Origin of the sequence: Streptomyces sp. NPDC101776, assembly GCF_044766845.1 — a bacterium.
GTDB lineage: Bacteria > Actinomycetota > Actinomycetes > Streptomycetales > Streptomycetaceae > Streptomyces.
This window is the reverse complement of the sequence record NZ_JBIWMV010000002.1, coordinates 1,195,338-1,250,866: the sequence shown is the minus strand read 5'-3', so window position 1 is coordinate 1,250,866 and position 55,529 is coordinate 1,195,338. Positions and strand designations below refer to the sequence as shown.

The 55,529-nt window shown below is 71.2% G+C and carries 53 protein-coding genes and 1 pseudogene (1 of these 54 only partly in view); 23 read left to right on the top strand and 31 right to left on the bottom strand.

Annotation, left to right across the window (positions count from 1 at the left end):
• Positions 1 to 890, top strand: the 3' portion of a protein-coding gene (locus ACIRRY_RS11395; protein ID WP_403970770.1) for a carbohydrate kinase family protein. It extends 25 nt beyond the left edge of the window; 890 of the gene's 915 nt are visible here — the last part of the coding sequence; its start codon lies beyond the left edge, outside the window; its stop codon occupies positions 888 to 890.
• A 154-nt stretch (positions 891 to 1,044) separates the two neighbouring features.
• Here ACIRRY_RS11395 and ACIRRY_RS11390 read toward each other — a convergent pair whose 3' ends face one another.
• Positions 1,045 to 1,839, bottom strand: coding sequence for a methyltransferase domain-containing protein (locus ACIRRY_RS11390; protein ID WP_403970767.1), 795 nt, complete (start codon positions 1,837 to 1,839; stop codon positions 1,045 to 1,047).
• A 282-nt stretch (positions 1,840 to 2,121) separates the two neighbouring features.
• Between ACIRRY_RS11390 and corA the strand changes: the two genes are divergently transcribed.
• Positions 2,122 to 3,249, top strand: coding sequence for a magnesium/cobalt transporter CorA (corA, locus tag ACIRRY_RS11385; RefSeq protein ID WP_403970764.1), 1,128 nt, complete (start codon positions 2,122 to 2,124; stop codon positions 3,247 to 3,249).
• 36 nt (positions 3,250 to 3,285) lie between these two features.
• On the opposite strand, the gene ACIRRY_RS11380 is transcribed toward corA, so the two are convergent.
• The 3 genes from ACIRRY_RS11380 to ACIRRY_RS11370 form a co-directional block, all read right to left on the bottom strand.
• On the bottom strand, positions 3,286 to 3,714 hold the full coding sequence (locus ACIRRY_RS11380; RefSeq protein WP_403970761.1) for a CBS domain-containing protein: 429 nt from the start codon (positions 3,712 to 3,714) through the stop codon (positions 3,286 to 3,288).
• A gap of 214 nt (positions 3,715 to 3,928) precedes the next feature.
• A complete protein-coding gene (locus ACIRRY_RS11375) occupies positions 3,929 to 4,570 on the bottom strand; it encodes a uridine kinase (RefSeq protein WP_403970758.1) in 642 nt (213 codons plus the stop codon).
• A gap of 17 nt (positions 4,571 to 4,587) precedes the next feature.
• Entirely contained in the window at positions 4,588 to 4,983 is a 396-nt protein-coding gene (locus tag ACIRRY_RS11370) for a winged helix-turn-helix transcriptional regulator (protein WP_403970755.1), read from the bottom strand.
• 99 nt (positions 4,984 to 5,082) lie between these two features.
• Between ACIRRY_RS11370 and ACIRRY_RS11365 the strand changes: the two genes are divergently transcribed.
• The 7 genes from ACIRRY_RS11365 (at position 5,083) to ACIRRY_RS11335 (ending at position 13,077) form a co-directional block, all read left to right on the top strand.
• A complete protein-coding gene (locus tag ACIRRY_RS11365; protein ID WP_403970753.1) occupies positions 5,083 to 5,778 on the top strand; it encodes an NAD(P)-dependent oxidoreductase in 696 nt (231 codons plus the stop codon).
• 35 nt (positions 5,779 to 5,813) lie between these two features.
• A complete protein-coding gene (locus tag ACIRRY_RS11360) occupies positions 5,814 to 6,521 on the top strand; it encodes a DUF2293 domain-containing protein (RefSeq protein ID WP_403970750.1) in 708 nt (235 codons plus the stop codon).
• A gap of 204 nt (positions 6,522 to 6,725) precedes the next feature.
• Entirely contained in the window at positions 6,726 to 7,205 is a 480-nt protein-coding gene (locus tag ACIRRY_RS11355; protein WP_403970747.1) for a DUF1772 domain-containing protein, read from the top strand.
• 145 nt (positions 7,206 to 7,350) lie between these two features.
• Positions 7,351 to 8,838 (top strand): glutamate synthase subunit beta, encoded by a 1,488-nt coding sequence (locus tag ACIRRY_RS11350; protein WP_403970744.1) that lies wholly within the window; start codon positions 7,351 to 7,353, stop codon positions 8,836 to 8,838.
• 326 nt (positions 8,839 to 9,164) lie between these two features.
• Positions 9,165 to 11,336, top strand: coding sequence for a PEP/pyruvate-binding domain-containing protein (locus ACIRRY_RS11345; protein ID WP_403970741.1), 2,172 nt, complete (start codon positions 9,165 to 9,167; stop codon positions 11,334 to 11,336).
• Positions 11,333 to 12,247 (top strand): hypothetical protein, encoded by a 915-nt coding sequence (locus ACIRRY_RS11340; RefSeq protein WP_403970738.1) that lies wholly within the window; start codon positions 11,333 to 11,335, stop codon positions 12,245 to 12,247. Before ACIRRY_RS11345 ends, ACIRRY_RS11340 begins: the two co-directional genes overlap by 4 nt.
• 125 nt (positions 12,248 to 12,372) lie before the next feature.
• Positions 12,373 to 13,077, top strand: coding sequence for a dual specificity protein phosphatase family protein (locus ACIRRY_RS11335; protein WP_403970735.1), 705 nt, complete (start codon positions 12,373 to 12,375; stop codon positions 13,075 to 13,077).
• A gap of 72 nt (positions 13,078 to 13,149) precedes the next feature.
• Here the strand turns inward: ACIRRY_RS11335 and ACIRRY_RS11330 are convergent, their stop codons facing one another.
• From ACIRRY_RS11330 to ACIRRY_RS11320, 3 genes are all read right to left on the bottom strand, one after another.
• Complete coding sequence (locus tag ACIRRY_RS11330; RefSeq protein WP_403970732.1) at positions 13,150 to 13,962, bottom strand: SAM-dependent methyltransferase; 813 nt, start codon at positions 13,960 to 13,962, stop codon at positions 13,150 to 13,152.
• 143 nt (positions 13,963 to 14,105) lie between these two features.
• The gene (locus ACIRRY_RS11325; protein WP_019060458.1) at positions 14,106 to 14,360 is read right to left on the bottom strand and encodes a DUF397 domain-containing protein; all 255 of its coding nucleotides are present in this window, start codon (positions 14,358 to 14,360) and stop codon (positions 14,106 to 14,108) included.
• Positions 14,361 to 15,221: a helix-turn-helix domain-containing protein gene (locus tag ACIRRY_RS11320; RefSeq protein ID WP_403970730.1), complete on the bottom strand. Its 861-nt coding sequence runs from the start codon at positions 15,219 to 15,221 to the stop codon at positions 14,361 to 14,363.
• 344 nt (positions 15,222 to 15,565) lie between these two features.
• On the opposite strand from ACIRRY_RS11320, the pseudogene ACIRRY_RS11315 reads away from it, so the two are divergent.
• From ACIRRY_RS11315 to ACIRRY_RS11305, 3 genes and pseudogenes are all read left to right on the top strand, one after another.
• Positions 15,566 to 16,174, top strand: a pseudogene (locus tag ACIRRY_RS11315) (ATP-binding protein); the annotation flags it as partial.
• A gap of 383 nt (positions 16,175 to 16,557) precedes the next feature.
• Positions 16,558 to 17,001, top strand: coding sequence for a hypothetical protein (locus ACIRRY_RS11310; RefSeq protein WP_403970727.1), 444 nt, complete (start codon positions 16,558 to 16,560; stop codon positions 16,999 to 17,001).
• A gap of 648 nt (positions 17,002 to 17,649) precedes the next feature.
• Positions 17,650 to 19,593, top strand: coding sequence for an ABC transporter ATP-binding protein (locus ACIRRY_RS11305; protein ID WP_403970723.1), 1,944 nt, complete (start codon positions 17,650 to 17,652; stop codon positions 19,591 to 19,593).
• A 4-nt stretch (positions 19,594 to 19,597) separates the two neighbouring features.
• On the opposite strand, the gene ACIRRY_RS11300 is transcribed toward ACIRRY_RS11305, so the two are convergent.
• From ACIRRY_RS11300 to ACIRRY_RS11285, 4 genes are all read right to left on the bottom strand, one after another.
• A complete protein-coding gene (locus tag ACIRRY_RS11300) occupies positions 19,598 to 19,780 on the bottom strand; it encodes a hypothetical protein (protein ID WP_403970720.1) in 183 nt (60 codons plus the stop codon).
• 145 nt (positions 19,781 to 19,925) lie between these two features.
• Positions 19,926 to 20,615 (bottom strand): DUF899 domain-containing protein, encoded by a 690-nt coding sequence (locus ACIRRY_RS11295; protein WP_403970717.1) that lies wholly within the window; start codon positions 20,613 to 20,615, stop codon positions 19,926 to 19,928.
• Positions 20,616 to 20,695: 80 nt separating this feature from the next.
• Positions 20,696 to 21,880 (bottom strand): cytochrome P450, encoded by a 1,185-nt coding sequence (locus ACIRRY_RS11290; protein WP_403970715.1) that lies wholly within the window; start codon positions 21,878 to 21,880, stop codon positions 20,696 to 20,698.
• A gap of 31 nt (positions 21,881 to 21,911) precedes the next feature.
• Positions 21,912 to 23,264, bottom strand: a complete 1,353-nt coding sequence (locus ACIRRY_RS11285; protein WP_403970712.1) for an amidohydrolase — start codon at positions 23,262 to 23,264, stop codon at positions 21,912 to 21,914.
• 160 nt (positions 23,265 to 23,424) lie between these two features.
• Between ACIRRY_RS11285 and ACIRRY_RS11280 the strand changes: the two genes are divergently transcribed.
• Positions 23,425 to 24,375, top strand: a complete 951-nt coding sequence (locus ACIRRY_RS11280; protein WP_403970709.1) for an endonuclease/exonuclease/phosphatase family protein — start codon at positions 23,425 to 23,427, stop codon at positions 24,373 to 24,375.
• 103 nt (positions 24,376 to 24,478) lie between these two features.
• On the opposite strand, the gene ACIRRY_RS11275 is transcribed toward ACIRRY_RS11280, so the two are convergent.
• Together ACIRRY_RS11275 and ACIRRY_RS11270 are read right to left on the bottom strand one after the other, a co-directional pair.
• Positions 24,479 to 26,338, bottom strand: a complete 1,860-nt coding sequence (locus ACIRRY_RS11275) for an FUSC family protein (RefSeq protein ID WP_403970706.1) — start codon at positions 26,336 to 26,338, stop codon at positions 24,479 to 24,481.
• 555 nt (positions 26,339 to 26,893) lie between these two features.
• A complete protein-coding gene (locus ACIRRY_RS11270; protein WP_403970703.1) occupies positions 26,894 to 27,625 on the bottom strand; it encodes a hypothetical protein in 732 nt (243 codons plus the stop codon).
• A 293-nt stretch (positions 27,626 to 27,918) separates the two neighbouring features.
• Between ACIRRY_RS11270 and ACIRRY_RS11265 the strand changes: the two genes are divergently transcribed.
• The 3 genes from ACIRRY_RS11265 (at position 27,919) to ACIRRY_RS11255 (ending at position 29,534) form a co-directional block, all read left to right on the top strand.
• Positions 27,919 to 28,458: a hypothetical protein gene (locus tag ACIRRY_RS11265; protein WP_403970700.1), complete on the top strand. Its 540-nt coding sequence runs from the start codon at positions 27,919 to 27,921 to the stop codon at positions 28,456 to 28,458.
• 120 nt (positions 28,459 to 28,578) lie between these two features.
• A complete protein-coding gene (locus ACIRRY_RS11260; RefSeq protein ID WP_403970697.1) occupies positions 28,579 to 29,061 on the top strand; it encodes a RidA family protein in 483 nt (160 codons plus the stop codon).
• On the top strand, positions 29,058 to 29,534 hold the full coding sequence (locus ACIRRY_RS11255; RefSeq protein WP_403970694.1) for a GNAT family N-acetyltransferase: 477 nt from the start codon (positions 29,058 to 29,060) through the stop codon (positions 29,532 to 29,534). The genes ACIRRY_RS11260 and ACIRRY_RS11255 overlap by 4 nt, the downstream gene beginning before the upstream one ends.
• A gap of 1 nt (position 29,535) precedes the next feature.
• On the opposite strand, the gene ACIRRY_RS11250 is transcribed toward ACIRRY_RS11255, so the two are convergent.
• From ACIRRY_RS11250 to ACIRRY_RS11240, 3 genes are all read right to left on the bottom strand, one after another.
• Positions 29,536 to 30,483, bottom strand: coding sequence for a glycoside hydrolase family 6 protein (locus tag ACIRRY_RS11250; RefSeq protein ID WP_403970691.1), 948 nt, complete (start codon positions 30,481 to 30,483; stop codon positions 29,536 to 29,538).
• Positions 30,484 to 30,724: 241 nt separating this feature from the next.
• Positions 30,725 to 31,444, bottom strand: coding sequence for an aspartate/glutamate racemase family protein (locus ACIRRY_RS11245; RefSeq protein WP_403970688.1), 720 nt, complete (start codon positions 31,442 to 31,444; stop codon positions 30,725 to 30,727).
• 5 nt (positions 31,445 to 31,449) lie between these two features.
• On the bottom strand, positions 31,450 to 32,922 hold the full coding sequence (locus ACIRRY_RS11240) for an NCS1 family nucleobase:cation symporter-1 (RefSeq protein WP_403970685.1): 1,473 nt from the start codon (positions 32,920 to 32,922) through the stop codon (positions 31,450 to 31,452).
• A gap of 214 nt (positions 32,923 to 33,136) precedes the next feature.
• Between ACIRRY_RS11240 and ACIRRY_RS11235 the strand changes: the two genes are divergently transcribed.
• Positions 33,137 to 33,805 (top strand): GntR family transcriptional regulator, encoded by a 669-nt coding sequence (locus ACIRRY_RS11235; protein ID WP_403970683.1) that lies wholly within the window; start codon positions 33,137 to 33,139, stop codon positions 33,803 to 33,805.
• A gap of 138 nt (positions 33,806 to 33,943) precedes the next feature.
• On the opposite strand, the gene ACIRRY_RS11230 is transcribed toward ACIRRY_RS11235, so the two are convergent.
• Complete coding sequence (locus ACIRRY_RS11230) at positions 33,944 to 34,198, bottom strand: hypothetical protein (protein ID WP_403970680.1); 255 nt, start codon at positions 34,196 to 34,198, stop codon at positions 33,944 to 33,946.
• A gap of 50 nt (positions 34,199 to 34,248) precedes the next feature.
• Here ACIRRY_RS11230 and ACIRRY_RS11225 point away from each other — a divergent pair, with 50 nt between their 5' ends.
• Positions 34,249 to 34,374, top strand: coding sequence for a hypothetical protein (locus tag ACIRRY_RS11225; RefSeq protein ID WP_403970678.1), 126 nt, complete (start codon positions 34,249 to 34,251; stop codon positions 34,372 to 34,374).
• A gap of 35 nt (positions 34,375 to 34,409) precedes the next feature.
• On the opposite strand, the gene pip is transcribed toward ACIRRY_RS11225, so the two are convergent.
• Both pip and ACIRRY_RS11215 read right to left on the bottom strand, forming a co-directional pair.
• Entirely contained in the window at positions 34,410 to 35,372 is a 963-nt protein-coding gene (gene pip, locus ACIRRY_RS11220; protein WP_403970675.1) for a prolyl aminopeptidase, read from the bottom strand.
• 18 nt (positions 35,373 to 35,390) lie between these two features.
• Positions 35,391 to 36,083, bottom strand: coding sequence for a uracil-DNA glycosylase (locus ACIRRY_RS11215; protein ID WP_403970672.1), 693 nt, complete (start codon positions 36,081 to 36,083; stop codon positions 35,391 to 35,393).
• Between the two features lie 410 nt (positions 36,084 to 36,493).
• Between ACIRRY_RS11215 and ACIRRY_RS11210 the strand changes: the two genes are divergently transcribed.
• The gene (locus ACIRRY_RS11210) at positions 36,494 to 37,099 is read left to right on the top strand and encodes an RNA-binding S4 domain-containing protein (protein ID WP_403970669.1); all 606 of its coding nucleotides are present in this window, start codon (positions 36,494 to 36,496) and stop codon (positions 37,097 to 37,099) included.
• Between the two features lie 72 nt (positions 37,100 to 37,171).
• Here the strand turns inward: ACIRRY_RS11210 and ACIRRY_RS11205 are convergent, their stop codons facing one another.
• The 3 genes from ACIRRY_RS11205 to ACIRRY_RS11195 form a co-directional block, all read right to left on the bottom strand.
• Complete coding sequence (locus ACIRRY_RS11205; protein WP_403970666.1) at positions 37,172 to 37,636, bottom strand: DoxX family protein; 465 nt, start codon at positions 37,634 to 37,636, stop codon at positions 37,172 to 37,174.
• Positions 37,637 to 37,728: 92 nt separating this feature from the next.
• Positions 37,729 to 38,427 carry a class I SAM-dependent methyltransferase gene (locus tag ACIRRY_RS11200; RefSeq protein WP_403970663.1) on the bottom strand — a complete coding sequence of 233 codons (699 nt, stop codon included), beginning with the start codon at positions 38,425 to 38,427 and terminating at the stop codon, positions 37,729 to 37,731.
• A 97-nt stretch (positions 38,428 to 38,524) separates the two neighbouring features.
• On the bottom strand, positions 38,525 to 39,442 hold the full coding sequence (locus ACIRRY_RS11195; RefSeq protein WP_403970660.1) for an acyltransferase domain-containing protein: 918 nt from the start codon (positions 39,440 to 39,442) through the stop codon (positions 38,525 to 38,527).
• Positions 39,443 to 39,568: 126 nt separating this feature from the next.
• On the opposite strand from ACIRRY_RS11195, the gene ACIRRY_RS11190 reads away from it, so the two are divergent.
• Positions 39,569 to 39,835: a DUF6343 family protein gene (locus ACIRRY_RS11190; RefSeq protein WP_403970657.1), complete on the top strand. Its 267-nt coding sequence runs from the start codon at positions 39,569 to 39,571 to the stop codon at positions 39,833 to 39,835.
• Positions 39,836 to 39,879: 44 nt separating this feature from the next.
• Here ACIRRY_RS11190 and ACIRRY_RS11185 read toward each other — a convergent pair whose 3' ends face one another.
• From ACIRRY_RS11185 to rpsA, 5 genes are all read right to left on the bottom strand, one after another.
• Positions 39,880 to 40,260: a tetratricopeptide repeat protein gene (locus ACIRRY_RS11185; RefSeq protein WP_403970654.1), complete on the bottom strand. Its 381-nt coding sequence runs from the start codon at positions 40,258 to 40,260 to the stop codon at positions 39,880 to 39,882.
• A 50-nt stretch (positions 40,261 to 40,310) separates the two neighbouring features.
• Positions 40,311 to 40,931, bottom strand: coding sequence for a dephospho-CoA kinase (coaE, locus tag ACIRRY_RS11180; RefSeq protein ID WP_403970651.1), 621 nt, complete (start codon positions 40,929 to 40,931; stop codon positions 40,311 to 40,313).
• 99 nt (positions 40,932 to 41,030) lie between these two features.
• On the bottom strand, positions 41,031 to 41,969 hold the full coding sequence (locus ACIRRY_RS11175; RefSeq protein WP_329555502.1) for a PAC2 family protein: 939 nt from the start codon (positions 41,967 to 41,969) through the stop codon (positions 41,031 to 41,033).
• A 135-nt stretch (positions 41,970 to 42,104) separates the two neighbouring features.
• Entirely contained in the window at positions 42,105 to 43,697 is a 1,593-nt protein-coding gene (locus tag ACIRRY_RS11170) for a flavin monoamine oxidase family protein (RefSeq protein ID WP_403970648.1), read from the bottom strand.
• A 246-nt stretch (positions 43,698 to 43,943) separates the two neighbouring features.
• On the bottom strand, positions 43,944 to 45,455 hold the full coding sequence (rpsA, locus tag ACIRRY_RS11165; protein ID WP_019065294.1) for a 30S ribosomal protein S1: 1,512 nt from the start codon (positions 45,453 to 45,455) through the stop codon (positions 43,944 to 43,946).
• A 391-nt stretch (positions 45,456 to 45,846) separates the two neighbouring features.
• On the opposite strand from rpsA, the gene ACIRRY_RS11160 reads away from it, so the two are divergent.
• Together ACIRRY_RS11160 and hrpB are read left to right on the top strand one after the other, a co-directional pair.
• Positions 45,847 to 46,671, top strand: coding sequence for a class I SAM-dependent methyltransferase (locus ACIRRY_RS11160; RefSeq protein WP_403970897.1), 825 nt, complete (start codon positions 45,847 to 45,849; stop codon positions 46,669 to 46,671).
• A 65-nt stretch (positions 46,672 to 46,736) separates the two neighbouring features.
• Positions 46,737 to 49,256 carry an ATP-dependent helicase HrpB gene (gene hrpB, locus ACIRRY_RS11155; RefSeq protein ID WP_403970645.1) on the top strand — a complete coding sequence of 840 codons (2,520 nt, stop codon included), beginning with the start codon at positions 46,737 to 46,739 and terminating at the stop codon, positions 49,254 to 49,256.
• Positions 49,257 to 49,262: 6 nt separating this feature from the next.
• Here hrpB and ACIRRY_RS11150 read toward each other — a convergent pair whose 3' ends face one another.
• The 3 genes from ACIRRY_RS11150 to ACIRRY_RS11140 form a co-directional block, all read right to left on the bottom strand.
• The gene (locus tag ACIRRY_RS11150; protein WP_403970642.1) at positions 49,263 to 50,255 is read right to left on the bottom strand and encodes a DUF3068 domain-containing protein; all 993 of its coding nucleotides are present in this window, start codon (positions 50,253 to 50,255) and stop codon (positions 49,263 to 49,265) included.
• A 41-nt stretch (positions 50,256 to 50,296) separates the two neighbouring features.
• Positions 50,297 to 50,431 (bottom strand): SPW_0924 family protein, encoded by a 135-nt coding sequence (locus ACIRRY_RS11145; protein WP_403970639.1) that lies wholly within the window; start codon positions 50,429 to 50,431, stop codon positions 50,297 to 50,299.
• A 229-nt stretch (positions 50,432 to 50,660) separates the two neighbouring features.
• Positions 50,661 to 52,367 carry a lytic transglycosylase domain-containing protein gene (locus tag ACIRRY_RS11140; RefSeq protein WP_403970636.1) on the bottom strand — a complete coding sequence of 569 codons (1,707 nt, stop codon included), beginning with the start codon at positions 52,365 to 52,367 and terminating at the stop codon, positions 50,661 to 50,663.
• 260 nt (positions 52,368 to 52,627) lie between these two features.
• Between ACIRRY_RS11140 and ACIRRY_RS11135 the strand changes: the two genes are divergently transcribed.
• Positions 52,628 to 53,497 (top strand): DUF4184 family protein, encoded by an 870-nt coding sequence (locus ACIRRY_RS11135; protein ID WP_403970633.1) that lies wholly within the window; start codon positions 52,628 to 52,630, stop codon positions 53,495 to 53,497.
• Between the two features lie 931 nt (positions 53,498 to 54,428).
• Here the strand turns inward: ACIRRY_RS11135 and ACIRRY_RS11130 are convergent.
• Positions 54,429 to 54,830 carry a hypothetical protein gene (locus ACIRRY_RS11130; RefSeq protein WP_403970631.1) on the bottom strand — a complete coding sequence of 134 codons (402 nt, stop codon included), beginning with the start codon at positions 54,828 to 54,830 and terminating at the stop codon, positions 54,429 to 54,431.
• Between the last annotated feature and the right edge of the window lie 699 nt (positions 54,831 to 55,529).

Sequence of the window (55,529 nt, the reverse complement as noted above, 5' to 3'; positions counted from 1 at the left end):
TCCTGGTCGTCGGGGACGTCGTCACGGACGTCGTCGCCCGGCATCGGGGGCCGCTCGCCCCGGGCACCGACACGGCCGCCGCGATCCGGACCGTGCCGGGCGGCGCGGGCGCCAACGTGGCGTGCTGGGCGGCCCATTGGGGCTGCGCGGACGTACGGCTGCTCGGTCGGGTGGGTGCGGACTCGGCGGCGTGGCACGAGCGGGAGCTGGTCGCCTCCGGGGTACGGCCCCGTCTCGTCGTCGATCCGGAGGCGGCTACCGGGACGGTGATCTGCCTGGTCGACACGGGGGCGTCGGCCGAGCGGACCTTCCTCACGGACAGTGGCGCGGCCCTGCGGTTCGATCCCGGCGACTGGTCGGACGCGCTGCTCGACGGCGTCGTACGGCTGCATCTGTCGGGCTATCTGCTGTTCTCCGAGCCGAGCCGGGCGCTCGCGGCGGCGGCGATGGAGGCGGCACGCGCGCGTGGGGTGCCGGTGAGTCTGGATCCGGCGTCCACGGGGTTCCTGGTGGAGCTGGGCGTGGACCGTTTCCTCGCGCTCGTCGAGGGGGTGGACGTCCTGCTGCCCAGCCGGGACGAGGCGTGTCTGCTCACGGGGTTGCCCGATCCGGCGGACGCGACGGCCAAGTTGAGCCGCCATGTCCCCCTGGTGGTCACCAAGCAGGGCGCCGAGGGGGCGTTGGTGGCCCACTCCGGCAGGGTCCACGCACGCGTACCGGCCGAGCCCGCCGTCCCCCTGGACACCACGGGCGCTGGGGACGCCTTCACGGGGGCGTTCCTCGCGACGCTGCTGACGGGCGCCGATCCCGAGAAGGCGGCGCGTGAGGGGTGCCGGGCCGGGGCCCGGGCAGTGGAAGGAGTGGGGGGACGGCCAGTGGGACCCGGCTGACGGACATCCGTGTCGAGGCGCTCGCCGGCAACCGTCTCCGCACACCCGGACCGACCGCTCTCCTCAGCCGCACGCCCGGACCGACCGCTCTCCTCAGCCGCACGCCCGGACCGACCGCTCTCCTCGCCGCTCGGCACCAACTCCCGCCCCCCGTCTACCCCTTCCGTCCCCACGCCGAGATCATCGGAGCCGTCGCCAGATCCATCGCGCCGGAGGCGACATTGGCCAGGTGGCGGTCGATGTCCTCGTTCGTGGCCAGGCCCGCCGTGACGAGTTGGTCGCGGATCTGGCGGACCGTGGCGGATTCCAGGGCGGCGCAGGCCGGTGAGGTGACCGGGAAGTACGCGTCGGCCTCCACGCGGCGCAGGCCGGCCTCGCGGAGCAGGCGCGGGAGTCTGCGGCCGTAGGAGAGGTCGGCGCCGCGGGCGGCGAGGAGTTCGCGGAAGCCGTGGCGGAGGCGGTTCGCGAGTTGCTGCTCGGGGCCGTGTTCGTCGGGGCAGAGCAGGGGCTGGAGGGCGGCGTCGGCGTCCTCGATCAGGAGGCGTCCGCCGGAGCGCAGGGACTTGATCATCGAGTGCAACGCCCGTTCCCGGTCCGGGACATGGACGAGGACCAGTCGGGCGTGCACGAGGTCGAAGCCCTCCCCCGGCGGTTCCTCGGCACCCACGTCATGGACACGCACCTCGATCGGCGGGCGGGCCACCGAGGCGACCTGGGAGGTGTCGATGTCGGTCGCGACGACCTTCCCGGTCGGTCCGACTTTCTTGGCCAGCCAGGACGCCACCGAGGTGCCGCCGACGCCGACCTCCCAGACCCGCCAGCCGGGTCCGACGCCGAACCCCTCCAGGTGCCGGAACGTCGTGGGGTCGAAGAGCGTGGCGAAGGCGTCGAAGCGCTGTCCCGCCTCGGACTGCCGGTTGTCGAGGAGATACCCGTCGGATCGCGTCATGCCGCGATCATCCCAGTTGCCCCGCTTGTCGACAGGGGGCGACGCTCCGGTTCCGCACCCCCTTGCCACGGCCGTGCGTCCGCTCGGACACGGTTCACGCACGGCTCACGCACCGCTTCGTCCACAGCGGGAAACAAGACACGCTCACGGCTTCGTCCACAGCGGGGAACAAAGCGGAGGATTCCGTTCCCACAGGCTTACCCACCGCTCACGTCGGCCTGGCAAACTGGCACGCCAAGGCGCAGAAATGCGATGCGAGGGGATCCACCCAAGGAGATCCGGATGTCCATGGCAGGGAATCTTCGGAAGGTCACGGGCCTGGGCAGGGTCAGCGGCCTCCGCAAGGTGGCGCGGCTGGCGCGGCGGCGCCCGCGGGTCGACCTGAGCCACCACGCCCGGTCACCGCTGGGCTCCTCGGTGGTGAAGTGCGTCACGTATCAGGACGGCGTCCGGGTCCCGGTCGGCGGCGATCTGGTGGACGCCGTGGAGCGGGTGCGCAAGAAGGACGACGGCTTCGTCTGGCTCGGCCTGCACGAGCCGACGAACGAGGAGTTCGCGGGCATCGCCGAGCTCTTCGACCTGCACCCGCTGGCGGTCGAGGACGCGATCGAGGCTCATCAGCGCCCGAAGGTGGAGCGCTACGGCGAGACGCTGTTCGCGGTGTTCAAGACGGTCTGCTACGTCGAGCACGAGAAGCTGACGGCGACGAGCGAGGTCGTGGACACCGGCGAGATCATGGTGTTCGTCGGCGCCGAGTTCGTCATCACCGTGCGGCACGGACGGCACGGCTCGCTGGGGCCGCTGCGCGAGGAGTTGGAGTCGAACCACCGGCAGCTCGCCAAGGGCCCGGCCGCGGTGCTGCACGCGATCGCGGACCATGTGGTCGACGACTATCTGAGCGTCACGGACTCGGTGCAGGCGGACATCGACCAGGTGGAGACGGACGTGTTCGCGGAGAACGGCGCGCGGGCGGACCCGGGCCGTATCTACCAGCTCAAGCGTGAACTCCTGGAGCTGAAGCGGGCGGTCGTCCCTCTCGGCCGCCCGCTGGAGGAGCTCGCCACCCGGCCGATGCGGGTGATCGGGCCGGAGATACAGGCCTACTTCCGGGACGTCTCCGACCATCTGCTGCGCGCGAAGGAGCAGATCGCGTCCTTCGACGAACTGCTCAACTCGATTCTGCAGGCACACCTCGCCCAGGTGACGGTCGCGCAGAACGAGGACATGCGGAAGATCACGGCCTGGGCCGCGGTGATCGCCGTACCGACGATGGTGTGCGGTGTGTACGGCATGAACTTCGACCACATGCCGGAGCTGCACTGGCGGTTCGGCTACCCCCTGGTCCTCGGCGTGATAACCGTGGCCTGTCTCGCGCTGTACCGGGGCTTCCGGCGCAACGGCTGGCTCTGAACCGTCCGGCAGCCCAGAGCACAGCCGTCCGGAGACTCACCGCATGCCGCTCCGGGCGTACACGCTCTCGACCCAGCCGGCGAGCTGTTCCTCCGTCAGATGCTGGGCCAGGTCGGCCTCGCTGATCATGCCGACGAGGCGCTTCTTGTCGATGACCGGAAGCCGGCGGATCTGGTGTCCCTGCATCTCCTGGAGCACGTCGCCGACATCGGCGCCGACGTCGATCCAGCGGGGTGTGCCCTGGGCCATCTCGCCGGCGGTGATCTTGGCCGGGTCGTGGCCCATGGCCACACAGCCGACGACGATGTCCCGGTCGGTGAGGATGCCGCAGAGCCGTTCGTTCTCGTCGCTGATGGGCAGGGCCCCGACGCCCAGTTCGCGCATCAGCTGAGCGGCGCGGTCCAGGGTTTCATGGGCGGGGATCCACTGGGCGCCCCGGTGCATGATGTCTCCGGCGGTGGTCATGAAGTACCTCCCGGTGCCGGACGGCCGGCGCGGCACAGAACGTTCCGCTAGTCCCGGCGCCCTACATTCTCGCCGCGCGGCGGGGGGAACGCACCCGGACGGTCGCGACTTCCGGCACGGCGGCCGGGAATGCGGAAGCCCTTGGGCGATGCCCTCGGCCCCTCAGTCCTCAGCCCCTCTCAGTCCCTCAGCTCCTCAGTCCTCAGTCCTTGCCCTATCCACCCCACGCCGGATGGCGCGGATCGTCCGCGCGCACCAGGACGTCCGCCGTGCCGGCCGGGTCGGTCTCGTCCTCGTAGCGCTCGAAGGCGGGGAGGGTCCAGTGCTCGGTCTCGGGGGTACGGCGACGCAGGGCGCCCGGTGAGAGGAGGACGTGGACGGTCAGATCGAAGGGGAACCAGTGTCGAAGGAGGAAGGGTCCGTGCAGCAACAGGACGGCGTTGGGCGGGAGTTGGACATAGGGGCTGCGGGTGGCGCGGTCCGCGGCCGGGTCCCACAGATCGGGCAGGACGCGGCCGTCGCCGTCCGGTTCGAGCGGGCCGAAGACCTCGCGCCACAGGGCCCGGGTGTCGAACCAGCCGTCGTAGTACGCCTCGACGTCCTGGCGCCCGTACTCCAGGCGCAGCGAGGCCGGGCGCAGGAAGCCCTCGGTGCCCACGACGAGCGAGGAGCGGCCGCGGGCACGCAACGCCTCCGAGACGCGCTCGGCGAGTTCGCCCGTACGGGCCGCGGGGGCGCCGTCGATGGCGACGCGCGGCCAGGGGCTGCCGTCGGCCGGCTTCAGGTCGAGCAGACGCTCGGCGAGGAGGTCGCCGAGCCTGTCCCAGGTGATCGCTTCCAGTCGCACAGGGCCCATGATGCGGCAGGCCGCGATCAGGGTGTGTCGTGCAGGTGGTTCCGCCGGGCGGCGAGAAGGTGCGGGAGGTGGGTCTCGCTCCAGGCGCGGGCGGCGTCGAGGAGGGGGACGAGGCTGCGGCCGAGCGGGGTGAGGGCGTATTCGACGCGCGGCGGGTTCTCGTCGTACACGGTCCGGGTGAGCAGGCCGTCGCGTTCCATGGCGCGCAGGGTCTCGCTGAGGACTTTGGGGGTAACGGCCTTGAGCGGTATACGGAGTTCGGTGAAGCGACGCGGGCCGCCCTCCAGGCAGCGGACGATCATGCCGGTCCACTTGTCCCCCACCCTGAAAGGCATCGCGGAGGACGGACAGACAGGGTCGAACATGTCGGGGTCGAGCGGTTCCTGCCGTGCGGCGTCCGTCGCGTCGGTCATGTGCCGAGGCTAGCGCCGATACCGTTGAAGTAACCGGGCCCTGGCTCCCTAGCGTGCAGGTCGGGCGGCGAAAAACGCCGCCGGACAAGGGAGTTGGGCATGAGCGGGATCGTGGTCCTCGGGGCCGGTGGGCGGGCGGGGCGGGCCGTCACGGCGGAGGCGCTCGGGCGGGGGTACGAGGTGACGGCCGCGGTGCGGGATCCGGCGCGGTACGCGGACCTCGCGGTCGAGGGCGTCTCGATCGTGCGGGGTGATGTGACCGATGCCGGGTCGGTGCGGGAGGCTGCGGGCGGGGCGGTCGCCGCCGTGCACGCGGTGTCACCGTTCAGCGGGCCCGAGCAGGGCTTCGACTCGCTCGATCCCGACTTCTTCGCCAGGGCGTCCGACGCGTTGCTGGAGGGGCTGGCCGCGGCCGGGGTGCGGCGGCTCGTCGCCGTCGGACTGTTCGCGGACCTGATCGGGGCGGACGGGCGCCCGGTGATGGACGACCCAACGGCGTTTCCGCCGGAGATACGGCCGTTCGCGCTGGCCCACACGGCCGGGCTGCGGCGGCTGCGGGAGGCCGGTGAGGGCACGGCGGTGGACTGGGTGATGCTCACACCCGGCGGTGGACTGGAGCAGGATGCCCCGCGCACCGGGCGCCACCGCCTGGGCGACGAGCGGGTGCCGGAGGGCGCGCCCGGGCTGTCGTACACGGATCTGGCCGTGGCGGTGCTCGACGAGATCGAGACGCCGACCCGGCACCGTACGCGCGTGTCGGTGTTCGTTCCGCGTGATGTACCGGGGAGGACGTAGGAGAGAGGCTCGCAACAGGAGGGAATGCATCTCGTATGGCACCGTTCGCAACTGCCCTGCCCCGCAGTGGACTTCTGGTCGTTCAACCGCTGAGGAAGCGGCACTGTGCCGAGTGTCGTCGGGGGCCGTTGCCGTTGCTGGTCGTCGAGGGCGGTGTGCCGCGGTGTCTCGACTGCGTGGATCTCGGGCATCTGGTGTTCCTGCCGCGCGGCGACACCGCGCTGACGCGCAGGGCGCGGGAGGAGAGCGCGCTGTCGGCGGTGGTCGTACGGTTCAACCGGCGCCGGAGCCGGTACGAGCGGCAGGGCGTCCTCGTCGAGGAGGCCGGGCTCGCGCGGGCCGAGCGGCGGTGCCTCGCGGACGCGGAGGCTCGCCGGCGCCGCCGGGCACGGGACGCGGGGCGGCGGGCCGCGGCGGACGTGCGGTTCGCGGAGGCGTTCGCGGCGGAGATACGACGCCGGTTCCCCGGCTGCCCCGAGGCGCGGGCCCGGGCCGTCGCCGCGCATGCCTCGGCGCGGGGCAGCGGGCGGGTGGGGCGGAGTGCGGCGGGGCGGGCGTTGTCCGAGGCCGCGGTGGTCTCGGCGGTGGTGGCATCCGTACGGCATGTGGACACGCCCTACGACCAGTTGCTGATGAGTGGGGTGCCGCGACATGAGGCACGGCGACGGATCTCGGCGGGCGTGGACGGGGTGCTGCGGGTGTGGAGGGAGGGACAGGCGGGGGCGGAGGCTGAAACCGGGTGAGGAGGTCGACGGGGTGCCCCACCGTCCCGACGTGCCCCCATGCTGCCGACACATCGACGTGCCGTCCGCCCGCGAGCCACATGGACGTTCGCGTATGCCCCGGCGATTCTCGGCCATGGCTACCGGTGCGGGAGCGGGCTTGACTTGTCTCGGTAAGGGGTGGTGGGCAGGATCTCGGCTCTACGGGCGGGAGTTGATGTCGGCATGATCGGTGAACCGTATTTCACGATGACGGTTCTGGGGGTGCTCGCGACCGGGGTGATGGCCGGGGTGTTCTGTGCCTTCTCCGTGCTGGTCATGCGGGGGCTGGCCGAGTTGCCGCCGGCGCAGGGGGTCGCCGCGATGAACGCGATCAACAGGGCGGCGATGACGCCCGTCTTCATGCTGCTGTTCGTCGGTTCGGCGGTGCTGTGCGCGGTGATCGCGGTGGTGACGTTCGTGCTGTGGCCGGATCAGGGGACCGTGGAGCTGCTGCTGGGCAGCGCGCTGTACCTGTTCGGTTCGTTCGGGCTGACCGTCGTCGTGAACGTGCCCCGCAACGAGGCGCTGCTGAAGCTGGACCCGGGCACACCGGAAGCCGCCGCGTACTGGCCGTCGTACGTACGCGAGTGGACGATGTGGAACCACGTCCGCGCGGTCGCCTCGGCCGCCGCCGCGCTGGTCTACATGCTGGCTCTCACCTGAGAGAAGCCGGTGTGCGCGCCGCCTCCCACCTGAGGGAAAGCCGTCTCGCCCACTCTGCGCGCCCGGCCGAAGGGCCTTATCGTGGCTGAAAGAGTGCCGCCCGATGACGCACGGCCTGTCGCACGCGGACGCGAGGAAGACGGCCATGGCCGATCCCAAGGGTTTTATGACCACTCCCCGCGAGGAGTGGCCCCGCAGGCCCGTCGAGGAGCGGGTGCGGGACTGGGACGAGGTGTATGTCCCGGGCGCGCTGCTGCCGATCGTCACCCGGCAGGCCGACCGGTGCATGGACTGCGGTGTCCCCTTCTGCCACGACGCCTGTCCGCTCGGGAACCTGATCCCCGAGTGGAACGATCTGGTCAGCAGGGACGACTGGCGGGCGGCGGCCGACCGGCTGCACGCGACGAACAACTTCCCCGAATTCACCGGGCGGTTGTGCCCGGCGCCGTGCGAGGCGGGGTGTGTGCTCGCCATCAACCAGCCCGCCGTCACCATCAAGAACGTCGAGGTGGCCATCGCGGACCGCGCGTGGAGCGACGGTTTCGCGCCACCCAGACCGCCGGACCGGTTGTCCGGGCGGACGGTCGCGGTGATCGGTTCCGGGCCCACCGGCCTTGCCGCGGCACAGCAGTTGACGCGGGCCGGGCACACGGTCGCGGTGTACGAGCGGGACGACCGGCTCGGCGGGCTGATGCGGTACGGCATCCCCGAGTTCAAGATGGAGAAGCGGCATCTGGAGCGGCGGCTGGGGCAGATGCGGGCCGAGGGAACCAAGTTCCGTACGTCGACGACGGTCGGCCGGGACATCGGCGCGGCCGAACTGCGGGCGCGCTACGACGCGGTGGTGATCGCCACGGGAGCGACGGCCTGGCGTGAACTGGACGTCCCGGGACGGCAGTTGACCGGCATCCACCAGGCGATGGAGTATCTGCCGCTGGCCAACCGGGTCTGCGAGGGGGACCTGGCTGCCTCTCCCCTGTCCGCCGCCGGGAAGCACGTCGTGATCGTGGGCGGCGGCGACACCGGGGCGGACTGTCTGGGTACGGCGGTGCGTGAAGGGGCCGCGTCCGTCACCCAGTTGGACATCTACACCCAGCCGGACATCGCGCGCGACGAGGACGCGGAGCCCTGGCCGACGTATCCGAAGATCTATCGGCTCTCGGCCGCGCACGAGGAGGCGCGGGATCTGGAGACGGCCCCGGCGGCGGACGCGGACGCGCGGCTGTTCGCGGCGTCGACGCTCCACTTCGAGGGTGACGAGGACGGGCGGGTGCGGTCCCTGCACCTGGTCGAAGTCGACGCCGGGCGGCGCCCGTTGGACGGTTCAGGACGCAGTCTGCCCGCCGATCTCGTGCTGCTCGCCCTCGGGTTCTCCGGGCCCGACCGGCAGGACGGGCTCATCGATCAACTGCGGTTGGCGATGGCACCGCGCGGCACGATCACCCGGGACGCGGACTTCGCGACGAGTGCGCGCGGGGTGTTCGTCGCGGGGGACGCGGCGCGCGGGCAGTCGCTGATCGTGTGGGCGATCGCGGAAGGGCGGGCGGTGGCGGCGGCCGTCGACCGCTACCTGACGGGGAGTTCCCAACTCCCGGCGCCGATCGGCCCGTACGACCGCCCGATGACGGTATGAGGCACACCGGCATATGTGCTCCTGCTGCCGGATGAGCAGTCGTACGTCCGTGCTCGCACCTGCGGAGGAGGCCGGGCGTACTGCGCCGGTACGAGTCGTCGGGTGTGTTCTCCTCCCGGCTCACGAAATCCTTCGTCGGCGGGCCGGAAAGTGGCTTCCGGCCGACTTGTGGGCCAACGGCGGTGGGATCATCGACGGAGGAGGCGAGTTGTCGTCGGACCCGGGGTGAGGTCCGGCGCGGCGCGTCCCCATCCTTCGTTCCGTCGTCAGGCGCAGGGCCACCCCCGCGCGTCCCCCCTGTTGGCGGTCGGTCCTGGAGGGTGTTGATGACGACGCTCGACGAACGTCATGGTGAGGGCGCGCGGGAGACGGCGGGGACATACCGTCCGGACGCCGCCGTGCCCCTCGATCTCGGTCAACTCACGGCCATGCAGCCCCGGTTCGCCGGTTCCAAGGCGGCGAACCTCGCCCGTGCGGCCCATGCCGGACTGCCCGTGCTGCCCGGGTTCGTGATCCCCGAGAGCGCCGGCGACGACCCCGCCGCCCTGCGCCGCGCCTGGCAGGACCTCTCCGATTCCGGTGCGCTGGCCCTCGTCGTACGGTCCTCCTCGCCGCAGGAGGACACCGAACAGTCGTCCCTGGCGGGCCAGTTCACCTCCGTGCTCGATGTGCGCGGCTGGTCCGACTTCACTGCGGCCGTGCGGACCGTGCTCGATTCGGCGCACCGGCCCGACGGGTCCACCGCGCCGATGGCCGTACTGGTGCAGCCGATGCTGACGGCGCGGGTCGGCGGGGTGATGTTCGGCGCCGACCCCGTCGAGGGGCGCGCCGACCGGATGCTGGTGAGCGCGGTGCGCGGCGGCCCGGACAGTCTGGTCAGCGGTGAACAGGCCGGTACCAACTACTGGTTGAGCCGACGGGGACGGCTGCTGCGCACCGAACCCCCGACCGCCGAGCCGCTGCTCACCCCCTCGGAACTACGGCGGCTGGCGCGGCTCGCGCGTCGGGCACGGCAGCTGTTCGGAGGGCCGCAGGACATCGAGTTCGGGTTCGACGAGAGCGGGGACGGGCGTCGGACAGACGGCAACGGCGCAAGCGGGCGGCTGTGGTTGTTCCAGAGCCGCCCGATCACCGCCATGGCCGCGCGACCGTCGCGCGGGGCACGGCTGCTCGGACCAGGACCGGTCGCGGAGACACTCCCCGAGCAACTCCAGCCGCTGGAGGAGGACTTGTGGGTCGCGCCGATGGCCCGCGGGCTGGCCGCCGCGCTCGACATCGCGGGCAGCGCACCGCGTCGCCTGCTGCGGACGGTACCGGTGGTCACGACCGTCGGCGGGCGAGCGGCGGCCGATCTACGACTGCTCGGGGCGGCCCCGCCCAGGCGCCGATGGCTGGCCCTCCTCAACCCGGCACCCGGAGCACGGCGGCTCGGCGCGGCCTGGCGGGTCGGCCGGCTCACCGCCGCGCTGCCCGGACTTGCCGCGGACCTCGTCGCGGACGTCGACCGCCGGCTCGCCCACGTCCCGGCACCCGGCGGACTTCCCGGCCCCGACCTGGCCGCCGAACTCCGCTGGACCCGCGCGGCCTTGGTCTCCCTGCACGCCCAAGAGGCCCTCGCGGGCGCCCTGTTGCACGAGCCGGGGACGTCCCGCACGGCGGCGGGCGCGGCCCTGACCGCCCTCGCGGAGACCCGGGCCCTGGGCATACCGGACGAGCGGGCAGCCGCCGCCGCGCCGGCCGTCCTGGCCCTCACGGCACCCAGCCTGCGGGGACGCGGGCGCTTGCCTGAGCAGGGCGAATCCCAGCAGGGCATGTCGGCTTCGGGAAACGCCCGGCCGGAACAACGGCCGCTCCCCCAGCCCGAGTCGAGAACACCGGACTCCGTACTCACACCGACGCTGCCCCTCCCCCGCACCCCCTCCCTCCCACCCCGAGAAGCCCTCCGCCTCCGCGTCCGCTGGGTGCACGAGCTTCAGGTCCGCCTCGTACGGGAGGCCGCACGGCGGTCGGGACAGACCCCGGACCGCGTAGGGCTGCTGCGCTGGCCGGAGTTGGCCGCCGTACTCGACGGGGAACCTCTGCCCGGCGATCTCCACGCGCGCGTGCCGCAGGCCGAGTCGGCGCCGTTGCCGGACGCCTTCCGGCTGGCGGACGGCACGGTGGTCGCCGAACGCGGCGAGGGCGCCGGCGAGGGCGAAGGCCGGGGTGTGTCCGGCGGGCGGGCCGTCGGGACGGTCTGGGACGGGTCCGGGCCACGCCCCGCCGACGCCGTTCTCGTCGTCCGCACCCTCGACCCCGCCCTGGCCCCGCTCCTGCCCGAACTCACCGCGCTGGTCGCCCAGACCGGCAGCCCGCTGTCCCATCTCGCGGTACTGGCAAGGGAGTTCGGCCTGCCCGCCGTGGTCGGTACGGCCGACGCGGTACGGCGCTTCCCGCCCGGGTCGCCCGTCACCGTCGACGGCACCACCGGCGACGTACGGACGGGGGACCTTCGATGAGACGGATCGCGTACGTCTTCGGGAGCCTGGCCGCGGCCGGGGCGGGCACGTATCTCGCCGTCTACCTGTACCGCTGGCAGTGGCAGCGCGCCATCCTCTGCGGGATTTTGCTGCTGGTCGTCGAGGTGATGCTGCTCGGCATCGTGCTGCTGGCCCGGCTCACCCGGATCGAGGAGCGGGTGAAGGAAAGTGCCGCCGGGCAGCGTGAGTTGACGGTGCGTCAGGAAGACGTGCTGGCCCGGCTGCGGCAGGCGTCCGTCGAGCGGGAAGGCGCCCGCTTCCGCTGGCTGGAGGACACCGGCGACCGTACGTACGTCTTCGTGCCCGTCCTCATGGTCACCGGGGTGCTGTTGTCCGGGCTGGCCTGGGTGGTGCAGCGGATCGCCACCGCGACCGGACGGCCGGCCGAACGGCGGCTCGCGGGACGACTCGCCGTCCTCGCCGCCCCGGGGCCGGGCGCGGTGGGCGAGTTGGAGGACCGGCCCGCGCCGGGCCGGCGCCCCAAGGGCCGTGTCGTCCGCGTGGCCGTCGTCGGTGTCGTCGGGGCCGCACTGCTCACCGCGCTCGTCGTGGGGCTCGCCGATCTCACCCAGACCCGGGAGCAGAGCGCGAGCGGCTCCGAGGCGACCTCGGTCCTCGTCCAAGTCGACGTGCGGGGCTCGGACATGACGGCCGAACGGCAGGCGCTCGCCGCGCAACAGGTCTGGGAACGCTGCCGGGACTCCACCTCCGTACCGCTGAACCACGCCACGCTCGGCAGCCTCGGCGACGGCATGTTCGCCGGGGTCGTACGGCCCGCGCTCGCCGAGCACGACCGGATGCGGCTGCGCGGCTGCCTGGAGGACACGACCCTCGACCGCGCCCACCTCACGGTGATGGGCATGGGCGACACGGACGCGGACGACGACTGAGACGACGACCGAGTGGAGCACACAGAACACAGCGGACGCCGGCGAGCGAGCCACGCCCCGCCGCGCCACACAATCCAGACGTACGATGCCAAGGCGCCCCTGTCCCCTAGCACCCCGGGTCGCCCATGGCTGCTGTCGTCCCGCACTCACTCCAACTCGCCCCGCCCGCACGCCGATTGCCCAGGCGCGCGATGAGGCTGCTCCTCGCCGTCGCCCTCGGCTATGTCGCCCTGTGGGCCACCGGCGCGCTCGGCATCCTCGCGTTGTCGTCCTGGGCGCGCGCGGAGACCCCGCCACCGCCGGGGACCCGTACCGTGCAGGGCATCCACCACTTCCAACCCGTCGGCACCGAGGGGCAGTTGTGGCGAGGTGCGGCTCCCTCCCCCGGCGGCTACCGGGAGTTGGCCCGCCTCGGCTTCAGCACGGTCGTGGATCTGCGGGCCGAGGACCTGAGCGCGGCGCAGCTCGCCGAACCGCGCAGGGCCGGGCTGGACGTCGTACGAGTGCCCATTCGTGACGGGCAGACGCCGACTCCCGCGCAGGTGGGGCGGTTTCTGGAGGTCGTCGCGGCGGCGGCCGGGCCGGTGTTCGTGCACTGCGGTGCGGGTGTGGGCCGTACGGGGACGATGGCGGCGGCGTATCTCGTACGGACCGGGAAGGAGTCGTCGGCGTGGGCGGTCCGGCGGAATCTCGCCGTCGGACCGCCGTCGATCGAGCAGATCTACTACGCGCTGAGCCTCGGCCCGGGCCGGCCGGAGCAACCGCCGTTGCCGGTGGTCGCCGTCAGCCGGCTGGTGGACGCGCCACGACGCATGCTGTCGTGGTTCTGACACCCACACATCGGACACGCACAACACCGGACACCCGGAAACCCGCAGCCCGCAGCCCGCAGCCCGAGAAACTCAGGGCTTGCGGCCCACCGCCCCGTACCCCGGAATCACCCCGCCCTCCTGCCCCGGCACCGGATCGCCCAGCTCCGGATGCCACCGGTCGACCATCGCCACGCCCGGCTCGACGAGGTCGAGGCCGGTGAAGAAGCGGGCGAAGCCGGTGCGGGAGCGGAGGGCCAGGGTGATGCCCGCCGCCGTGAGCTTCTCGACCGCCGCCGTCGACTTCTCCGGGGTGAAGTCGGCGGTGGCGTGGGTCATCATCAGGTAGCTGCCGCTGGGGAGTTGGGCCAGCAGGCCGTCGACCAGCTCGTGCGCGCCGTCCTCGTCGGGGACGAAGTGCAGCAGCGCGACGAGGGACAGGGCGACCGGCCGGGTGAGGTCGAGAACCTCCCGAGCGCCCTCGATGATCGTGTCCGGCTCCCGCACGTCGGCCCGCAGATACGCGGTCGCGCCCTCGGGTGTGCCGCACAGCAGGTCCGCCGCGTGGGCCGGCACGACCGGGTCGTTGTCGCAGTAGACGACCCGCGTGTCGGGCGCGATGCCCTGCGCGACCTGGTGCAGGTTCGGCTCGGTCGGGATGCCGCTGCCGATGTCCAGGAACTGCCGTACGCCGTGCTCGGTGAGCCAGCGCGTGGCCCGGTGCATGAACGCGCGGTTGACACGTGCCATGACCGGCACCCTCGGGTCGAGGGCGAGCATCTGGCGGCCCATCTCCTGGTCGACGGGGTAGTTGTCCTTGCCGCCGAGGTACCAGTCGTACATGCGGGCGGGGTGGGGCCTGCTGGTGTCGGTGGCGTCGGTGGCGTCGGTGGGCCGCACGGTCATCACGTGCTCCATAAGGTTGTGCAGCAAAAGGTGATCAAGTCAGTGCCAAATTAAGGAGGTTCGGGAAGTAATTGAGGACGTTGGGGAGGTTGAGGAGGTTCGGGAGGGAGAAAGCATTCAGCACAGGTTCGGCAGAGGTCCGGTCAGGAGAGCAGGAAATCCGCCTCGCCCGCCTTCGCCCCCTCGATGAAGGCCGTCATCTCGTCGGTCGTGTAGATCAGAGCCGGCCCGTCCGGGTCGGTGGACTGACGGACGGCGATCCGGCCGTCGGCGAGCTTCATCGCCTCCAGGCAGTTGCCGCCGTTGCCGCCGCTCCACGGCTTGTGCCAGCCTTCGCTTCCCAAGTCCCGCGCGGGCATACCGTTGTAGACGCTCATACGCGGCTTGATGCGATCCATTCACAGCTCCTTGCGGAGATCCTTGAGGATCTCCTTCGTGCGATGTGCCGTAGCGGCCTGCGCCGCCATGCGGTCCATGACCTCGAGGTGGGTCCCCACCTCTTCGCGCGCGTCCAGATAGACCGCGCCGGTCAGGTACTCGCTGTAGACCATGTCCGGCAGTTCTGACATGGCAAATCGGAACAGCACGAAGGGCCCGTACGTGCCCGGGTGCGGCCCCGAGGAGAACGGGGCGACCTGCAGGGTCACGTTGGGCAGCTTCGTGGCGTCGAGCAGCTTGTCGATCTGCTCACGCATCACCTCCGGGCCGCCGACCGGGCGGCGCAGGGCGGTCTCGTCCATGACGACCCAGATGCGGGGCGCGTCGGGACGGGTCAGCAGATCCTGGCGCTGCATGCGCAGCGCCACATGGCGCTCGATGTCGTCGGGGTCGGTCTGCCCGATGGCGCCCGACTTCAGCACGCCGCGCGCGTAGTCCTCGGTCTGCATCAGCCCGGGCACGAAGTGCGGTTCGTACGACCGGATGAGCGCGGCCGCGCCCTCCAGGCTGACGTGCATCGAGAACCAGCCGGGCAGGATGTCGTGGAAGCGCTGCCACCAGCCGGGCCGGTTGGCCTCCTCCGCGAGCTGGACGAAGGCCTCGGCCTCCTCGTCGGAGACGCCGTAGGACTTCAGGAGGAGCTGGAGGTACGGGATCTTGAGAGAGACCTCCGCCATCTCCATCCGGCGGACCGTGGCGGGCGCGACGCGCAGGACGCGGGCGGCCTCCTCGCGCTTGAGCCCCGCGCGTTCCCGCAGGTCCAGCAGGCGCCGGCCGAGGACGACCTGGCCGACCGTCGGTGCGGACCGCGGCTCGCTCACGCTCCACCTCCACGATTGAGTAATGAGTCCCGGCGGCTGAGCACAGCCGAGTACTGACGTACCGAGTACAGCCGAGTGCCGAGTACAGCTGAGTGATTGAGTACTGACAGCGCGTGCGTCCGTACAGTTCGGCAGAAGCGTTCTCAGGACCCGGCGAACCGAATCCTGACAGCCCTACGGCGCCATTCGAAGACTCATTCGAAGATCGGGACAGACCTCCGGAGATCCCAACTGGCGCCGCGCGACTTTCTGTTGCGAGCAGTGTGCCACGACCGTGCAGAGCGTCATACGGCACTCTGCATTTTTCATAGTGACACTTGCCAAGTGTTCACGGCGGGGCGATAGTGGCAAGCGTGATTCCGTCCCCGCCCTTAGGAGCAGACGCCGCCGCAGGCCGCCTCGGTCTCGGTGCCGCCGCGGGAGCCGTCCCTGGTGGGGCCGCTGCCGAGCGCCGGTTCCGGTTCGAGCTGGCCGCCCATCCGGGTTCCCCCGCCCAGGCAAGACGCCTGACGCGGGCCCGGCTGTCCGGCTGGTCCGTCTGCGAGGACACCTGCGACACGGCGGTTCTGATCGTCTCCGAGCTGGTCACCAACGCGATCGTGCACACCGCGAGCAGCCACATAGTCTGCGAGCTGCACGATGGCGACGACCTGGTGCGGATAGCCGTCCGTGACGAGGGCTGCGCCCCCGGTGAACCTCATCCGTCCCCGCAGCGGCCCGATGAGGAGCACGGGAGGGGACTGCTTCTCATCGACGGGCTGTGCCGGGCCTGGGGCGCTCAGGAACACGGTCCTGGCCTGCTGGTCTGGGCCGACCTGCCACGGCAGGCGGACCCGGCGCAAGGCCACCACCCGGCCCCCGGCCACGACAGTTCCGTACCGCGCAACGACCTGGGGTGGGGCGCACGACCCAAGCCGGGTACGTCGGGCGGTTCGGGCGACGGGGACGAGGCGACGGCACACTTCGGGGCCTTCGAGGATCTGGGCGTATTTCCGGGGCGGGGGCATGGGGGTGCCTCCGGCAGCGGGCATGGGGGTGCCGGCGACTTCGGAGGTCTGGACCTCGGCGGCTTCGGGGGCCGGGAGCACGAAACCGGGGGTGGCCTCGGAAACGGGGCCGGCTCCGGACCGCGGAGCCGGGAGGTTGCGGGCCGCTTCGGGGGCCCCGGTCAGGAGGCCACCGGTCTCTTCAGGGGCCGGGGCCACCAGGACGCCGGCGACCTCCCGGACTCCGTGGACATCGGGGAATCCGGTGGGCTCAGAGAGTCGGGCGGGTTCGGGGAATCCGGCGGGCTCGGGGAATCCAGTGGATTCGGGGACTTCGGTACGGGGGTCGAATGGGTGTGAGCGGCGGGTTCGGTCCCGGCCAGGTGCTCAGTCTCGACACGCTGGTCCGGCTGGGGCGTGCGCTGCACGGGCCGGGTACGCCCCGGCGACTGGCCGTCCCCGAGGACATGACGGTGCCGCTCGGCTGCGACGCCGTGGCGGTGCCCGCGCGTTTCGGACCGCTGGTGCTGCCCCGCCTGCCGCGCGTCGGCTGTGTCTACGCCGACGAGACGCACTGGTGGTGGATCGTCCCGTCCGACTCGGACTACGCCCTGGACTGGCCCGCGCCGGCGCGGTACACCACGGGCGCGCTGGTCCCGGACTCGCCTCGCGCGCCCGGGCTCATCCATAAGCCCGAGGGGAAGCTTCCGTACACCCCGCCGATTCCGCTGTATCTGGCGGTGTGCCGGGTTACGGGGGCTACGCCTTCGTGGTCGCGGCCCATCAGCGCGTAGCGCTCCGCGGGTTGAGCGGCTTTTGTTGTGCGGGTCCGGTGAGTGGATTTGTCTGCGGGGTCGGTGGGGGCTGGTCTTGTAGGTCTCCCGGGTGGGTGGATTTGCCTGCGGGCCGGTGGGGGTGATCTTGCAGTTCTGCGGGGTGGGTGGGCTTGTCTGCGGGCCGGTGGGGGCTGGTCTTGTAGGTCTCCGGGGTGGGTGGGCTTGTCTGCGGGCCGGTGGGGGCTGGTCGCGCAGTTCCTCGCGCCCCTTTCGGGCGCTGAGCGCCCGCGGGGGGGGAGCCACACATCGAATCAGCCCCGCTCCCCTTTCGGGGCGCTGAGCGCCCGCGTGGGGGGGGGAACCGCATATCGAAACAACCTAGAGTCCCTTCGGGGCGCTGAGCGCCTGCGCGGCGGAGGCGCATATCGAAACAGCCCGCGTCCCTTTCGGGCGCTGAGCGCGCGGGGGGCGGAGCCCCATATCGGAAACAGCCCCGCTCCCCTTTCAGGCGCTGAGCGCCCGCGCTGCGGAGCCGCACACCGAAACAGCCCCGCGCTTCTTTCGGGGCGCACGCCCGCGCGTCCCCGGCCCTTGCTTCCGCGCCCTGCCCCGAAACCTCCCACCCCGCGATAGTGGCCGTTCGTCCACGATCGGGGGAGGTTGGCGTTGGGGAGCAAGGGTGACTCGGGGTCGGGGGAGCCGTCCGCGTCGGAGCGGCTGCTCTTCGGTGGGCCCTTGCGGTACGACACCGGGTGGAGTCAGCACAACGACGCGTTCCTGGAGCTGAGTTTTCGGGCCATGGTGACGCGGTTGCCGGCGATGCTGCGGTCGAGTTTCCGGCTGGCCTGGCAGGCCGATCCGCGGGCCGCGCGGGTCGTGCTGGCCTCAGAGGCGTGCCGGGGCGCGACCCAGGCGGTGGGTCTGCTCGCGGTCAACAGCGTGCTGGGGCGGCTGATCAGCGGCGGCGCCATCGCCGACCGGCTGCGCGGTGCCGCACCCGCGCTGGTCACGATGGCCGCGGTGCTGGTGGTGGGCGCGCTGCTGCGGGCCGCGTCGACGTACGCGACCGGTCGGCTGGAGCCGAAGGTCGAGCGGGTCGCCACCGAGCTGTATCTGGAGCGGGCGGCGGCCGTGGAGCTGTCCGCGATCGAGGACCACGCGTTCCACAAACTGCTGGACACCGCGCAGTACGGCGCCATGTCGGCCCGCCGCATGATCTCGTACGCGACCAACGTCATGAACGCGCTGATCTCGCTGATCGCCGCGGCGGGCGTGCTCACCGTGCTGCACCCGGCGCTGCTCCCGCTGCTGGCGACGATGACGGTGCCGAGCGCGTGGGGCGCGCTGACGAACGCGCGCCGCCACTACGAGTCGTTCCACACCTGGGTGCAGCACGTCCGCGCCGGCCGCCTGATCGGCTCGCTGCTCACCGAGCCGGAGGCGGCCCCGGAGATCCGGGTGCACGGCGTCGGGCCGTTCCTGTTGCACCACTTCCACGAGATGTCGGAGAGCGCGGAGGCGGAACAGGCCCGGCTGGCCCGGCTCACGGCCCGCACGGGGCTGATCGCGGCGAGCTGGACGGGCCTCGCGACGGCGGCGACGTACGCGACGCTGGGCGGGCTGCTGCTGTCCGGCGCGATGGCGCTCTCGGTGGCGGGTACGGCGGTGATCGCGATCCGTACCGGCTCCGCCAGCCTCGACACGCTCGTCCTGGCGGTGAACCAACTGCACGAGGAGGCCCTGTTCGTGGGCGATCTGCAGAAGCTGTACACGGAGGCGGCCGAGCGCGCGATCCCGGTCGGCGGGGCGGCGCTGCCCGAGGAACCCCGCGAGATCCGCTTCGAGAACGTCACGTTCAGCTACCCGGGCGAGGCCACCCACCCCGCGCTCGACGATGTCTCCCTCGCCCTCCCGCTCGGCCGGATCATCGCGCTGGTCGGCGAGAACGGCTCCGGCAAGACGACCCTGGTCAAGCTGCTGGCCGGGCTGTACCGCCCCGACCGGGGCCGCATCCTGTGGGACGGCGTCGACGCCGTGACCGTCGACCGGCAGCAACTGGCCGACCGGATCGCGATGGTGGCGCAGAACTTCAAGCGCTGGCCGTTCACCGCCCGCGTCAATGTGGCCGTCGGGCGGTCGGCGGCGCCGATCACCGAGGAGCGGCTGGCGAGCGCGGTCGCCGAGGCCGGCGCACAGGACGTGGTCGCGGATCTGCCGCGCGGTCTGGACACCCTGCTGGCCCGCAACTTCAGCGGCGGACACGAGTTGTCGGGCGGTCAGTGGCAGCGGCTCGGGATCGCGCGGGCCGCCTACCGGCGGGGCCGCATCCTGATCGTGGACGAACCCACGGCGGCCCTCGACGCCCGGGCCGAACTGGAGGTCTTCGAGAAGATCCGCGCGCTGGCCGGCACCGGGCAGACGGTCGTGCTGATCACGCACCGGCTGGCGTCCGTACGCCACGCGGATCTGGTGCATGTCCTGGACCAGGGGCGGCTGGTGGAGTCCGGGACGCCCGACGAACTGCTCGCGAGTGGTGGGGTGTACGCGGAGCTCTACGCGCTCCAGGCGGACCAGTTCACGATGAAGGTGCCCGCCCCGAAGGCGGGCTGACCCCTCAGGCGGCGACGTCCACGATGTCGCCGCTGCGCACGATCACCAGGAACGCGTCGGTCGCGATGTCCATGACGACCTCAGCCTGCAGGCCCTCAAGACGGCGCGCCTGCGCGAACTCCTCCGCCGGCCACGAACCACGCGGCCCGCCGGCGGGGAAACGCTCAAGCACCGTTCGCCCGTTCACCCTGTACCTCCCTGTCGTGCTGAACTCGGAGAGCTTCGTGAAGCCTCGTAGAGTTAAACGCCGACAGTACGGTGAACGGCTCGCGAAGTGACGGTACTGAGACATAGTCGACACCCGGCCGCACATTTTTCCCGTACGTTCCGTATCAGTCCTCGTACTCGTCGTGATAAAGCACGCGTGCGCTGCCGGCGGGCGCCCCGAGCGCCGACGCACGCCCCTCGGGCTTCTCCCACTCCTCCTGGCGCCCCAGCGCGGTCAGATCGAGGAAGGTGGTGGTCGAACCGAGCCCGTCGAGCCCGCGCTCATAGGTCGAATAGGTGTGGAACACCCGGTCGCGCTCGCGCAGGAAGCAGCTCACCCCGGGCCGCTCCATGGGGTCCCCGTCCCCGACGAGCGTCACGTCGAAGTCCCAGTTGAAGTCCCCGCCGAACGACGAGTACCAGGGCAGCGTCCACCCCATCCGCGCCTTGAACGGCAGGATCTTCGTATACGGCGCCCTCGACACGGCGGCGAACGTCGTACCGCGTGCCTTCAGATGGGCCAGGTGCCCGATCTGGTCGAGGAACGCCGAGCAACTGCGGCAGCCCGCCTCCCACTCGGGCGCGAACATGAAGTGGTAGACGACGAGTTGGCCGCGCCCCTCGAAGAGGTCGAGCAGCGTGGCCTTCCCGTCGCCGCCCTCGAAGAGGTACTCCTTGTCGATCTCCACCATGGGCAGCCCGCGCCGCTCGGCATTGAGCGCGTCCCACGCGCGCGTTGCCGCCTTCTCCTTGACCAGCAGTTCCTCGCGCTGTGCGCGCCACTGCTCGCGCGAGACGATCTCCGGAAGCGACATGGGGGCCCTCCTGTGACAACGGTCCGTTGAGAGGTGGACCGGAGCGGGAACCCGAACTCATCGCTGCCGCGAAAAGAACTTCAAGCCGAGTTCTTGGCGTACGACACCGGGAGCGCGAGCAGCCCCCGCGCGCGCAGCGACGGCCGCCACCGCACCTCGCCCTCCCCCAACTCCAGCCGGGGAAACCGCTCCAGCAGCGCGGCCAGCGCGATCTCCGTCTCGGCGCGGGCCAGCGGCGCGCCCAGGCAGTAGTGGATGCCGTGGCCGAGCGCGAGATGCCCGGAGGTGTCGCGGGAGAGGTCGAGCCGGTCGGGGTCGGGAAAGCGGTCCGGGTCACGGTTCGCGGCGGACGCGGACACCCACACCGTCTCACCGGCGGGGACGGTGACCCCGCCGATCGTGACGTCCTCGACGGGGAACCGCCGGATGGCGAGCAGCGCGGGCCCTTCGTACCGCAGGAACTCCTCTACGGCGGCCGGGAGTTGAGCGGGGTCCTTGCGCAGGGCGGCCAACTGCTCCGGGTGTTGGAGGAGGGCGAGCACCGCGTTGCCGATGAGCTGGACGGTGTTCTCGTACCCGGCGAAGAGGATGAGGAAGGCCAGCGACATCAGCTCGTCCTCGCTGAGCCGGTCGCCCTCGTCGCGTACGGCGATCAGGTCGGAGAGCAGGTCGTCGGCGGGCTCCTCCCTTTTGTCGGCGAGGAGTCGGGTGAAGAAGCCGAGCATCGCGACGACCGCGTGCCTGCCCGCCTCGGGCGGTGTCCCGGGGGCGGGTGCGACGAGGGTGTCGGTCCACACCCGAAAGTCCCGCCGGTGCCGGTCCGGTACGCCGAGGAGGTCGCAGATGACGGTGATGGGGAGGGGCGCCGCGTAGGAGGCGATGAGGTCGGTGTCGCCCTCCGTGCCGAGTGCGTCGAGGAGTTGGTCGGCGGTGCGCCGGATGGGCTTACGGAGCTGCTCGGTCCGGCGCGGGGTGAAGGCGCGGCCGACCAGGCGGCGGATGCGGGTGTGGTCGGGCGGGTCCATGTTGAGGAGGTTCGCGTCGAGCGCGGGCGGCAGCGAGAAGCCCTTGTAAGTCCCGGCCGTGGCATGCGACTTGTCCAGCGAGAGCCGCGGGTCGGCCAGCGCCGCCCGGACGTCGTCGTACCGGGTGACGAGCCAGGCGGGGGTGCCGTCGGGGCCGACGATGCGGTGCACGGGGGCGCTGTCGCGCAGGCGCCGGTACACGTCGTACGGGTGGTCGAGAAGGCCGTCCGCGAGATCCATGGGACCAGCCTAGAGGGGACTCGGGCGCGGCTCAGGTGTCGTACTCCTGGATGCGGCGGCCATGGCTCCGGTCGACGAGTGCGGGCAGCCGCTCCCCCAACTCCCGTACGACGGCGGGTACATCGAGGGTGAGCAGCTCGCGGTCGCGCATCAGGACGCGGCCGTCGACGATCGTGGTGCGGACGTCGGCGGAACGGGCGCTGTGCACGAGGGTGGCGGCGAGGTCGTGGACGGGCTGGGTGTGCGGCCCGGTGAGGTCGACGAGGATGATGTCGGCCCGCCGCCCCGGTGCGAGGGTTCCGATCGAGTCGCCGAGTCCGACCGCCCGGGCGCTCTGGAGGGTGGCGTGGTGCAGCGCCTGACGGGATGTCAGCCAGCGCGGGTCGCCCTCGGTCGACTTCTGCACCAGGGACGTGAGCGCCATCGACTCCCACACGTCGAGGGAGTTGTTGGAGGCGGCACCGTCCGTGGCGAGCCCGACCGGGATGCCGATGGCTCGCAGCGCGCGGATCGGAGTGGTGTCGGGCCAGCCGAACTTGAGGTACCCCCGGGGTGCGGTGGCGACCGCGACACGGCCGCTCGCGCGCTCCAGGACGGGCAGGTCGCGGTCGATGATGCCGGTGCCGTGGGCGATGAGCAGGTCGGTGGCCAACAGGCCGGTGCGGTCGAGGACTTGGATCGGGGTGACGCCGTGGCGGGCGAGGCTGGTGTCGGTCTGGTCGCGGTTCTCGGCGGCGTGGAGGTGGACGGGAAGGCGGTGTTCCAGGGCGAGTTCGGCGGTCGCGGCGAGGTCGGCGTCGGTCACGGTGTAGGGGGCGTGCGGGGCGAGCGCGGTGGTGATGCGACCGTCGGCCGCACCCCGGTGCCGTAGCGCGAACTCCACTGATTTCTCCCGGCCTTGAGGACCCTGGGAGGAGAAGTACGCCTCGCCGAGATGGGCACGGATCCCGCACTCGGTGACGACGGCGGCCACCGTGTCCATGGAGAAGTAGTGGTCGGCGAAGCAGGTGACCCCGGCGCGGATCATCTCGGCGCAGGCGAGCCGCGCCCCCAACTCCACATACTTTTCGGTGAGGTTGGACTCGACGGGCCAGACGACGTCGTTGAACCACTCCTCCGTGGGCAGATCCTCGGCGAGCCCGCGCAGCGCGACCATCGGCGCGTGGGTGTGGCAGTTGATCAGCCCCGGCAGGGCGATCTGCCCGCGCGCGTCGAGGCGTTCGACGGCGGCGAGGCCCGCCACGTCCGCCGCGCTCGTCACCGACTCGACGAGCCCGTCCCGTACGACGATCGCCGCGTCCGACTCGAAGCCGATCCCTTCGTGGTCGTCGTGGACGAGGACGGCGCAGCCGGTGATCAGCAGATCTGCGGGAGAGTCACTCACTCTCCCAACGTACGGCGTCGTCCTCGCCTCGCGTGAGCCGAACCGCGCATCCCGGCGTGGCGCTGTCGCGAGCCGCCCCGGACCAGCACGCTTGCCTCATCAGCAAGGCTCTTGCCTCATCACCGAGGCTTCTGGACCAAGGCTTCTGGAAGGGGCCCGCATGCTCCTCGGCACCTGGAATCTGGAGAACCTGTACCGCCCCGGCGGCCCGTCCGGCCCCAAGGACAAGGCCGCCTACGAGACGAAGCTCGCCTCCCTCGCCGCCGTGATCACGGAGTTGGACCCGGTGCTGCTCGGCGTCCAGGAGGTCGGGGACCCGGCCGCGCTCGACGACCTGGCCGGGTTGCTGGACGGCGAGTGGCACACCGCCACCTCCGCGCATCCGGACGTCCGGGGCATCCGGGTCGGCTTCCTCAGCCGTACCCAGCCGCGGGTCGTCGCCGACACGAACACCTTCCCCGCTCACCTCCGCCCGGTGCAGTCCGACGACTCGGGTGCCGAGGAACCGGGCGCCGGCCGGGGTTTCCTGGCGGTGGAGGTCACGACGGCGACCGGGCCGCTGACGGTGGCGGTCGCCCATCTGAAGTCGAAGCTGCTGACCTACCCGGGCAACCGTTTCTTCCCCCATGACGAAGGTGAACGGGCCCGCTACGGCGCCTACGCCCTCTACCGCCGGGCCGCCGAGGCGGCGACCCTGCGCGCGCTGGCCGACGACCTGCTGGCCGGTGAGGGCCGTACCCGGGACGTGGCGGTGCTCGGCGACCTGAACGACGAGGTGCAGGCCGCGACCACCCAGATCCTGCTCGGCCCGCCCGGTTCGGAGCTCGGCACGCCCGGCTACGACCGGCCGGACCAGGGCGACGCGGTCCGCCTCTGGGACGTGGCCCCGCTGATCCCCGCCGACCAGCGCTACTCCCGGATCAACTCCGGGCGCCACGAGCTGATCGACCACCTCCTGCTCAGCCATCACCTGGTCCACCGGGTGACGGCGGCGGGGACGGGACTACCGGGTGCGGGTGCGCCCCAACTCCCGTCGGTGGGACCGGATCCGGCGGAACGGCGGGAGGCACCGGGCTCGGACCACGCACCGGTGTGGGTGCGGGTGGAGTGACCACGTCGGCGTCGGCGTCGGCTCAAATGGCTGTACGGCGAGCGGCAGTTCGGCAATGGCTGTACGGCTAAGGGCAGTTCGCCTGTCGCTGTGTCGATGGCGGCTATACGGCGATGGGCAGTTCGATGGCGCGCAGCCCGACCCGACCCCGCCCCCGCTCGAACTCCTCCAGCAGCTGGGTGAGTTGCTCGATGTGGTGAGGCGTGAGCCGTCCCGTGTCGTCGAGATGGACGGCGCAGGCGGTGGTCGTGTCGACGAGCCGTTCGAGGACGGCCGCGACCTCGTCCGTGCCCTCCGTGTGCCGGGCGAGGGCGGGGAGTTCGGCGGCCGAGACGGCGATGGCGCCACGGGCCTCGGCGAGTTTGCGGTAGGCCTCGCGGCGCAGGGTCCAGCGCTCGGCACGGTCGTCGGACTCGCTGAGCACATGCACGAGATAGGCGTGCGCGGCATCGCCGGCGGCCACGAGCCGCGCCCGCACTCCCCCACCACTCTTCCCCGGCATCGGCAGATGCCCGACGACCAGCACGATCGCGCAGGCCAGCAGTGTCTCGCCGATCCGGCTCGCGGAGGCCTGCGGTTCGCCGCCGACCATCACGAGGGAGAGCACGAGGACGGTGACGACGGCGGTCTGCGCGGCGAAGTGCCGGGTGGCGACGGGAATGAGCGCCCCGCTGAGCGCCACGAGCGCGACGAGCCCCTCCGGCCGGGGCAGCACGGCGGCGAACCCGGCGAAGACAAGAGCCCCCAGCACGGTCCCCGCCGCCCGGCTCAGCGCCCGCGAGGCGAGCGGTCCGAGGTCGGGCTTGACGAGGAAGACGGCGGTGGCGGGAAGCCAGTACCAGTGCTCGTGCTGCCCGTACCAGCGAGCCTGGTGCAGCGCCTGTGCGGCGGCGACACTGGCCCCGAAGCAGAGGGCGACCCGGAGGCCGTACTCACGCCCCCCGGCCCCGAACGCCTTACGGAACAAGGCGGTTACCGTCCCCCTGCGCGCATGCAGATCACTGCCCTCCGTCTGGTCGAAGGCGTCGGCGGCGTGCAGGAGGGCGTCGTCGAGGGCACGGAGTGCGGGGGCGGAACGGTTGGGCGCGGGCAAGGGCCCGGTGTGCGCGTTGTCCCGCACGGCGGCGGCGAGCCGCCGAGGCCCTTCGCCCGCCCGGCCGGACACCGCCTCCCCACCCCACGCGATCGCGGTCGCGGCCTCGGCCAGCGGCAGCGCGGCGGCGTACTGCCCGTGCAGCCGCCGCTCGGCCGCGGAACTGGCGTACCGCCGCAGCCGCGGCCCGGCGAGCGCGTCCTGCGCGTGATCGAGCGCGGCGGTGAGCGCGGCGCGCCGCCCCGTCGCCTCCGGCCCACCACTGGCGTCGAGCAGCGCGGCGATCGCGTCGTACACGGCGGCTACGGCGTCCCGCTCGCCGTCGAACCGGTAGTCACCGGCGATGGCACCGGGCGTGGGCAGCGCCAGTCGCAGCAGGACCAGCCAGGCGGCGCCGGCGAGAAAGGCCAGGGCCCTCTCCCATCCAGGCTCGGGCAGGGGCATCCCGGCGCCGATGGCGGAGGCGACGAGCAGTTGGGTACCGGCACCGGACGCGACGGGCCCGATCGCACTGAAACTCCCGGCGACCAGCCCGATCCCGGTGAGGAGCAGCGTCAGCGCGAGAGCGCCGACATGCTCCCCGGCATAGGTCCCGACGAGCAGCCCACCCGCCCCCGCGAGTGCGGGCCCACCGAGCCGCTTGACCGACGCCCGCCGACTGCCGGGCCGGTCGTTGATCCCGGCGAGCATCGCCCCGAGCGCGGCCAGCACCCCGAGGGACGTACGCCCGACGACCACGGCGACGAGAAGAAGGGGCCCGGCGGCCAGCGCCCCCCGCGTGACCGCGCTCCAGGGAACCGGCCCACGTTGGGCACGGAGCGTGTGGGCGAGCCAGGGCGGAAGCGAGAACGCGACGGTACGACGGGACACAGGGCTCCTGTCTTGACGAGGGCGGGGTGTGCCTTCGGGCGACGGTGGCCGGGGCGAGGCTGTGGTGTCCACGGTAGTTGGGGCGGGGGTGCGGAACGGACGGAGCGTATTTCGGGGGTGTGAAGGTTGGCCGTAGGGGCGCTTTCTTTATGAACGCAACGCGGGGAAGGCCGGGGAAGAGGGTGGGGCGGAGTCTGGGAACGGACCCGGAAAGGGAGCGGATCCGGGGGCGTAGCCTGCCCCCGGATCCTGTGATGCCACCCATGCGGCACGCCGGCACGCTTGAGGACCCAGGTCAGTCATGATGTCGTCGCGTCCTGCCTTTGGACCACCACGCATCGAGCTGCGCGGACCGGACTTGAACCGGCATTTCGACGTCCGGGGCCTGGGCCCGGTCGATCCGGCGATCGGTGGCGAATGCTGAGTCTGGAGCGAGAGTCTGAGATTGATCACGGGCGGGATTCAGTGTCCCGTCCGTGCCTTCACGACAAGCTTCAGTTTCAGCTTTGCGCTCCTCGCGCACCCCGGCCACAAAGGACCGGGGAGTCTGGAAGGCTACCCGAAGAGGTAGCCGAACACGGCGTCACCGACCCGCTGGTCGACGACGTCGGAGCCGTTCGCCTCCTCGCGGGCGAATTTCACGGCCTGCTGCAACTTCTCGACGCGGTCGAGGAGTTCATTGACGCGGCGGGCGGGAAGGGCTCCGGAGAACTTCACGGTCGTCCAGTAGCCGACGGGAATGTCCTCGTAGTACACCTCGACCTGAGCGGGGTGCTTGTCGGTCGCCTCCGCCTTCACATGGTTGCGCGGCACCTTCTTGGTCCGCAGCGTGCGCACGGGTTCCGTCTTCCACGCGTCGGTCGACGGGTCCCGCACCCAGGACTCGGAGGCGTCGAGCAGCGGCAGCTTCCGTACGAACGTGGTGAGATCGACCAACTGCTTTTCCAGGAACAGCAGATAGGACACGGGGACATCGGCGACGAGCACCCGCCCGTCGACGGTCACGTCCGCCCGCGCCGCACAGTTGGCCCAGTCCTTCGTGGCGGTCACGTCGAACAGCCGTGACAGGGTGGCCGCGGTCTCCCGCAACACGTCCTCGGCCTGCACCTGCACCCGCGTCGACTCGGGCGGCAACTGCTCGCCCTCCTCGTCCTTGGGCTGATACGTCCGCGAGATACCGGCCAGCAACGCGGGCTTCTGCAGCCCGTGATGAGCCGCCGTCAGGTCCTGGTGGGCCTTGGACTTGACGCCCTTCTCCACTGCGATGATCTGATTGAGTTTCGCCACGCGAGTGACCGTAGCAGCGGGAACTTCCTTTTCCCCAAAGGTTATTCGGCCTGCGGCAACTGAGCGCGACAGGGGCCCCGGGCCGATTGTCAGTGGTGTGCGCTTCACTGGAGTGGTCACTGAGAGTCACCACGGGGGAGCGGTCGATGGCAGCGCACGGGACGAATGAGAGTGGGCAGGGGCAACCGCAGGGGCAAGGGCAGCCGGAGGGGTTGGAGCGCGGCCGTGGCTCGCGCGGCGCTCGTACGCATCTGTCGGTCGCCGGGTTGCAGGCACGGGGATGGACCGCCGGGATGGTGCGTCGACTGCTCGGTGAACCCGATCTGTTCCGGGTCAATCCGTATACTCGGGCGGCTCCGCGGATTCGGCTGTACTGCGTCGAGCGGGTCGAGGCCGCTGAGCGGAGTGCGGAGTTCCGGGCGGTGACGGCGGCTGCCGTGCGGCGGTCCGCGGCGGCGCGGGTCGTCGCTCGGCGCAGGCTGCGGGAGGTGCTGGCGCGGATCGCGGCCGAGCCGATCGACGTACCGCACCTGGCTCCGCGCGAGTTGGCGGCGCTGGCGGTCGAGTACCGCGATCGGCGGGACGGTGCGCCCGGCACGGTCGGGAGTGCCGATCCCGGCGGGCTCGACCGGTGGGAGGTCGACTGTCTACGGCACCAACTGGCACGTTACGACGCGTTGTTGGACGGGTTGTTCGGGGGTGCCGGGTGGGCCGCTGCCGAGGAGTCGCTCCGGCGGCGGGTCCACGCCGCGATCGCCGAGGCGTATCCGCATCTTGCACGGGAGTGCGAACGCCAGTTGTCCGGGCGGGAGGGCGGTCCGCCTCCGGAATGACCTGCCCGGGCGGCGACTCGGCCGAGCGGAAATTCGGATGCGGCGGCCGTCGTCCACGTGGTCGGCTGACGCCCGTATTGCGCCAACTGCCGATCGCCTACCGCCAACCGCCGGCAATCGATGGGCCGACCCCTCGGAGACCCCGTGCTCGAACGCGTCATCGCCCCCTCCCTCTTCCCGCCACCCACCTACTCCCACGCCACCGTCGTCGAAGCCGGTACGAAGCTCGCCTTTCTCGCCGGGGCCGTCCCGCTCGACGCCGACGGCAAGGTGGTCGGCGTGGGGGACGCGGTGCGGCAGGCCGGGCAGGTGCTCGCGAATCTGGGTGAGCAACTGCGGGCGGTCGGCAGCGACTTGGGGCATGTCGTGGCAACTGACGTGTACGTCGTCAGCAGCGAACCCTCGGTGTTGTCCGCCGTATGGGAGGTGGTCGAGGCGTCCGGGCTCAGCGTCGGGCCGCACTCGTCCACACTCGTCGGCGTGGCCTGCCTCGGGTACACCGGGCAGCTCGTGGAGATCACGGCGACTGCCGTCGTACCGGTCCAAGTACCGGACCCCGTACCGGACCCGCCGTCCATGCCGGAAGAGATGGTGCAGTCGTGAATCCCGGTCCCGAGAGCGTTGTCACGCTGCGTCGGGCGACCGGCTCCGACGCGCGGGCCGCCGCCGACGTATGGCTGCGTTCGTTCGCCGCCGCGTTGCCGACCGTCGTCAGTCCTCGGTCCGCCGACGATGTGCGCGACTACTTCCGGGACGTCGTCGTGCCGCTGCGCGACGTCTGGGTGGCCGATGCGGGGGACGGCGGCGGGATCGTGGGGCTGATGGTCGTCAACGATGACGAGCTGTCCCAGTTGTACCTCGACCCCGACTGGCGCGGGCGCGGCCTCGGGGACCGGTTCGTCGGGCTCGCGAAGGAGCGGAGTCCGCGGGGGCTGCACCTGTGGACGTTCCAGGTCAACAAGCCCGCCCACCGGTTCTACGAGCGGCACGGCTTCGTCGCCGTCGAGTTCACGGACGGCGGCGGCAACGAGGAGCGGGAGCCGGACGTGCGGTACGTGTGGCGGCCCAAGTCGTAGGTCAGGGGCGGGCGTTGCGGGCCAGTTCCAGGGCGTACGACGGCCACCATCGGCCCGCCGCCGGGCCGCCCCGGCAGGTGCCGTCGGACTCGCCGGGGCGTTTGATCCAGAGGTAGGCGTCGAGGAGGGCGTTGTCCGTGCGGGTCGTCGGCGGGGTGCCCAGGGCGCGGCCGGGTGGATTGCACCATCCGTCGGTGCCTGCGTAGGGGCCGTTGCCGTTGCGGCTGGTGTCGATCACGTAGTGCTTGCCGGCGAGGTCCTTGGAGAGTTGGTCGCCGTACGTCGAACTCGCCTTGTCCGTCTGGTAGTTGGCGACGTTCAGCGCGACGCCGTCGGCACGGGCGACCCCGGACGCCTTGAGCGCGTCGACCAGTCGCCAGGCCTCCGGGATCCAACCGGAGTTGCCCGCGTCGAGGTAGACGTGCGCGTGCGGCTGGCGTTTGAGACGGTCGACGGCGTGGGCGAGCAGGGCGTAGCGCTCCCGCGCGATCACCCGGGTGCAGCCGGCGACCACCTGGGCGACCGCGTCCGGTTCGACGATCACATAGGCGGCCCGGTCGCCGAGCGCGGTCGCGAACTCGTCGATCCAGGCGCGGTAGGCGGCCGATGTGGGGGCGCCGCCGAGGGAGTACTGGCCGCAGTCGCGGTTCGGGATGTAGTACGCCACGAGTACGGCGATCTGACCTGCGCGGGTGGCGGTGGTGGTGCGGGCGCGGACGAGTGGGCCGGGGTGGGGGCCGTTGAGCCACTCGGCCTCGGGTCTGGTGGCGATGCGGTCCATCAGGGCGGCGTCTGTTGTTCGGCCGGATTCGCGCCAGGTGGCGGCCTGTTGGGCGGCCGGGGTGTCGGGGGCGGTCCAGAGCGGTTCGGGTTCGTCGTGCGTTGCCCCGGCGCAGCAGAGTCCTGTGAGGAGGGTGGCGAGGAGGGCGCGTGATACCGGTCTGGGCAAGGGGGCTCCGTTCTTGCCGGGGGTGGCTTGTCCTTTCGGGAGTGTGTGGGGTGCGGGTGTCCGACTCGGCGTGTGGGCTGGTGCGTCGCGGCAAGATCACCCCTGTGGAGTGGGCGCGGCGCGGTAGGGGGTGGCAGGTTCTGTCCATTGGCGGGTGCGGCGCCGTCGTGGCGTGTCGCGCAGTTCCCCGCGCCCCTCCCTTTAAGGGCGTTGCCCTCGCGCCCCCGGCCACCCCGCGCCCCTAAAGACCACCACCCCAGGCCCGTTTCTTGGGCACCGGGCTCGCGTAACTCCCCGCCCTGCTCGTCGTCAGTCCCAGGCCCACCAGCGATTCCGCCAGCTTCACCGCCGCCCCGACCCCGTCCACCACCGGCAACCCCAGCTTCTCCCCCACCGCCCGCTGCAAGCCCGTCATCCCGGCGCAGCCCAGCACCAGCACCTCGGCGCCGGCCGCGCACGCCCGTTCCGCCGCCGTGAGGAATGCCGCCCGCGTACGGTCCTCGTCACCGGCGAGGTCGAGGACGCTCAGCCCGGTTCCCACCACCGCCGCGCAGTTCCGGCCGACCCCCGCCAGCTCCAGGCTGTCCTCGATCTGGCCGCAGGACCGTTCGAGCGTGGTGACGACGCCGTACCGTCGGCCCAGGAGACAGGCCAGATGGGCGGCGGCCTCGGTGATGTCGACGACCGGCACGTCCACCAACTCCCGGACGCCTTCCCGTCCGTGCTCCCCGAAGCCGGCCATGACAACGGCGTCGTAGGGCGGGCCGTCGTAGGTCCGCAGGAGGTCCATGACGGCCGCGGCCGAGAGGTAGCTGTCGAGCCAGCCCTCCGCGGACTCGGGGCCCCACGCGGGGGTCAGTCCGGTCACGGTGGTGCCCGGGCCTGCTGCGGCCCGGGCACCTCGTACGATCTCCTCGGTCATCTCCTGCGTGGTGTTGCAGTTGGTGACGACGATGCGCACTCCGCTCAGACCTCCACCGGCTCGGGGGCGGGCTCGGCGGCGGCTCGGTCGGTGCGGCAGATCAGCAGGTACAGGCCGGCGCCCAGGGCCGTACCGATGAACCACGAGTACGGGGCGACGTCGCTGAACGTCTTCACGAGGGCGAGTACGGCCGCGACCGCCGCCGAGGGCAGGAACGCCCACAGCGCCTTGGGGTTGACGCCCTTCCTGTAGTAGTAGCGGGAGCCGGGGGTCGCGTCGAACAGCTCCTGTACGTCGACCCGGCCGCGCTTGACCCAGTAGTAGTCGACCATGATCACGCCGAACAGCGGGCCCAGGAAGGCGCCCAGGCCGCCGAGGAAGTAGTTGACGACGGTCGGGTTGGAGAAGAGGTTCCAGGGGGTCACCACCAGCGCGGCCACCGTGCTGATCATGCCGCCGATCCTGAAGCTGATCTTCTGCGGCCAGACGTTGGCCAGGTCGTACGCCGGTGAGACGAAGTTGGCGACGATGTTGACGCCCATGGTGGCGACGGCGAACGTCAGCGCGCCCAGCACCATCACCCAGGTGTTGCCGACCTTGGCCACCAACTCGGCCGGGTCCGTGATGGCTTGGCCCCAGACCTCCAGCGAACCGGCCGTGACGATCACCGAAACGACCACGAACGCCGTGGAGTTGATGGGCAGGCCCCAGAAGTTGCCGCGGCGGACGGTGCGTTCGTCCGGTGCGAAGCGGGAGAAGTCGCAGAAGTTGAGCATCAGCGTGCCGTACGTCGCGAGGATCAGGCCGATCGCGCCGAACCACTGCCGCCACTGCTCGCCGAACGAGACCGGGTGCGGGGTGGAGGTGAGCGAGATGCTCCAACCCGCCTTGGACAGCACCCAGATGGCCAGCGCGATCATCACCAGCCAGATCGCCGGGCCGCAGAAGTCCTGGAACTTCCGTACCGATTCCATGCCCTGACTGATGATCACCGCCTGGATCAGCCACAGCGACACGAAGGAGACCCAGCCGAGGGCGTCAAGTCCCAGGAAGGAGTGGTGAGTCCAGGACTCCAGGCCCGGCCACGCGGCCAGCAGCATCACGTTGACGGCGACGGAGGCGAGGTAGGTCTGGATGCCGTACCACATGATGGCGATCACGGCCCGGATGAGGGCCGGGATGTTGGCGCCCCAGACGCCGAAGCTGATGCGGCTGACGACCGGGAACGGGACGCCGTGCGCCTGCCCGATCTTCCCCATCCAGTTCATGCCGACGTAGATGAGCACGAAGCCGACGAGCAGCGAGGTGAAGACCTGCCAGACGTTCATGCCGAGCACCAACAGGCCTGCGGCGAACGTGTAGTTGCCGAGGTTGTGGACGTCCGACATCCACATGGCGAAGAGGTCGAAGACCTTCCAGTTGCGCTTGTCGGCGGGGGCGAGGTCTTCGTTGGTGAGCCGTGGGTCGGGGACGAACGCTGGTGTGCCGGTGACTTCGGCACGGTCGGCGAGTGACACGGGGGCCTCCAGGGCGAGGGGACGGAAGAGCGCGGAGGGCGTGGGGGGGGGTGGGAGGGGTGGGGGGGTGGGGGGGAACAGGAGTGGACGGGACGGCTTCCGGTGTCGTTTGGTATACCAAACTGCCGTCATGGTCCTCCCGTCAACCGTTCCGACCGATGTCACCGCTGTTAACGCTCCGTAAAACACCCCCGGAGTCGGCGAAGATGGCCCCATGAGCTCCACGACAGCGAAGATCGAACCCCTCGGAGCGGTGCGCGAGCGCGTCCTGGCCACCCTGCGGCAGGACATCATCGCCGGTCGCCTCCGCCCCGGAGACCGGCTGGTGGAGCGCGAGCTGGCCGAGCGCTTCGGGGTCTCGCGGGTGCCGGTCCGGGAGGCGATCCGCGCCCTGGTCGCGGAGGGCTTCGTGCTGTTCGAGTCGGCGCGCCGCACGGTCGTACGGCGGCTGACCCCGACCGACGTCAAGGAACTGTTCGAGCTGCGTGAGGCGCTGGAGGTGTACGCGGCGGGGCTCGCCGCGTCCCGCGCGACCCCTCAAGCTCTCGCCGAACTACGGGAGTTGCTCGACAGTGCGGCGGAGGCCACCAGGTCCGACGACGCCGAGGCGATCACCGACGTCAACACCCGCTTCCATGACCGCATCCTGGCCCTGGCCGGCAACAGCCTGCTGATCTCGGTCATGGAACCGGTCGACGGCCGACTCCGCTGGCTCACCCGGCAGAACACGGAGTGGCCGCAACTCCTCACCGAACACCGGGAGTTGTACGAGGCGATCGCGTCCGGCGACCCGGACCGCGCCCGTGCCCACGCCCTCAGCCACGTACAGGCCAACTACCGTTCCACGGTGCGGCATCTGTTCGGGGACGACGCGCGGCCGTAAGCGGAGGGAGGAGAGGACGGCCGTGGCGCTGGACACTCCGTTCACGCCGGTCGGCGCGTCGCATCTGGTGCGGGCCGAGCAACTCGTTTGATATCAGCGGCTGTTGGCGGCCGGATATCTGACGAGCGGGTTGGTGGGTCACTGGCCGTCGGACGGCTCGGGCGCCGACCGTTCCGGCCGCGAGCACCCCGTCGTCCCCGGCTCCGGCTCGACCTGGACGGCACTGCGCGCGGGCGGCGAACTGGGCCTCGACGGGACGTCCGGGGCGTACGCCACCACGGATTCCGTCCTGGACACGACACTCCCGTTCACGGTCTCGGCGTGGGTGCGCCTGGCGACCGACGCCGACCCGGCGACCACGTACCCGGCGGTGAGCCAGGACTCCACCACCACCAGCCGCTTCCTTCACCGGCGAGAACCTCCAGGGCGTCGGCATCGGCCACATGATGTTCTACGCCTCCGACGCCATGGGCGAGTTCTCGCGGTACCGGTGGAGCGTCAACTCGTCGAAGAGCGGCGGGACTTACGACGTGACCGCTCGACCGGTGGCGGCGGCGCGCGTCGGCTGACCAATCGGGGTCCTGACGGCGGGCGGCCAACTGGGCTAGCGGCGCGCGTACTTGTCCGTAGCCGCCACCAGCGCCTGCGCGACACCCGGCGCGCCCGCGTTGTGGCCGGCCTCGTCCACGGTCACCAACTCGCTGCCGGGCCAAGCGTGTTGGAGCCGCCAGGTGATGCCGAGGAGGTTGCCCAGGTCGAGGGTGCCCTGGACGAGGGTGCCGGGGATGTCCTTGAGCAGATGCGCGTCCCGGAGCACGACACCCTCGTCGTTCCCCTCTCCGAGGAAGTGGTCGTTGCCCCAGTAGTGCGTGACGGTCCGGGCGAAGCACATGCGGAACTCCGGGTCCTCGTACCGCGCTTCGGAGCGCGGCGGGGCCGGGACGATCGCCGTCTCCCAGTCCGTCCAGGCGCGGGCGGCCCGCTCCCGCACCGCCCGGTCGGGCGACTCGATGAGCCGGTTGTAGGCGGCGGCGAGGTTCCCGTCCCGTTCCCCGGCGGGGAGTTCGGCGACGAACGCCTCGAAGGCCTCCGGGAAGAGCTTCCCAAGTCCCCTGGTCAGCAAGGCCACTTCGGGATCGAACCCGGTGGCGACGCAGGTCAGCACCAGCTCAGACACCACCCCCGGATGCGTCTGCGCGTACCGCAGCCCGAGCACCGACCCCCACGACGCGCCCCACACCAGCCACCGCTCGATCCCCAAGTGCCGTCGCAGCAGCTCCAGATCGGCGACGAGGTGAGCCGTCGTGTTCACGCTCATGTCGGTGTCGTACACGCTCGCGTGCGGCGTGGAACGCCCGCACCCGCGCTGGTCCAGCAGCACGATCCGATAGGCGGCGGGGTCGAAGTAGCGCCGGGGATACGGCGAACAGCCCGACCCCGGACCACCGTGCAGCACGACCGCGGGCTTGCCCTGCGGATTCCCGCAGGTCTCCCAGTAGACGCGGTTGCCGTCACCGACATCGAGCATGCCGTGGTCGTACGGTTCGATCTCCGGATACAGGCCCATCCGCCGACCCTAACCTCGCTACGGCGCGGTCGGCAGCCCCGCCGCCGCGGCCGCCGTGCGCAGTACGTCCCGCAGCATCGCGGGGGTGAGTTTGCCGGTGAAGGTGTTGCGCTGGCTGACGTGGAAGCAGCCGTAGAGGTCGAGGCCGTCGAGGGAGACCTGTGCTCCGTGCCCGAACGCGGGCCGTGGGCGCGGCACTTGCCAGCCCGCCGCCGCGAACGCGGGCAGCGCCGCCTGCCAGCCGAAGGCGCCGAGTACGACGACGGCCTTCAACGTCGGCCGCAGCAGGGTGAGTTCCTCGACGAGCCAGGGTCGGCAGGTGTCCCGCTCCTCGGGGGTGGGCTTGTTCGCGGGCGGGGCGCAGCGCACCGGCGAGGTGATGCGCACGCCGTACAGCTCAAGGCCGTCGTCGGCGCTCACGGCGGTCGGCTGCGAGGCGAGCCCGATGTCGTACAGGGCCTGGTACAGGACGTCCCCTGAACGGTCGCCGGTGAACATGCGGCCGGTGCGGTTGGCGCCGTGCGCGGCCGGGGCCAGGCCGATGATCAGGAGCGATGCGTCGGCGGGGCCGAAGCCGGGCACCGGGCGGCCCCAGTACGTCCAGTCGGCGAAGGCCGCGCGTCGGGTACGGGCGACCTCCTCGCGCCAGTCGACCAGACGGGGGCACGCCCGGCAGCCGGTGATCCGGCGGTCGAGGTCGGACAGGTTCATGCCGCCACCGTATGCGCCGCCCTCGCCGGACGGGCTCACGTGAGGGCGGCACCGAGAGCGACGAACCCGCGACCCCGCACATCTTGAGAAGCAGCGGCACCGGTAACGGTCCTGGGCAGCGCACGAACCGCACGTGCTTGTCGTGGCCGACCATTGCCGGAGCCGCCCCTGCGAACCGGGGCCGCCCGCCGACGGTGACGACGGTCGCCAGCACCCAGAGGCTCAGCCGGTCGTCACCGCCCGGCCGGGCGGTGACGACGATCGCGCGGGAGACGCCGGCGAAGTCCGCGAGCGGAGCGCCGAAGTCCACGAGCCGCCCGCCGACGTGACACCGCCCGCCGGCCCGATCGGCTCAGGTCGTCGGCCGAAACCCGCCGGGGCCGTCCGCCTCGGGGGACTAAAGTCGGGGCATGGCTTCCGAGGGTGCGGACGAAACCGACGGCGACAGCGGAACCGGCGCGACCACGACGAGCCGGAGCTCCGACGCGCCCCGGAACCCCGCGGCCGAGCCGCGGAGCGACGCCGTGGTCGCCGCCAGGGCAGCCGGCCCCGCGAACGGTGAGAGCGTCCGCGTCGACAGCTGGATCTGGTCCGTCCGCCTGGTCAAGACCCGCTCCATGGGCGCCGCCGCCTGCAAGGGCGGCCACGTCCGCGTCAACGGCGAGCGGGTGAAGCCCGCCCACTCCGTCCACGTCGGCGACGAGGTACGACTCCGCCACGAAGGCCACGAGCGCGTCGTCATCGTGAAGCAGGTCATCCGCAAACGGGTCGGCCCGCCGGTCGCCGCCCAGTGCTACGTGGACAACTCCCCGCCGCCCCCGCCCCGCGAGGCCGTCGCCCCGGCCGGCATCCGCGACCGCGGCACCGGCCGCCCCACCAAACGCGACCGCCGCGACCTGGAACGCCTGCGCGGCCTCCCCGGCACCGGCCCCGCCGCCGCCCCTCCCGATGCCCACCAGGACCGAGACGCCCACCGCGACGCCCGCCGCCGTACCCGCCGCGACCCGCAACGGTGACCTCCGGCCCGGGTCTCCCGACCCACCGGACGTCACCGTCACCCTGCGCCGGCCGTAGCCGTACGGCCCGGATCACACCCGTCGTCGTACCAGTCGCAGCAACTCCCCGTTCTGCCCCCGCCGTGCCCAGGCGATCAAAGCCAGCGGGATGATCAGGATCAGCGGTGTCGCCGCGTTCTCCCCGTGGAACACCGTCATCTGCACGACGAACGCACCCACCATCAGCGCGCTGAGCGCCGTCGCCGCCACCGACTGCAGCAGCGGGACCAACAACGCGACGGCGCCGGACAGTTCGAGCGCGCCGATCGTGTACATGGCCCCACTGCCCCAGCCGATCCTGTCGAAGGACTCCACGGCCGACGGGTGCGCGATCAGCTTGGGCAGCGCGCTCGCGATGCCGTAGAAGAGGGCGATCAGCACCTGGAGGACGCGCAGGGCGATCCGGGCGCGGCGACCGCGCGGGGTCGCGGACTCGGCGACGACGGGACGGGAGTTCGCGGAGGCTGCGGAAGCGGTGGGCGGGGTGGTCGCGGACATGAGGGTCTCCTGTGGGAAGCGGTCCGTGTTTCTGTCACAGGGGTAGACCGGCCCTCGTCCTCGAACTCATCGCCGCCGCACGGGATTTCCCCCTAGTCCCCTGCCACCGGTACCGCCCGAACCCATATCCGGTCGGGTGTCAGATAGCTGTCGACCTTCAGTCCCGCCTCCGCCAGCGCCTCCTCGAACTGGTCCTTCGTCAACGGCCGGGACAGGAACGTCTGGGTCCAGACCGCGTCCGGGAACACATACTCCGCGTGGACCGAGTCGACCCCGTCCCCGACCGGCTCCGCCGACACCATCCGCACGGTGAAGCCACTGGGGTCGATCCGCTCACGCGGCACTTTCGTGTGGTAGTCCTCCCCCGCCCGTTGGATCAGCACATAGCCGCCCGCCGCGACATGCCGTACGCAGGTCCGCAGCAGTCCGCGCCGTACCTCGATGTCCCCTGCGTGCACCAGGAACGACGCGAGCAGCACCACGTCGAAGATCTCGCCCAGATCGAGGTTCTCGATCGGGCCGCATATCGTGCGCGCGCCCTGGACCCGCTCCAGCATCTCGGCGGAGTCGTCGACCGCCGTGACCGTGAATCCGCGCTCCTGGAGGGGGTGGGTCATCCGCCCCACTCCGCTGCCCAGCTCCAGGATGCGCGCACCCGCCGGTACGGCCGCCGCGATGATGTCCGGCTCCCCTCCCACGGGGAGCCGCGAGTACAGCTCGACCGCGCAGCCGTCCGGGGTGATCGCCCCGGGTCCTGTCCCTTCGTACCCCTCACGCATTTCGATTCGCATGCCCGATCAACGGCCCGTGTCCGCACATCCGTTCCCGACTCGCACAGGTTCACTCGTGCGAGCCAATTCCCTTCGAGGAGGCAACCAAAAGAGGCAATCAGTGGAGCGGGAACCACCCGTGCCCGAGGTACCAGTGCCCGCCCGCCCGCAGATGATCCCCGACGGCCCGCTCCACGGACGTACCCCGCGGCAGGCCTTCCACCGGCTGATCGGGACGGCCGAAGACGAACTGGACCGGCTCGGTGTCGGCCGGCTCCGTGTCCTCGTAGGCCACCCGGAACCGTTCCTGGAAGCGGACGATGTTGGAGTCGGCGGAGAGGTACCGCTTCAACTGCGGGTCGAGCAGCCAGGAGTGGCAGGTCGCGGCCTCGTGGTGTTCCTCGGGGAAGTGCCGGGCGAAGAACGCGCGGGCCAGGTCCAGCGAGCGGTCGCAGGCGGCCGGGGTGAGCGGTCCCTGGAAGTCGGGGATGTGCACGTTCAGGGAGGGGGTCCCGGGCATCGCCTCCAGCCCCGTCGCCGTGAGTGCCCGCGCGGTGCGCTCGCCGAGCCGCGCCCGCTCGTACTGCAGCCTCCCCAGCTGGTACAGCTCGCCGCGGAAGTGCGGGATGAGCCACTGCGGGAACGGCAGCCCTCCCCCGCCGTACCGTCTGTGGTGGACCGCGATGTTGCGTCCCAGGTCGGCGAGGGTGCGCCGGGAGACGTCGGCGGGGATGTCGCGTTCGCGGTGGTACGCGCGCGTGTAGGGCAGCGCGGCGACGAACACGTACACGGAGAAGTAGGCGCCCACCTCCGGCGGGGCCTCGGGCAGCCGGGCCAGGAACAGCTCGGTCAGCCGGGTCCAGTGACCGTGCTCCCCGATGTCCTTCACCAGTTCGCCGAGGCACTCCTCCAGGAGTCGCGTCGCGTCGGTGTCCCGCGTCAACACCCGGCGCAGTCGCACCAGTTCGTTGATGTCCTCATGGGGTACGGCGAGGTCGAGCAGAACCTCGGGCAGTTCGTCGGCGTCCGGCAGCACGGTGCGCTTCCCCTCCCTGTGGAGAACTCCCTGGGGCGAACCCTCTGTGGAGAACTCTCTGTCGAGAACTACCTGTGGAGAACGTCCGGCCCGAAGAGTACGTTTCAAGAAGGAGCGGTGATCCTGATGCGTACAGGCAGTGAGCCCACGACAGCACGCAGTGCGCTGCGGACGCGGTTCTGGCTGAGCGTGTGGGGGCTGGTCTGGACGGTCTTCGGCACGGTCGCGTTCGCGCTCACCGGGCACCCCGGGTGGGCGGCGGCCTGCGCGGTGCTGTGGCTGGTCGTCACGATCGACATGACCATGATCCTCAGACACATCCGCCAGGGCCCGCACTACCAGCCGGGTCCGGACGTCCCGCCGTACCGACCGCCGGAGCACCGCCACCCCTGACCGTGCGGAAGAGGGCCTACCCGTCGGGGCTCACCCGTCGGTGCCTACCCGTCGAAGCGGGCCGCCTTCAGGTACTCCGGTTGGGGGTCGAGCGCGGCGGCCAGCCGGAAGTGGCGTTTGGCCTGGTCGGCGCGGCCCTGTCGCTCGTAGGTGCGGGCGAGCGCGAAGTGCGCGAAGGCGTTGTCCGGCTCGCGCTCCAGGACGATGGTGAACTCCAGCTCGGCGGGGCGCAGTTGCGCGGCCGCGAAGAAGGCACGCGCGCGCAGCAGCCGCGCGGCGGTGTTCTCGGGGTGCGCGTCGATGACGTTGTCGAGCAGCTTCACCGCGCCCCGAGGGTCCCGCGCGGCGAGCAATTGCTCGGCGGCACGGAAGTCGATGACATGCGTCTCCGGAGTACGTCCGGTCATTCCGCTGTTCTCGGGCACGGCGAATTCCTTCCCTCACTCGGACGTTTCAACGCCCGGAAAAAGGGCCGCTATTCCTGGGGTGGCTCCTGGGGCGCGTGCGCCCTGCGGACGAGTTCGACCCATACGTCCCCTACGCGCCGTTCCAGCGCCTCCAGGGGTACGTCGTTGTCGATGACGACGTCCGCGACGGCGAGCCGCTTCTCGCGCGTCGCCTGGGCGGCCATACGCGCGCGTGCGTCGTCCTCGGTCATGCCGCGCAGCCGGACCAGCCGGTCGAGCTGGGTCTCGGGGCTCGCGTCGACGACGATCACCAGGTCGTAGAGCGCGCTGAGGGCGTTCTCGGCGAGGAGGGGGACGTCGTGGATCACCACGGCGTCGTCGGCCGCGGCCGATTCGAGCTCCCGGGAGCGTCTGCCGACCAGGGGGTGCACGATCGCGTTGAGGACGGCCAGCTTCTCGGGGTCGGCGAAGACGATGGAGCCCAGCTTCGGCCGGTCCAGGCCGCCGTCCGCGCCGAGCACGTCCTCGCCGAAGGCCTCGACGACCGCCGCCAGCCCGGGAGTTCCGGGCGCGACGACCTCGCGCGCGATGCCGTCGGCGTCGATCAGCACGGCTCCGTATCCCACGAGCAGCCGCGACACTTCACTCTTACCGGCACCGATGCCCCCGGTGAGGCCGACCTTCAGCATGGACCGAAGCCTACGGCCTGTCACTGACAGGGCGTCCGGTGACCGTCGGCAACGACGCAGGCCCTGTCCGGTGGACAGGGCCTGCGTGTCACGCGTGCGTCAGTTGTCGCCCTCGCGCTCCGCCAGGAAACGCTCGAACTCCTGCCCGATCTCGTCCGCCGACGGAATCTCGACCGGTTCGGCGAGCATGTTGCCGCGGCTCTCCGCGCCCGCGGCGGCGTCGTACTGGTGCTCCAGGCCCTGGACGAGTGCCACGAGCTCCTCGTCGCCCTCCTGGATCTGCCGGTCGATCTCGGTCTGGGTGCGGTGGGCCTCGGTGCGCAGGGAGTGCGCGATGCCCGGGAGGACCAGTCCGGTGCCCGCCGTGATGGCCTCCAGGACGGTCAGCGCCGCGTCCGGGTACGGGGAGCGGGCGATGTAGTGCGGGACGTGCGCGGCGACGCCCAGGACGTCGTGACCGGCCTCCATGAGGCGGTACTCGACGAGCGCCTCGGCGCTGCCGGGGACCTGCGCCTCGTCGAAGGGGCTGCGATGGCCCGGGACGAGGTCGTTGCGGTTGCCGTGCGGGGTGACGCCGACGGGCCGGGTGTGCGGGACACCCATGGGGATGCCGTGGAAGTTCACGGACAGCCGGACGCCGAGCCGCTCCACGATCTGCTGGACGGCCGCGGCGAAGCGCTCCCACTCCACGTCCGGCTCGGGGCCGGAGAGCAGCAGGAAGGGGGCTCCGGTGGCGTCCTGGACCAGCCGTACGTCGAGCGTCGGCTCCTCGTACTCGGTCCAGCGGTCCCGCTTGAAGGTGAGCAGCGGGCGGCGGGCGCGGTAGTCGACGAGCCGGTCGTGGTCGAAGCTGGCCACGAGCTGATGGGGCAGCGTATCGAGCAGACGTTCGACGATCTGATCGCCTGTCTCGCCCGCGTCGATGTATCCGTCGAAGTGGTAGAGCATGACAAGACCGGCCGACTCCTGTGCGAGCGCCATGTCGACGACTGCCAGGCCCTTCGGCTCCCATGCGTACAAACCCTGCGGATCAAGCACAGTGACCGCTCCTCCTCGTGTTCGTACTGCACAACGCCCTCCAGGGCATGGGCATTCCCGCCCATGCCCCTGATCAGGCACCTCTTACGGGCTTTTCATGCGCCGCTCCCCCGGGTCACCGGGAGAACGTCCACGTCACGAGGACAGCACACGCGCGTGGAGTGCGGTCACGGCCTTGCGGGCGGAGGAGAACGCGCCGTGCTGCCAGGCATCGGTGTAGGTGAGCCAGTCGCCGGCGAAGTAGACGCGTCCCGTGGGGTCGTTGAGCGGCTTGTAGCGGAAGTCGTCGGGGCCACCCGGAGTGTCGTGCCACGCGGCCTCCAGGTGGGGCGTCTGACGCCAGTGGTGGGAGAAGGACGACGCCAGTTCGCTGCGGTACTTCTCCCCGTAGATCTTCACGCCCACGGCCACCGCCCGCGCTTCCCGCCCCTTGGGGGTGAGCTTCGCGTACGAGTCCGCGTCGTCGTCGTAGTTGTAGTACCCGATGAGGACGCCCCGCTCACCGTGGAAGCCGTACGAAGGGTGCCAGATGTGGGTGACGTCCTGGTCGGTCTCGGTGATACCGCCGTAGATCCGGTGATCCAGCTCCCACCAACGGGACTTGTACTCCAGGCCGATCTTCGCGGCGGACGACGGGGTGATCGCCTCCAGCGCGGTCTGGACGCCGGTGCCGAGGTTGTGCGGGATCTTGGCGAGGATGTTCGGCGGCAGGGCCCCGACGCAGTAGTCGGCCTCGACCACCGTCGTACGGCCTCCCTGGGTGTAGGTGACCGAAACGCCACTCCCCTTGTCGGTGATTTTCGAGACGACCGCTCCGGTACGGATGCGATGCGCGCCGATCGCCCGGGTGAGCGCCTTCGGGATCTGGTCCATGCCGCCCACCGGCTGGAACATCGACATGGCCTGGTCGAAGCCGAATTCGAACGAGAAGTAGCGGCCGACACCGCTGGCGAAGACCTCGGAGGCGGTGGGTACGTCCCCGAGCGGCACACCCGGGGTGCCCGCGGCGGCCGGGACGGTCGAGTACCCGCGGAAGTCACCGCCCTGGTACGTCAGTTTGTCGCCGAGCTCTCCCCAGTCCTTGAGGAACTCGACGAGCCGCTCCTGGTCGCCGGCGGTCAACTCCTTGTCCAGGGCGCCCTTGTCGGTGGCCTTGGCGAGCAACTCGGAGACATGGCCGTAGACATCGGCCTTGGCGGTGCGATAACGCTCGGGCTTGGTCATGCCCGCGGACTCGTTGTAGATGTACGCGTCCGCGTTGACGTTGGTGAACACCTCGACGGGGACGCCGAGTTCACGGCAGTAGTCCAGAGTGACCATCCACTGCGGGATCCGCGCGGGACCGCAGTTCATGTAGTGGCCGTCGGCGAAACGGGCGGTCTGCCGGTTGCCGTGGAGGTCGGTCGTCGAATCGCCGCCGCGCACGGTGAAGTTACGTCCGCCGGTACGGTCCCTTGCCTCCAGGACCGTACAGTCGTAGCCGGCCTTGCCGAGTTCGTACGCCGTGGTCAGTCCGGCGATACCACCGCCGACGATGACGACCTTGGCCGCACCGCGTCCGGTGAGATGGAAGTCGCCGGCGCTCAGGGCGCGAAAGGGCTGTTCCCGCTGGGCGGCCTGCGCGGTGGGGGCGAGCCCGAGGGCCCCCATGGTGGCGAACATGGTCCCCGCGCCCCCGGTGAGCCCCACCTTGCGCAGAAAAGCACGTCGGCTCTGGTTCCTTGCCATGGTCCGGCTCCCCTTCCCGATCACGAATAACCGGGGCAGCCTCCCAACGACCCATTACGGCACGGCAGTTACTGATGTATCCCGCACGTTTCTGCAAGCCCGGGGAAACGCGCCTCCGGGGCGCGCCCCAAAGGGGCGCGGGGAACTGCGCGACCAGCCGCATACGGCCCGCACCCGATACATGACCGAGGGACCGCACCCCGAAAGGTACGGTCCCTCAGTCAAGAGCTATTGCTCAGTGGGCGTTCAGCTCTGCCCACCCGCCAGCTTCTCACGCAGGGCAGCAAGCGCCTCGTCGGACGCCAGCGCGCCGGAGGTGTCCGCACCCTCGGAGGAGTACGAACCGCCACCGCCGCCACCACCGGCCGCGGCCGGAGCCGCACCCGCCGTGTCGACGCCCTCGGCCGCCGCCTGGGCGTCGGCCTCGCGGGACTTGATGACCTGCGCCTGGTGCTGCTCGAAGCGCTGCTGCGCCTCGGCGTACTGGGTCTCCCACACCTCGCGCTGGGATTCGAAGCCCTCGAGCCAGTCGTTGGTCTCGGGGTCGAAGCCCTCGGGGTAGATGTAGTTGCCCTGGTCGTCGTACGACGCGGCCATGCCGTACAGCGTCGGGTCGAAGTCGACCGTGGCCGGGTCGGCACCGAAGGCCTCGTTGGCCTGCTTCAGCGAGAGGCTGATGCGACGGCGCTCGAGGTCGATGTCGATGACCTTGACGAAGATCTCGTCGTTGACCTGGACGACCTGCTCCGGGATCTCCACGTGGCGCTCGGCCAGCTCGGAGATGTGCACCAGACCCTCGATGCCCTCGTCCACGCGGACGAACGCACCGAACGGAACCAGCTTCGTGACCTTGCCGGGCACGACCTGGCCGATCTGGTGGGTGCGGGCGAACTGCTGCCACGGGTCTTCCTGGGTCGCCTTCAGCGACAGGGAGACACGCTCGCGGTCCATGTCGACGTCGAGAACCTCGACGGTGACTTCCTGGCCGACCTCGACAACCTCGGAGGGGTGGTCGATGTGCTTCCAGGACAGCTCGGAGACGTGGACCAGACCGTCGACGCCACCCAGGTCCACGAAGGCACCGAAGTTGACGATCGAGGAAACCACGCCGGAGCGGACCTGACCCTTCTGGAGGGTCGTGAGGAACGTCTGGCGGACCTCGGACTGGGTCTGCTCCAGCCAGGCACGGCGGGACAGGACCACGTTGTTGCGGTTCTTGTCCAGCTCGATGATCTTGGCCTCGAGCTCCTTGCCCACGTAGGGCTGGAGGTCGCGGACACGGCGCATCTCGACGAGAGAAGCCGGCAGGAAGCCACGGAGGCCGATGTCGAGGATGAGTCCACCCTTGACGACCTCGATGACGGTACCGGTGACGATGCCGTCCTCTTCCTTGATCTTCTCGATGGTGCCCCAGGCGCGCTCGTACTGGGCGCGCTTCTTCGAGAGGATCAGGCGGCCTTCCTTGTCCTCCTTCTGGAGAACAAGGGCTTCGATCTCGTCGCCGACCTTGACGACCTCGTTCGGGTCGACGTCGTGCTTGATCGAGAGCTCGCGGCTCGGGATGACACCTTCGGTCTTGTAACCGATGTCGAGCAGGACCTCGTCCCGGTCGACCTTCACGATGACGCCATCGACAATGTCGCCGTCGTTGAAGTACTTGATCGTCTCGTCGATCGCGGCGAGGAAAGCTTCCTCGTTACCGATGTCGTTGACCGCTACCTGCGGGGTGGTGGCGGTGGTCTCGGTGCTGCTCGTCATGTGGGAAAGGGCTCCGGTACGGACATTGAAGTCGTAGGTACTGCTCACGCCGAGAGCCTTTTTCGCTTCGCTCTGCAGAAGGCCGGACAGCCAAGGAAGCGCCGATCCGGAACACCAGGTGTCCGGTGGCGCCTCGAAAACCGAGGGGTCATACATACAGATGCGAGCGCAACCTGCTACGTCTGAGGTGCGCAGGCCCGCAGCGCAACTTGTAGCATACGGGGGCAGCCAGGCAGGGTCAATGCGCGAAGGCGCACACCCGGGGCGGATCGCCGCATACCCGGCACAAAACGTGTCCCGCGAGGCCACGCAGGCCTGAACCACCCCTTCAGTGACGCCGCCGGGGACAGCCGCACCGTAGAGGTGACGGAAGAGTACGACGAGGGAGCCGATCATCCAAGAGCCCGATGCGTTCGAGCCGGAAGCCACCCGGCGTGATGCCGACGTCACCGAGAGTTCCCGGGCCAACCGGGGCTGGTGGGACCGGAACGCGGACGACTACCAGGTCGAACACGGCACGTTCCTCGGCGACGACCGCTTCGTGTGGGGCCCCGAGGGCCTCGACGAGGTGGAGGCCGAACTCCTCGGCCCGCCGGAGGAGCTGAAGGGCAAGGACGTCCTGGAGATCGGCGCCGGCGCGGCCCAGTGCTCGCGCTGGCTGGCCGCCCAGGGCGCCCGCCCGATCGCCCTGGACATCTCCCACCGCCAGCTCCAGCACGCGCTGCGGATCGGCGGATCGTTCCCTCTGGTGTGCGCCGACGCGGGCGCGCTGCCCTTCGCGGACGCCTCCTTCGACCTGGTCTGCGCGGCCTACGGGGTGCTGCCGTTCGTCGCCGACCCGCGGCTGGTGCTGCGCGAGGTGCGCCGGGTGCTGCGGCCGGGCGGCCGGTTCGTCTTCTCGACGACGCACCCGATCCGCTGGGCGTTCCCCGACGAGCCGGGCCCCGAGGGCCTGACGGTCTCCGCCTCGTACTTCGACCGCACGCCGTACGTCGAACAGGCCGACGACGGAAGCGCGGTCTACGTAGAGCATCACCGGACGCTCGGTGACCGCGTCCGGGACATCGTGGCGGCGGACCTGCGCCTGGTGGACCTGGTCGAGCCGGAGTGGCCGTCCTGGAACACCGCCGAGTGGGGCGGCTGGTCGCCCCTGCGCGGCAACCTCATCCCGGGGACGACGATCTTCGTCTGCGAACGCGACCGCGAAAACGGCTGAGGGACTGACGGAACGCGGGCACGCGCGCGTAGAGGTCGCTTCGCGGGGCGTACGACACTGGGTGCGTGATCCGCTACGACGCCCTCGACGCGCTGCCCGTCCGCAGTGCCCTGCCAGGACTTGACGCCGCTCTGGAGGCGGGCGGTGCTGCGGTTCTCGTAGCGCCGCCCGGCACCGGCAAGACGACGCTCGTCCCGCTCGCCCTGGCCGGGCTGCTCGGCGAGCGCAGCGCGGGACCCACGCGGCGGGTGGTCGTCGCCGAGCCGCGGCGGATCGCGGCGCGGGCGGCGGCCCGGCGCATGGCGTGGCTGCTGGGCGAGAAGGTCGGCGAGAGCGTCGGGTACACCGTGCGGGGCGAGCGGATCGTCGGGCGGCACACACGCGTGGAGGTCGTCACGACCGGTGTACTGCTCCAACGGCTGCAACGGGACCAGGAGTTGGCGGGCGTCGACGCCGTGATCCTCGACGAGTGCCACGAGCGGCACCTGGACGCGGACACCGTGGCCGCCTTCCTCGTAGACGTACGGGAGGCCCTGCGGCCCGAGTTGCGGCTGGTCGCGGCGTCCGCGACCACCGACGCGCAGGGCTGGGCCCGGCTGCTGGGCGATGCGCCGGTGGTCGAGGCGGAGGGCGTCGCGTACCCGGTGGAGGTCGTCTGGACGCCTCCGGTACGTCCCGTACGGCCGCCGCACGGGATGCGCGTGGACCCGGCGCTCCTCACGCACGTGGCGGCGACGGTACGGCGGGCGCTGGGCGAGCGGGACGGGGACGTGCTGTGTTTCCTGCCCGGGGTCGGCGAGATCGCGCGCGTGGCGGGGCAGTTGGGCGACCTGGGCGGGGTCGAGGTGCTCCAGGTGCACGGGCGCGCGCCTGCCGCCGTACAGGACGCGGTGCTGTCCCCGGGGGCGCGGCGGCGGGTGGTGCTGGCGACGTCCGTGGCGGAGTCGTCGCTGACGGTTCCCGGTGTACGGGTGGTCGTCGACTCGGGGTTGGCCCGGGAGCCGCGGGTCGATCACGCGCGCGGGCTGAGCGCGCTCGCGACGGTACGGGCGTCGCAGGCGGCCGGGCGGCAGCGGGCGGGGCGGGCCGGGCGGGAGGCGCCGGGGGCGGTGTACCGGTGCTGGGGCGAGGCCGAGGATGCGCGTCTGCCGCGTTTTCCGGCGCCGGAGATCAAGGTGGCCGATCTGACGGCGTTCGCTCTTCAGGCGGCGTGCTGGGGGGATCCTGCGGCGTCGGGGCTGGCGTTGCTCGATGTGCCGCCCTCCGGGGCGATGGCGGCGGCTCGGGGTGTTCTTGCGGCGGTCGGCGCGGTGGACTCCGTCGGGCGGGCGACCGAGCGGGGGGTGCGGTTGGCGCGGCTGGGGTTGCATCCCCGGTTGGGGCGGGCGTTGTTGGACTCGGGTGGGGCGGGCGTCGAGGTTGTCGCACTGCTCAGCGAGGAGGCGCCGCGGTCGTACGGGGATGATCTTGCCGGGGCTTTGCGGCTTGCTCGGCGTGGGGGTGACGCCTATGCCGGGCGTTGGCGTGCGGAGGTTCGGCGACTGCGGGCCCTGGGAGGGGAGATTTCCGACCCACCCACCCGTTACGGCTCCCCAGGAGTGAACGTCACAAGCGAAGACGTCCTCGCCGGCCTCGTCGCCGCCCTCGCCTACCCCGAACGCGTCGCCAAAGCCGACGGTGGTTCCTATCTCCTCGTGTCCGGCACCCGTGCCGAAGTGGGCGACGCCAGTGCCCTCCGAGGTGCGCCCTGGATCGCTGTCGCCGTCGCCGACCGGCCGATCGGGAAAGGGCACGCGCGTGTGCAGCTCGGGGCGGTGGTCGACGAGGACGTCGCCCGGTTCGCGGCCGGGGCGCTGCTCAGTGAGGTGGACGAGGTGCACTGGGCCGGCGGCGACGTCGTGGCCCGGCGTGTCGAGCGGCTCGGGGCGGTCGAGTTGGCGGTGCGGCCGCTGCGGGACGCCGATCCCGTCGCCGTACGGGAGGCGCTTGTCGAAGGGTTGCGGCAGGAGGGGGTCGGGCTGTTGCGGTGGTCCGTGGATGCCCAAGTGCTGCGGCAGCGGCTGGCGTTCCTGTCCCTGAACGTCGGGGCGCCGTGGCCGGACGTGTCCGACGAGGCGTTGCACGCGCGCGTGGACGAGTGGTTGGAGCCGGAGTTGGGGCGGGCGCGGCGGCGGGGTGATCTGGGGCGGATCGATGCGGGGCAGGGGCTGCGGCGGTTGCTGCCGTGGGCCTGGGGGGACGCGGGGCGGTTGGACGAGTTGGCTCCGGAGCGGTTCGTCGTGCCCAGCGGGTCCCGGATCCGGATCGACTACGGGAATCCCGAACAGCCGGTGCTGGCCGTGAAGTTGCAGGAGATGTTCGGACTTCACGAGTCGCCGACCGTCGCCGGGGTGCCCGTGCTCGTGCATCTCCTCTCCCCCGCCGGGCGGCCCGCCGCCGTCACCGCCGATCTGGCGTCCTTCTGGAAGGACGGCTACAAGGGCGTGCGGGCCGAGTTGCGCGGGCGGTACCCGAAGCATCCGTGGCCCGAGGACCCGGCCGCCGCCGAGGCCACGCGGTTCACGAACGCGCGGCTCAGGCGGTGACCCGGCTCAGGCGGTGACCGGTTCCGGTTCGTGGATCCGGGTGGGGGCGGGGTCGCCGGGGCGCCTGCCGCGGGCCTCCAGGTAGAGGGAGAGAGCCAACAGGAGGAGGCCGAGGCTCAGGAAGCCCCAGGGGAGGTAGGAGACCATCAGCAGGACGAGGGTGCGGTTGGACTTCACCAGGGCGACGGTGTGCTTGATGTAGTCCTCGCGCATCTTCACGTCGCCGGCGAACGCCGTCACCTTGGCCCGGCCGCCCAGGAGGGTGCCGCCGCGCAGTTCCTCCTTGTGGAGCTCCTCGCCGTAGACCGGTGCCCCGGTGACGGGTTCGACCCAGAACTTGCGGACCGTGGTGTACCAGCGCGTGGTTCCGGTCTTGGCGACGGACTCCGGGGTGATGCCCTTGACCGGCATCGTCCTCGGGAAGGGGACCTTGGTCCACGGGATGGTCTGCTCGAAGTAGTAGACCTTGACGCCGCGGAAGTTCCGGGTGCCCTTGTAGTGGATGGGGTTGGTGGTGCGGGACTGCGCGTCGAAGTATTCGTAGTCCCGTTTCTGGGTCAGGAACGGCCACTTGAACTCGATGCCGTCCCGTTTCACCGGGGTGCCGTCGACCATCTCGCCGGTGGCGTGGACGGGCTCCTGCGAGTGCGCGTCGAAGATGTAGCGCTCGGGGATCGAGGAGACCATCTTGCCGTCGGGGCCCTGGACGTAGGACAGGCCGTCCCAGACGACGACGTCCCGGCCGGCCGTCTTGTCGATCTTCTTCGCGGCCTCCACGTCGCCCTTGAGGGTCTGCACGATGGTGACCTTGGGGACCGTCTTGGCCTGCATGGTGCCGTAGTCGAGGAGGGTGGCGTTCTTCGCCTCCAGGACCATGTCCTGGTACTGGTTCGCCGGGATCTTGGCCAGGCGCGGGAAGGCGTACCAGCGCAGCAGCGGGGACAGCGCCGTGAAGAACACGGCGAGGGCGAGCAGGATCAGGCTGGCCTTGCGGTGCAACTCGGCCTCCCTACCAAGGAGTTAAACGCTTGCGCAATCGTTTACGGGTGCGCGGGCACCGTCGTCAGCAGCGGTTTCGGGGAGGTCTTGCCCATCGGCGAACCCAGCGCGGTGATGGTCAGGACCAGCGCGAACGCGAGCGCGAGTCCGGTCGCTGCGGCGATCAGGGCACGCATGCCGGCCTCCCGACAGACAGGAACTGATAGGTCGTCAGGTCGGGCACCGTAGCAACGCGCGGGCGAGATGAGAACACGTTGCACACGCACGAGGGGGGCGGACATGACGAGGGCGCCCGTCCGCCGTAGCGGAGGGGCGCCCTCGTCGTGCGTTCGTACGGCCGTGCAGTCGTACGGCCGTGCGGTGTTGCGGCCGTGCGGTGTTGCGGTGTTCAGGTCCTACGAGGCGTTACGCGCTCGGCGATGCCGACGGGCTCGGGTCGGCCGAGGAGGTGTCGGCCGGCGCCGCCACGGTCAGTTCGACCGTGAGGGTCGCGCCGCCCGTGGTGGTGATCTGGAGCAGGAAGGTGCCGGTGGTGTCGTCGGCGTACAGCTTCGGCAGCGTCAGGAGGCCGTCGGCGTCCGTGGCCAGGCCCGTGAGGGTGCGTACGGTCTTGCCGTCCGCGTCCTTGAAGTAGGGGCCCTTGTCGTTCTCGGTCGTGTCGCCGGCCGCCTTGATGAAGGTCGCGGTGGCCGCGACCTTGTCGGCGACGGCGCCGTTGTACGTGGCCTTCACTTGGACCTGGTCGGTGAACTCGCCGCCCGGGGTGCAGGTCAGCGCCGTGGTGCCGGTGCGGGCCAGGGTGTCGGCAACGCGGGGCGTGACGCTGGCCGCGTAGTCGAGACCGGCGACCGCGCGGCCGACGACGGTGGCGCGGACGGTGAAGTCCCCGGTCGTCTCACCGGCCTGCAGGGCCGGGGCGACGGCCACACCGGAGGCGTCGGTGGTGACCGTGGCGACCGTCTCCCCGCCGGTGAAGGTGGCGTCCGTGGTCCCGACGATCGTGAACCGGATCCGGACCTTGGCGACGGCCTTGCCCGCCGAGGTCCTGGCGCTGGTGCTGATCTTCTTGCCGAACTGGTCGCCCGCCATCGCGGTCAGCTTCGCCGTGCCCGCGTCCGCGAGCTTGGCCACCGTGTCGGTGGGTGTGGGCGTGGGCGTCGGGGTCGAAGTGGCCGGCGGGGTCGAAGTGACCGGCGGGGTGGGGCTGGGGTCCGGCGACGAGGTGGCCGGAGGGGTCGTCGAGGGCGACGACGGCGTGGCCGTGGAGTTGTCGTCGCTGCGGCCCGACGGCAGCGTGCCCGTGCCGTCCGGGACCGAGTGGGTGCCCTTGCGGTAGAACTCCAGCCAGGACAGGACCGTGTTCAGGTAGTCCGTGGAGTTGTTGTAGCTGAGGATCGCGCTGCGCAGGCCCGCGTCGGTCGACAGGTTCCAGTTGTTGCGGCACAGGTAGTGGCCGGCGGCGAGCGCGGCGTCGTAGACGTTGTTGGGGTCCTTGACCCCGTCGCCGTTGCCGTCGCGGCCGGCCCAGGCCCAGGTGGACGGGATGAACTGCATGGGCCCGACGGCCTGGTCGTACGTGCTGTTGCCGTCGTACGCGCCGTTGTCGGTGTCCTTGATGAGCGCGAAGCCGTTGCCGTCGAGCGCGGGGCCGAGGATCTTGGAGGTCGTCGTGCCGTTCGCGTCGACCTGGCCGCCGCGGGCCTGGCCCGACTCGACCTTGCCGATGGCGGCGAGGAGTTGCCAGGGCAGGTTGCAGCCCGGCTTGGACGCGGCGAGCTCGGTCTCGGCCTTCTTGTAGGCGTCGAGGACGGTCGCAGGGATGCCGGCCTCGGCCGCGCCCACCGAGACCGGGGTCCCTATGGAGGGCGACTGACTGGCGCTGGGGAGGGGGCTGCTGAGCGGCGGGAGGTCCGTGTAGTACGGCGAGTCTCCGGTGGCGCTGCGGCCGGTGCCCGTGTCACTCCCGTCGGGCGTCGCCTGGCCGGCGGCGGTCGGTCTGTCGCTGCCGGTCACCGCCGGAGCCTGGGACGCGGACAGTGCCGCGACCGCTGCCGCGGCCACCGCCGTCGTCGCCGCACCCTTGCGCAGCCGCCTGCCGAAATGCGCCGTCATGGAGTGAACCCCTCCCAGGGACGCCCGAGCGCCCGTCCTTGTCTGTTACCTCTGCGCCTGGTGTGACGGTCGACCCGCCCCGCAGGTTGCCCTCGTGGTCGTTATCGGATGGTGTGTACTTCTGTTCTCCGTATCCGCCCGTCCGCGGGCCCCGCGCGGGGACCCAGGCGACCCTACGACAACTTGCTTTGCACGGGCACCCGTTGGTGACCGTTATTCACCGCTTGGCCATGTGCCGACCTCTCCTACGGGGACCCCTGTTGCCGTTCACCTTGAGTCATGCCGCCGCAGTACTGCCCGCCGTGCGCGGCGACGGAAGGGGGCGCGGCCGACTCGTACCGGCGGTGCTGGTTGCGGGTTCCTTCGCCCCCGACATGACGTACTACGCGGCGAGCGCGGTCCCCGGGGCGATGGAATTCGGGAAGGTCACACACTCCTTCCCGGGCGTCTTCACGGTCGACGTCGTCATCACGTGGGCGACGGTCGGCCTGTGGCTGCTGCTGCGCGAACCCCTGGTGGCCCTGCTCCCGCGCGCCCGGCAGCCCCGTACGGCCACCCTCCTGCGCTGCGGCACCCCACGCGCGCGTGCGACCCCGTCGCTGGCCGTCCGCTGGTACGCGTCCGCGGTGCTCGGCGGCCTGACCCATGTCGTGTGGGACGCGTTCACCCACCACGACCGGTGGGGCGTCCGGCTGTTCCCCGTCCTCGACCGTGAGCTGGCCGGCAGACCGCTGTTCTCGTCCCTCCAGTACGGCAGTTCGGCGATCGGCGCGCTGCTGATCACCACGTTCGTGCTGCGCGCGCTACGAGGGATCCCGGCCGCCGAGCCGGTGGGGGTACCCGTGCTGTCGGCACGGGACCGATGGGTGGCCGCGCTCCTCCTCACCACCTGCGCACTGCTCGCGGCAGCGGAACGGGCATCCAACTGGTGGGCCTACTGGGGCTCGACCGCAAGCCCCTGGGACCTGATCCCGACGTTGTGCTTCGGGGCGGGGGCGGGGCTGGTGCTGGGGGTGTTGCTGTACGGGGTCGGTGTGCGGGTGTGGCGTCCGGCGAGGGTGGGGGTGGGGGTCGCTGGGGATCCGGACGGGGTCGGGGCGGGGTGGGGCGAGCGGGGCGAGTCTCGGTGAGCGTGGGCGGGAGGGGTGGGGGGTTGGTTCTCGGTGAGCGGGGGCGGGGCTGCGGGGTCGGCTCGCGGTGATCGGCGGGTAGGGGCGGCCGTGGAGTCGGCTCGCGGTGACCGACGGGCAGGGGCCGTGGAGTCGGCTCGCGGTGACCGACGGGCAGGGGCCGTGGAGTCGGCTCGCGCTGACCGACGGGCAGGGGCCGTGGAGTCGGCTCGCGCTGACCGACGGGCAGGGGCCGTGGAGTCGGCTCGCGCTGACCGACGGGCAGGGGCCGTGGAGTCGGCTCGCGGTGACTGGGGGCGGAGCGGTGGGATCGGCTCGCGGTGATCGACGGGCGAGGCCGTGGGGTCGCCTTGCGGTGAGCGACAGGCAGGGGTGCGTCGGGCGGGGCGGCGGTGGACACGGTCGTACGGAGCTGTCGGGCAGGGGCGGCAGCGCGGTCATGCGGGGGCGTGCGGCGGGGCTAGGGATCAGGGGCACGCCGGGCCGTTTGGTCGGCTCCGCGATGAGCATGGTCACGGGAAGTTGTTGAGTCGGGCCAGGGTGAGCAGGGCCTTACGGAGGGGCGAGGGGCGGTACGGGGCACCACGGCTATGCGGAGCCGTCCGGTCGACTCCGCGTTGAACACGGCCGTGCTGAGGCATCGGACAGGCGTGGCAGAGAGCGTGGTCGTGCGGGTGGGGCAAGTGGCGGCGCGGGGAGACACGGTCACCCGGAGCCGTCCGGGCCGCTCGGCGATGAGCAGAGCAGTGCAGAGCCGTCAGGCAGGGCCAGCATGAGCACGGTCACGCGGAGGGGTAAGCGGCGGCGCAAGGAAACTCGGTCATGCGGAGCCGTCCAGTCGGCTCGGCGATGAGCACGTCCTGCGGAATCGTCAGACAGGCCAGCACGAGCGCAGGAGGTAGAGAGGCGAGCGTTGCCGCGAGGTGCACGGTTACGCGGAGCCGTCCGGTGGGGGCGCTATGAACACCGTCATGGTGTGCGCGGAGCGTGACTGTGGGAGCCGGGTGCGGACGAGGTCCAGGTAGCTGCGGCCGAGGTCGGCCCAGAGGCGCCAGACGGGGGTGCCGGTGGGGGTGGTTGCGGGTCCCTGGGGGTGTTTGGCTTGTTCTCGGGGGTCTACGGCCGCGTCGTCCCGGAACGTGAGGCTGTGCCGGAGGCCTGCGGCCGTGTGCCGGACGGCCATCGCAAGGTCGGCGGGGATGCGGGCGGTGCTTGCGCCGGCCGCGAAGGCCGGAGCCGGCGGGCGGGGCGCGCCCTGCGCGGCGGCGGCGCCCGCTGCCTGCGTCTGAGTCCGCGCCCGACCCGTCCGGCGATGGAGCATGCGTATACCCATGCCCGCATCCTTACGGTCGCCGGGGGCGGGGGGCGCCTTCGCGGGGGCCACGCGAGTGACGGGCCCTCCGGGGGCTGGGCGGGGCTTGTGCCGGCCGGGGGTGGGTCCTGGTTGCCGGGGGTGGTGGGTTGCCCGGGGCTTGTACTGGTCGGGGGTGGATGTGTCCCGGCCGGGGTGGGAGGCGGTGCGGTGCCTTGCGGGCGGCTCGGGTGAGTCCGAGTTCGGGATTCCGGGATGCGTCGTGGGGTGGGTACTCGCTCTTGCGGCGGAGAGGTCGGCACGGGGTGGGTTGGGATATGGCGCAGGGATGGTTCGGCACCGCCGGGAAGCGGTTCGGTGGGCTGCTCGGCGTTGCGGCGGGATTTTCCGTGCGGGTGGACACAAAAGGGATGGTTCGGCACCCCCGGGAAGCGGTTCGGTGGGCTGCTCGCCGTTGCGGCGGGATTTTCCGTGCGGGTGGACACAAACGCGGCCCCGGAGAAGGGCCCGGTGGGGGCGGGCCAGGACGAGCGCGCGGAACGACGTCGGACGCAGCAGGGCGAGGAGGGGCGAGCGAGCACGGTGCCAACAAGCCACGGGGCGAGGAGGAGCGAGTGGCCGAGTGAGCGCGGTGCTGAGAAACAGCGGGGCCGGGCGAGCCGATGAACGGGGGCAGGCCCAGGCCTCCGACCCCTCCAGAAACGACCCGCCCCTCAGCCC

Bases quoted from the DNA above. Each gene is read 5' to 3' on its own strand.
- ACIRRY_RS11390 (WP_403970767.1), bottom strand. From the start codon at position 1,839: ATGACGCGATCCGACGGGTATCTCCTCGACAACCGGCAGTCCGAGGCG.
- corA (WP_403970764.1), top strand. From the start codon at position 2,122: ATGTCCATGGCAGGGAATCTTCGGAAGGTCACGGGCCTGGGCAGGGTC.
- ACIRRY_RS11380 (WP_403970761.1), bottom strand. From the start codon at position 3,714: ATGACCACCGCCGGAGACATCATGCACCGGGGCGCCCAGTGGATCCCC.
- ACIRRY_RS11375 (WP_403970758.1), bottom strand. From the start codon at position 4,570: ATGGGCCCTGTGCGACTGGAAGCGATCACCTGGGACAGGCTCGGCGAC.
- ACIRRY_RS11370 (WP_403970755.1), bottom strand. From the start codon at position 4,983: ATGACCGACGCGACGGACGCCGCACGGCAGGAACCGCTCGACCCCGAC.
- ACIRRY_RS11365 (WP_403970753.1), top strand. From the start codon at position 5,083: ATGAGCGGGATCGTGGTCCTCGGGGCCGGTGGGCGGGCGGGGCGGGCC.
- ACIRRY_RS11360 (WP_403970750.1), top strand. From the start codon at position 5,814: ATGGCACCGTTCGCAACTGCCCTGCCCCGCAGTGGACTTCTGGTCGTT.
- ACIRRY_RS11355 (WP_403970747.1), top strand. From the start codon at position 6,726: ATGATCGGTGAACCGTATTTCACGATGACGGTTCTGGGGGTGCTCGCG.
- ACIRRY_RS11350 (WP_403970744.1), top strand. From the start codon at position 7,351: ATGGCCGATCCCAAGGGTTTTATGACCACTCCCCGCGAGGAGTGGCCC.
- ACIRRY_RS11345 (WP_403970741.1), top strand. From the start codon at position 9,165: ATGACGACGCTCGACGAACGTCATGGTGAGGGCGCGCGGGAGACGGCG.
- ACIRRY_RS11340 (WP_403970738.1), top strand. From the start codon at position 11,333: ATGAGACGGATCGCGTACGTCTTCGGGAGCCTGGCCGCGGCCGGGGCG.
- ACIRRY_RS11335 (WP_403970735.1), top strand. From the start codon at position 12,373: ATGGCTGCTGTCGTCCCGCACTCACTCCAACTCGCCCCGCCCGCACGC.
- ACIRRY_RS11330 (WP_403970732.1), bottom strand. From the start codon at position 13,962: ATGACCGTGCGGCCCACCGACGCCACCGACGCCACCGACACCAGCAGG.
- ACIRRY_RS11325 (WP_019060458.1), bottom strand. From the start codon at position 14,360: ATGGATCGCATCAAGCCGCGTATGAGCGTCTACAACGGTATGCCCGCG.
- ACIRRY_RS11310 (WP_403970727.1), top strand. From the start codon at position 16,558: ATGGGTGTGAGCGGCGGGTTCGGTCCCGGCCAGGTGCTCAGTCTCGAC.
- ACIRRY_RS11295 (WP_403970717.1), bottom strand. From the start codon at position 20,615: ATGTCGCTTCCGGAGATCGTCTCGCGCGAGCAGTGGCGCGCACAGCGC.
- ACIRRY_RS11290 (WP_403970715.1), bottom strand. From the start codon at position 21,880: ATGGATCTCGCGGACGGCCTTCTCGACCACCCGTACGACGTGTACCGG.
- ACIRRY_RS11280 (WP_403970709.1), top strand. From the start codon at position 23,425: ATGCTCCTCGGCACCTGGAATCTGGAGAACCTGTACCGCCCCGGCGGC.
- ACIRRY_RS11265 (WP_403970700.1), top strand. From the start codon at position 27,919: ATGGTGCGTCGACTGCTCGGTGAACCCGATCTGTTCCGGGTCAATCCG.
- ACIRRY_RS11260 (WP_403970697.1), top strand. From the start codon at position 28,579: ATGGGCCGACCCCTCGGAGACCCCGTGCTCGAACGCGTCATCGCCCCC.
- ACIRRY_RS11235 (WP_403970683.1), top strand. From the start codon at position 33,137: ATGAGCTCCACGACAGCGAAGATCGAACCCCTCGGAGCGGTGCGCGAG.
- ACIRRY_RS11225 (WP_403970678.1), top strand. From the start codon at position 34,249: ATGATGTTCTACGCCTCCGACGCCATGGGCGAGTTCTCGCGGTACCGG.
- pip (WP_403970675.1), bottom strand. From the start codon at position 35,372: ATGGGCCTGTATCCGGAGATCGAACCGTACGACCACGGCATGCTCGAT.
- ACIRRY_RS11215 (WP_403970672.1), bottom strand. From the start codon at position 36,083: ATGAACCTGTCCGACCTCGACCGCCGGATCACCGGCTGCCGGGCGTGC.
- ACIRRY_RS11210 (WP_403970669.1), top strand. From the start codon at position 36,494: ATGGCTTCCGAGGGTGCGGACGAAACCGACGGCGACAGCGGAACCGGC.
- ACIRRY_RS11205 (WP_403970666.1), bottom strand. From the start codon at position 37,636: ATGTCCGCGACCACCCCGCCCACCGCTTCCGCAGCCTCCGCGAACTCC.
- ACIRRY_RS11200 (WP_403970663.1), bottom strand. From the start codon at position 38,427: ATGCGAATCGAAATGCGTGAGGGGTACGAAGGGACAGGACCCGGGGCG.
- ACIRRY_RS11190 (WP_403970657.1), top strand. From the start codon at position 39,569: ATGCGTACAGGCAGTGAGCCCACGACAGCACGCAGTGCGCTGCGGACG.
- coaE (WP_403970651.1), bottom strand. From the start codon at position 40,931: ATGCTGAAGGTCGGCCTCACCGGGGGCATCGGTGCCGGTAAGAGTGAA.
- ACIRRY_RS11170 (WP_403970648.1), bottom strand. From the start codon at position 43,697: ATGGCAAGGAACCAGAGCCGACGTGCTTTTCTGCGCAAGGTGGGGCTC.
- rpsA (WP_019065294.1), bottom strand. From the start codon at position 45,455: ATGACGAGCAGCACCGAGACCACCGCCACCACCCCGCAGGTAGCGGTC.
- ACIRRY_RS11145 (WP_403970639.1), bottom strand. From the start codon at position 50,431: ATGCGTGCCCTGATCGCCGCAGCGACCGGACTCGCGCTCGCGTTCGCG.
- ACIRRY_RS11140 (WP_403970636.1), bottom strand. From the start codon at position 52,367: ATGACGGCGCATTTCGGCAGGCGGCTGCGCAAGGGTGCGGCGACGACG.
- ACIRRY_RS11130 (WP_403970631.1), bottom strand. From the start codon at position 54,830: ATGGGTATACGCATGCTCCATCGCCGGACGGGTCGGGCGCGGACTCAG.